Annotated in this window: 47 protein-coding genes; 29 read left to right on the top strand and 18 right to left on the bottom strand. The window is 67.0% G+C overall.

What is annotated here, in order from left to right; translation table 11 throughout:
• The first annotated feature begins 140 nt into the window (after positions 1 to 140).
• Positions 141 to 362, top strand: a complete 222-nt coding sequence (locus WAZ62_RS08225; RefSeq protein ID WP_422643037.1) for a hypothetical protein — start codon at positions 141 to 143, stop codon at positions 360 to 362.
• Here WAZ62_RS08225 and WAZ62_RS08230 read toward each other — a convergent pair.
• Together WAZ62_RS08230 and WAZ62_RS08235 are read right to left on the bottom strand one after the other, a co-directional pair.
• Positions 281 to 1,075 (bottom strand): SDR family NAD(P)-dependent oxidoreductase, encoded by a 795-nt coding sequence (locus tag WAZ62_RS08230; RefSeq protein WP_422643038.1) that lies wholly within the window; start codon positions 1,073 to 1,075, stop codon positions 281 to 283. The genes WAZ62_RS08225 and WAZ62_RS08230 overlap by 82 nt on opposite strands.
• A gap of 14 nt (positions 1,076 to 1,089) precedes the next feature.
• Positions 1,090 to 1,797: an SDR family oxidoreductase gene (locus WAZ62_RS08235; RefSeq protein ID WP_422643039.1), complete on the bottom strand. Its 708-nt coding sequence runs from the start codon at positions 1,795 to 1,797 to the stop codon at positions 1,090 to 1,092.
• Between the two features lie 98 nt (positions 1,798 to 1,895).
• On the opposite strand from WAZ62_RS08235, the gene WAZ62_RS08240 reads away from it, so the two are divergent.
• Positions 1,896 to 2,807, top strand: coding sequence for a LysR family transcriptional regulator (locus WAZ62_RS08240; protein WP_422643040.1), 912 nt, complete (start codon positions 1,896 to 1,898; stop codon positions 2,805 to 2,807).
• Between the two features lie 55 nt (positions 2,808 to 2,862).
• Positions 2,863 to 3,948: a P1 family peptidase gene (locus WAZ62_RS08245; RefSeq protein ID WP_422643041.1), complete on the top strand. Its 1,086-nt coding sequence runs from the start codon at positions 2,863 to 2,865 to the stop codon at positions 3,946 to 3,948.
• Positions 3,949 to 3,951: 3 nt separating this feature from the next.
• Here WAZ62_RS08245 and WAZ62_RS08250 read toward each other — a convergent pair whose 3' ends face one another.
• Both WAZ62_RS08250 and WAZ62_RS08255 read right to left on the bottom strand, forming a co-directional pair.
• Positions 3,952 to 5,685, bottom strand: a complete 1,734-nt coding sequence (locus tag WAZ62_RS08250; RefSeq protein WP_422643042.1) for a matrixin family metalloprotease — start codon at positions 5,683 to 5,685, stop codon at positions 3,952 to 3,954.
• Positions 5,686 to 5,717: 32 nt separating this feature from the next.
• A complete protein-coding gene (locus WAZ62_RS08255) occupies positions 5,718 to 6,674 on the bottom strand; it encodes a LysR family transcriptional regulator (RefSeq protein ID WP_422643043.1) in 957 nt (318 codons plus the stop codon).
• A 94-nt stretch (positions 6,675 to 6,768) separates the two neighbouring features.
• Here WAZ62_RS08255 and WAZ62_RS08260 point away from each other — a divergent pair, with 94 nt between their 5' ends.
• The 3 genes from WAZ62_RS08260 (at position 6,769) to WAZ62_RS08270 (ending at position 9,059) form a co-directional block, all read left to right on the top strand.
• Positions 6,769 to 8,115, top strand: coding sequence for an aspartate aminotransferase family protein (locus WAZ62_RS08260; protein ID WP_422643044.1), 1,347 nt, complete (start codon positions 6,769 to 6,771; stop codon positions 8,113 to 8,115).
• Positions 8,116 to 8,119: 4 nt separating this feature from the next.
• The gene (locus tag WAZ62_RS08265; RefSeq protein WP_422643045.1) at positions 8,120 to 8,446 is read left to right on the top strand and encodes a cupin domain-containing protein; all 327 of its coding nucleotides are present in this window, start codon (positions 8,120 to 8,122) and stop codon (positions 8,444 to 8,446) included.
• A gap of 91 nt (positions 8,447 to 8,537) precedes the next feature.
• Positions 8,538 to 9,059, top strand: a complete 522-nt coding sequence (locus WAZ62_RS08270) for a hypothetical protein (RefSeq protein WP_422643046.1) — start codon at positions 8,538 to 8,540, stop codon at positions 9,057 to 9,059.
• Positions 9,060 to 9,075: 16 nt separating this feature from the next.
• Here WAZ62_RS08270 and WAZ62_RS08275 read toward each other — a convergent pair whose 3' ends face one another.
• Positions 9,076 to 10,572 (bottom strand): acetyl-CoA hydrolase/transferase family protein, encoded by a 1,497-nt coding sequence (locus WAZ62_RS08275; RefSeq protein WP_422643047.1) that lies wholly within the window; start codon positions 10,570 to 10,572, stop codon positions 9,076 to 9,078.
• A 150-nt stretch (positions 10,573 to 10,722) separates the two neighbouring features.
• On the opposite strand from WAZ62_RS08275, the gene WAZ62_RS08280 reads away from it, so the two are divergent.
• The 9 genes from WAZ62_RS08280 (at position 10,723) to hydA (ending at position 21,517) form a co-directional block, all read left to right on the top strand.
• A complete protein-coding gene (locus WAZ62_RS08280) occupies positions 10,723 to 12,078 on the top strand; it encodes an 8-oxoguanine deaminase (protein WP_422643048.1) in 1,356 nt (451 codons plus the stop codon).
• A gap of 106 nt (positions 12,079 to 12,184) precedes the next feature.
• Complete coding sequence (locus tag WAZ62_RS08285; RefSeq protein WP_422643049.1) at positions 12,185 to 13,489, top strand: NAD(P)-dependent oxidoreductase; 1,305 nt, start codon at positions 12,185 to 12,187, stop codon at positions 13,487 to 13,489.
• A 14-nt stretch (positions 13,490 to 13,503) separates the two neighbouring features.
• On the top strand, positions 13,504 to 14,808 hold the full coding sequence (preA, locus tag WAZ62_RS08290; RefSeq protein WP_422643050.1) for an NAD-dependent dihydropyrimidine dehydrogenase subunit PreA: 1,305 nt from the start codon (positions 13,504 to 13,506) through the stop codon (positions 14,806 to 14,808).
• 147 nt (positions 14,809 to 14,955) lie between these two features.
• Positions 14,956 to 16,200, top strand: coding sequence for a Zn-dependent hydrolase (locus WAZ62_RS08295; RefSeq protein ID WP_422643051.1), 1,245 nt, complete (start codon positions 14,956 to 14,958; stop codon positions 16,198 to 16,200).
• A gap of 26 nt (positions 16,201 to 16,226) precedes the next feature.
• Positions 16,227 to 17,009 (top strand): ABC transporter ATP-binding protein, encoded by a 783-nt coding sequence (locus tag WAZ62_RS08300; protein ID WP_422643052.1) that lies wholly within the window; start codon positions 16,227 to 16,229, stop codon positions 17,007 to 17,009.
• Positions 17,010 to 17,014: 5 nt separating this feature from the next.
• A complete protein-coding gene (locus WAZ62_RS08305; RefSeq protein WP_422643053.1) occupies positions 17,015 to 17,917 on the top strand; it encodes an ABC transporter permease in 903 nt (300 codons plus the stop codon).
• The gene (locus WAZ62_RS08310; RefSeq protein WP_422643054.1) at positions 17,914 to 18,864 is read left to right on the top strand and encodes an ABC transporter permease; all 951 of its coding nucleotides are present in this window, start codon (positions 17,914 to 17,916) and stop codon (positions 18,862 to 18,864) included. Before WAZ62_RS08305 ends, WAZ62_RS08310 begins: the two co-directional genes overlap by 4 nt.
• Positions 18,865 to 18,881: 17 nt before the next feature.
• A complete protein-coding gene (locus tag WAZ62_RS08315) occupies positions 18,882 to 19,865 on the top strand; it encodes an ABC transporter substrate-binding protein (protein ID WP_422643055.1) in 984 nt (327 codons plus the stop codon).
• Positions 19,866 to 20,071: 206 nt separating this feature from the next.
• A complete protein-coding gene (gene hydA, locus WAZ62_RS08320; protein ID WP_422643056.1) occupies positions 20,072 to 21,517 on the top strand; it encodes a dihydropyrimidinase in 1,446 nt (481 codons plus the stop codon).
• 3 nt (positions 21,518 to 21,520) lie between these two features.
• On the opposite strand, the gene WAZ62_RS08325 is transcribed toward hydA, so the two are convergent.
• On the bottom strand, positions 21,521 to 22,222 hold the full coding sequence (locus WAZ62_RS08325) for a GntR family transcriptional regulator (protein WP_422643057.1): 702 nt from the start codon (positions 22,220 to 22,222) through the stop codon (positions 21,521 to 21,523).
• A 30-nt stretch (positions 22,223 to 22,252) separates the two neighbouring features.
• Positions 22,253 to 22,906 (bottom strand): TetR/AcrR family transcriptional regulator, encoded by a 654-nt coding sequence (locus WAZ62_RS08330; RefSeq protein ID WP_422643058.1) that lies wholly within the window; start codon positions 22,904 to 22,906, stop codon positions 22,253 to 22,255.
• A 69-nt stretch (positions 22,907 to 22,975) separates the two neighbouring features.
• Between WAZ62_RS08330 and WAZ62_RS08335 the strand changes: the two genes are divergently transcribed.
• Positions 22,976 to 24,331 carry an oxygenase MpaB family protein gene (locus WAZ62_RS08335; protein WP_422643059.1) on the top strand — a complete coding sequence of 452 codons (1,356 nt, stop codon included), beginning with the start codon at positions 22,976 to 22,978 and terminating at the stop codon, positions 24,329 to 24,331.
• A gap of 29 nt (positions 24,332 to 24,360) precedes the next feature.
• On the opposite strand, the gene WAZ62_RS08340 is transcribed toward WAZ62_RS08335, so the two are convergent.
• The 5 genes from WAZ62_RS08340 to WAZ62_RS08360 form a co-directional block, all read right to left on the bottom strand.
• Complete coding sequence (locus WAZ62_RS08340) at positions 24,361 to 25,638, bottom strand: amidohydrolase family protein (protein WP_422643060.1); 1,278 nt, start codon at positions 25,636 to 25,638, stop codon at positions 24,361 to 24,363.
• On the bottom strand, positions 25,635 to 26,579 hold the full coding sequence (locus WAZ62_RS08345; RefSeq protein ID WP_422643061.1) for an ABC transporter permease: 945 nt from the start codon (positions 26,577 to 26,579) through the stop codon (positions 25,635 to 25,637). The genes WAZ62_RS08340 and WAZ62_RS08345 overlap by 4 nt, the downstream gene beginning before the upstream one ends.
• Positions 26,572 to 27,639: an ABC transporter permease gene (locus WAZ62_RS08350; RefSeq protein ID WP_422643062.1), complete on the bottom strand. Its 1,068-nt coding sequence runs from the start codon at positions 27,637 to 27,639 to the stop codon at positions 26,572 to 26,574. The genes WAZ62_RS08345 and WAZ62_RS08350 overlap by 8 nt, the downstream gene beginning before the upstream one ends.
• A gap of 148 nt (positions 27,640 to 27,787) precedes the next feature.
• A complete protein-coding gene (locus WAZ62_RS08355) occupies positions 27,788 to 29,296 on the bottom strand; it encodes an ABC transporter ATP-binding protein (protein ID WP_422643063.1) in 1,509 nt (502 codons plus the stop codon).
• A 6-nt stretch (positions 29,297 to 29,302) separates the two neighbouring features.
• Entirely contained in the window at positions 29,303 to 30,334 is a 1,032-nt protein-coding gene (locus tag WAZ62_RS08360) for a BMP family protein (RefSeq protein WP_422643064.1), read from the bottom strand.
• Positions 30,335 to 30,521: 187 nt separating this feature from the next.
• Between WAZ62_RS08360 and WAZ62_RS08365 the strand changes: the two genes are divergently transcribed.
• Complete coding sequence (locus WAZ62_RS08365; RefSeq protein ID WP_422643065.1) at positions 30,522 to 31,184, top strand: TetR/AcrR family transcriptional regulator; 663 nt, start codon at positions 30,522 to 30,524, stop codon at positions 31,182 to 31,184.
• Positions 31,185 to 31,279: 95 nt separating this feature from the next.
• Entirely contained in the window at positions 31,280 to 31,903 is a 624-nt protein-coding gene (gene msrA, locus WAZ62_RS08370) for a peptide-methionine (S)-S-oxide reductase MsrA (RefSeq protein ID WP_422643066.1), read from the top strand.
• A 16-nt stretch (positions 31,904 to 31,919) separates the two neighbouring features.
• On the opposite strand, the gene WAZ62_RS08375 is transcribed toward msrA, so the two are convergent.
• Positions 31,920 to 33,551, bottom strand: a complete 1,632-nt coding sequence (locus WAZ62_RS08375; RefSeq protein WP_422643067.1) for a trypsin-like peptidase domain-containing protein — start codon at positions 33,549 to 33,551, stop codon at positions 31,920 to 31,922.
• Between the two features lie 240 nt (positions 33,552 to 33,791).
• Between WAZ62_RS08375 and WAZ62_RS08380 the strand changes: the two genes are divergently transcribed.
• Together WAZ62_RS08380 and WAZ62_RS08385 are read left to right on the top strand one after the other, a co-directional pair.
• Positions 33,792 to 35,654, top strand: coding sequence for a hypothetical protein (locus WAZ62_RS08380; RefSeq protein ID WP_422643068.1), 1,863 nt, complete (start codon positions 33,792 to 33,794; stop codon positions 35,652 to 35,654).
• A gap of 86 nt (positions 35,655 to 35,740) precedes the next feature.
• Entirely contained in the window at positions 35,741 to 36,898 is a 1,158-nt protein-coding gene (locus WAZ62_RS08385) for a DUF3089 domain-containing protein (protein WP_422643069.1), read from the top strand.
• Positions 36,899 to 36,904: 6 nt separating this feature from the next.
• Here WAZ62_RS08385 and WAZ62_RS08390 read toward each other — a convergent pair whose 3' ends face one another.
• Positions 36,905 to 37,657: an esterase/lipase family protein gene (locus tag WAZ62_RS08390; protein ID WP_422643070.1), complete on the bottom strand. Its 753-nt coding sequence runs from the start codon at positions 37,655 to 37,657 to the stop codon at positions 36,905 to 36,907.
• A 124-nt stretch (positions 37,658 to 37,781) separates the two neighbouring features.
• Here WAZ62_RS08390 and WAZ62_RS08395 point away from each other — a divergent pair, with 124 nt between their 5' ends.
• The 4 genes from WAZ62_RS08395 to WAZ62_RS08410 all read left to right on the top strand — a co-directional run bounded on the left by WAZ62_RS08395 (position 37,782) and on the right by WAZ62_RS08410 (position 42,417).
• A complete protein-coding gene (locus tag WAZ62_RS08395; RefSeq protein WP_422643071.1) occupies positions 37,782 to 38,354 on the top strand; it encodes a glutathione peroxidase in 573 nt (190 codons plus the stop codon).
• A gap of 85 nt (positions 38,355 to 38,439) precedes the next feature.
• Entirely contained in the window at positions 38,440 to 39,237 is a 798-nt protein-coding gene (locus tag WAZ62_RS08400) for an esterase/lipase family protein (RefSeq protein ID WP_422643072.1), read from the top strand.
• Positions 39,238 to 39,295: 58 nt separating this feature from the next.
• Positions 39,296 to 40,552, top strand: a complete 1,257-nt coding sequence (locus WAZ62_RS08405; protein ID WP_422643073.1) for a DUF445 domain-containing protein — start codon at positions 39,296 to 39,298, stop codon at positions 40,550 to 40,552.
• 152 nt (positions 40,553 to 40,704) lie between these two features.
• Entirely contained in the window at positions 40,705 to 42,417 is a 1,713-nt protein-coding gene (locus WAZ62_RS08410; RefSeq protein ID WP_422643074.1) for a putative bifunctional diguanylate cyclase/phosphodiesterase, read from the top strand.
• Positions 42,418 to 42,482: 65 nt separating this feature from the next.
• Here WAZ62_RS08410 and WAZ62_RS08415 read toward each other — a convergent pair whose 3' ends face one another.
• Positions 42,483 to 43,430 carry an alpha/beta fold hydrolase gene (locus WAZ62_RS08415; protein ID WP_422643075.1) on the bottom strand — a complete coding sequence of 316 codons (948 nt, stop codon included), beginning with the start codon at positions 43,428 to 43,430 and terminating at the stop codon, positions 42,483 to 42,485.
• A gap of 132 nt (positions 43,431 to 43,562) precedes the next feature.
• Between WAZ62_RS08415 and WAZ62_RS08420 the strand changes: the two genes are divergently transcribed.
• From WAZ62_RS08420 to WAZ62_RS08435, 4 genes are all read left to right on the top strand, one after another.
• Positions 43,563 to 44,213: a CGNR zinc finger domain-containing protein gene (locus tag WAZ62_RS08420; protein ID WP_422643076.1), complete on the top strand. Its 651-nt coding sequence runs from the start codon at positions 43,563 to 43,565 to the stop codon at positions 44,211 to 44,213.
• A gap of 90 nt (positions 44,214 to 44,303) precedes the next feature.
• Entirely contained in the window at positions 44,304 to 44,846 is a 543-nt protein-coding gene (locus tag WAZ62_RS08425; protein WP_422643077.1) for a GlcG/HbpS family heme-binding protein, read from the top strand.
• A 144-nt stretch (positions 44,847 to 44,990) separates the two neighbouring features.
• The gene (locus WAZ62_RS08430) at positions 44,991 to 45,242 is read left to right on the top strand and encodes a hypothetical protein (RefSeq protein ID WP_422643078.1); all 252 of its coding nucleotides are present in this window, start codon (positions 44,991 to 44,993) and stop codon (positions 45,240 to 45,242) included.
• 159 nt (positions 45,243 to 45,401) lie between these two features.
• Positions 45,402 to 46,088 (top strand): DUF1223 domain-containing protein, encoded by a 687-nt coding sequence (locus WAZ62_RS08435; RefSeq protein WP_422643079.1) that lies wholly within the window; start codon positions 45,402 to 45,404, stop codon positions 46,086 to 46,088.
• Here the strand turns inward: WAZ62_RS08435 and WAZ62_RS08440 are convergent.
• Positions 46,085 to 46,972 carry an AraC family transcriptional regulator gene (locus WAZ62_RS08440; RefSeq protein WP_422643080.1) on the bottom strand — a complete coding sequence of 296 codons (888 nt, stop codon included), beginning with the start codon at positions 46,970 to 46,972 and terminating at the stop codon, positions 46,085 to 46,087. The two genes, WAZ62_RS08435 and WAZ62_RS08440, sit on opposite strands and share 4 nt — an antisense overlap.
• A gap of 179 nt (positions 46,973 to 47,151) precedes the next feature.
• On the opposite strand from WAZ62_RS08440, the gene WAZ62_RS08445 reads away from it, so the two are divergent.
• Entirely contained in the window at positions 47,152 to 47,883 is a 732-nt protein-coding gene (locus tag WAZ62_RS08445; RefSeq protein WP_422643081.1) for an SDR family oxidoreductase, read from the top strand.
• Here WAZ62_RS08445 and WAZ62_RS08450 read toward each other — a convergent pair.
• Positions 47,814 to 48,659: a haloacid dehalogenase type II gene (locus WAZ62_RS08450; protein WP_422643082.1), complete on the bottom strand. Its 846-nt coding sequence runs from the start codon at positions 48,657 to 48,659 to the stop codon at positions 47,814 to 47,816. The two genes, WAZ62_RS08445 and WAZ62_RS08450, sit on opposite strands and share 70 nt — an antisense overlap.
• Positions 48,660 to 48,668: 9 nt before the next feature.
• Positions 48,669 to 49,018 (bottom strand): cytochrome c biogenesis CcdA family protein (locus WAZ62_RS08455; RefSeq protein WP_422643083.1); only part of this gene is annotated, 350 nt, incomplete at its 5' end.

The following is a 49,018-nucleotide window of genomic DNA, read 5'->3' on the forward strand; positions in this document are numbered from 1 at the left end:
TCCGTCAGCACGTCCTCGGCGCCATCTCCCTGCACCGCCTCGCCGGCAGCATCCGGAAAATTGAAAGGCAGCTCTTCGAAGCACACCGAAAACGTAAACTTCAGACCTTAACTTAGCGCATATGGGCGGCAGCCGGGCTCGTGCCCGTGCTGCCCGACCTGTTCCGGCCGATGCTGCCGGTCTGGCTCGTCTGTCACGAGGACCTGCGGGCCAGCCGGCGCATCGCCGCCGTCTTCGAGGTCCTGGGCCGGGCGCTGACGGACTATGTCGCGCGCGATGCTCAGGCGATGGTGCGCACGATGCCGCCCTCGACCCGCAGCGCCGCGCCATTGGTGGCGGAGGCCTGGGGCGAGCAGGCATAGACCACCATGTTGGCGACTTCCTCGACCGTGGCGAAGCGCTGGAGGAGCGAGGTCGGCCGCAGCTGGCGAACGAAGCCGGCGGCGAACTCGTCGACCGACTGGCCGGCCCCCGCCGCCATCGACTGCAGGAAATCCTCGACCCCGTCCGAGCGGGTAGGCCCGGGCAGGACCGAATTCACCGTGACGCCGGTGCCCGCGGTCAATTCCGCGAGGCCGCGCGCGACCGCTAGCTGCGCCGTCTTGCTGACGCCGTAGTGGATCATCTCGGGCGGGATATGCAGCGCCGATTCCGAGGAAATGAAGACGATCCGTCCCCAGTTCGCCGAGAGCATCCCGGGCATATAGGCCCGCGCCAGCCGAACGCCCGACAGGACATTCACGTCGAAGAAACGGCGCCAGTCGTCGTCCGAGATGTCGAAGAAGCCCGAAGGCTCGAAAATGCCGGTGTTGTTGACGAGGATATCCACCTTGGGCACGGCGGCCAGCACCTCGGCGACACCCTCGGCGGTCGAGACGTCGCCGGGGGCCGCGATCAGCTGCGCGCCCGGGACCGCCTTCGCGATGTCGGCGATGGCGGCGTCGACGCGGGACGCGCCACGGCCGTTGATGGCGACACGGGCGCCGCTGGCGGCGAGGCCGGTGGCGATGGCCTTGCCGATGCCGGCGGTCGAGCCGGAAACGAGCGCGGTCTTGCCGGTCAGGTCAATATGCATGGGTTTTTCCTCCGTCAGGCGATCAGGCCGCCGCCGTCGATGAAACTGGTGGTGCCGGTCATATAGGGATTGAGCAGGGCCGCGATCACCTGCAGGGCGATATGTTCGGGCTTGCCGGTGATCCGGGCGGGCAGGCGGGCCGCCGCCTGGGCGAACATCGCCGCCTTCGCCTCGGGCGCGAGGCCGGACCAGACCGGCGTATCGACCAGCCCGGGCGAGACGGCGTTGACCCGGACGGGCGCGAGTTCGAGGGCGAGGCCCCGGGCCAGCGCTTCCAGCGCCGCGTTGATCGCGCCCTGGGTGGTCGCCGCCGCGCTCGGCCGCTGGCTCAGATAGCCGGTGATGAAGGTGAGGGAGCCATGGGGCGCGATCCTGGCCGACCGGGCGACATGATAGGCGCCCCAGAATTTGGATTCCATCGCCGCCCGCGCCGCCTCCAGCGGCAGCACGCGGACAGGGCCGGACTTCGTCGCCGCCGCGCTGACGACGACATGATCGAAGACGGGCGCCGAAGCGAAGAAGGCTTCGACCGCGGCATTGTCGGTCGTGTCGAGCGGGGCGCCGGCGACGCCGAGCTCCGCCGCCACGGCCGCCAGCTTTTCCGGGTTGCGGGCGGCGATGGTGACAGCGGCGCCCAGCGACTTGGCGGCCTCGGCGGTTGCCCGGCCGATGCCGGAACTGCCGCCGATGACGAGCACGGATTGTCCAGAGAGATCAAACATGTGGGGTTTCCATTGGTTGACGTGGCGTGACGATGGACCTTTCTGGAAATGTTGAGAATAATCGCCAACGGCAATTCACTCTTGCCTATGGGTTGAGAATGGGACCGCTGGAAAGCCTGACGGACATCAGCATTTTCGCCGCCTGCGTCGAGCAAGGCAGCCTGTCCGCCGCCGGGCGCGGCCTTGGCCTGTCGCTGGCGGTCGTGTCCAAGCGGCTGGCCCGGCTGGAAGCGCGGCTGGGCACGCGCCTGTTGAACCGCACCACGAGGCGCCTCAGCCTGACCGACGAGGGCGCGGTGTTTCTCGAACGCTGCCGCCGCATCCTCGCCGATGTCGCCGAGGCGGAGGAGTCGGTGCAGGCGCGCAAGGGCGCCGTCGAAGGGTTGCTGCGCGTCACCTGTACCGCCGCCTTCGGCCGGCGCCAGATCGCCCCCCGCCTGGCCGCCCTCGCCGAACTTTATCCGCGCCTTCGGGTGCAGGTGATCGTCACCGATGCGGTACTCGACCTGGTGAAGGAAGGGATCGATGTCGCGATCCGCCAGGCCAGCCTGCCGGATTCCAGCCTGGTCATGCGCCAGCTCGCCCCCAACCGCCGCGTGCTCTGCGCCGCGCCCGCCTATCTCGCCCGTTTCGGCGCGCCGCTGGCGCCCGCCGATCTGCTGCGTCACCGGGTGATCCTGATGGGTGATCCGGCGCCCACCGCGATCCGCCTCGATCCGGTCGGCGGCGGGGAGCAGGTCACCATTCCGCTCGACGCCGCCGTGATCGCCAATGACGGCGAGGTCGCCCATGCCGCGGCCCTCGCCGGGGCCGGCATCGTGCTGAAATCGATCTGGGACGTGGCCGAGGATATCGACGCCGGCCGCCTCGTGCCTTTGCTGAACGACTGGCGCGCCCCCGCCGCCGCGATCCAGGCCGTCTATCCGTCCGCCCGGCTGCTGGCGCCCCGCGTCCGCGTCTTCATCGATTTCATGGCGGCGGCCCTGGGCGCGGCGCGGCACTGGGACTAGCAAAGCGGGGCCGCTTCGGGCTTCAATGCGGGGCCTTCTGCCTCGGAGAGTCGACATGTCGCCGCTGGACCCGATCACCCATTCACCGAACGGCCGCCGGCGCGGCCGGGGGCTGGGCCTGCCCTTCCGGGGCGTGACCGGGCCGCTGAATGCGATCACCGACGTGCCGGGCGTCGCCGTCGGTTTCACCACGCTGAACGATCCCGATTTGCATATCCATACGGGTGTCACGGCGATCCTGCCCCGGCCCGTGGGTGACCTGCTGCATCCCGTCTGGGCCGGGGTGTTTTCCATGAACGGCAATGGCGAATTGACCGGCAGTCATTGGGTGCGGGATGGCGGCTGGGCCTCGGGGCCGATCGCCATCACCAACACGGCGTCCATCGGCATCGTCCACCACGGTCTCATCCGCTGGATGATGCAGCGTTTCCCCGAGCAGGCGGATGGCCTCTGGTTGCTGCCCGTGGTGGGGGAGACTTACGACGGCTGGCTGAATGATCTCTGCGGGCTGCATGTGACGGAAGCCCATGCCATGGCCGCGATCGACGCGGCCTCCACCGGGCCGGTCGCGGAAGGCAATGTCGGCGGCGGCACCGGCATGATCACCTATGAATACAAGGGCGGTACCGGCACCGCCTCGCGCCTCGTGACGGTGCGGGCCGGCAGCTACACGGTCGGCGTCCTCGTCCAGGCCAATCACGGCCGGGGGCCCTGGCTGGAAATCTGCGGCGTCCGGGTGGGCGAGGTGTTGCCGCCCGAGCCGATCTGGTCGAAGGAGACCGGCTCGATCATCGCCATCATCGGCACGGACGCGCCGCTGCTGCCCGGCCAGCTGGAGCGCATGGCCCGCCGCGCCGCCATCGGCATCGGCCGGAACGGCACGCCGTCGGGCAATTCATCGGGCGATATCTTCCTCGCCTTCTCGACCGCCAACGATCCGGGGCCTTTGCCGGAGCCGCCCTTGCTGTCGCTCCAGGCCGTGACCAACGACGATCTCGATCCGCTCTACATGGCGGTGGTCGAGAGCGTCGAGGAGGCGGTGGTCAATGCCATGCTGGCGGCGGAGACCATGGAAGGGCGCAAGGGCCGGGTGGTGCCGGCGATCGACGCGGACGCGGTTGCCGCGCTCTTAGCCCGCTGAACTTCAGGCCAGGATGAAGTCGCCCCGGTCGAGGGTGACGATCCCGGTCAGAACGATGGTGAAGCGCTCGCTGGAGGAATGCAGCGTGCCTTCGACCAGGGTGTTGCCGCTGCTGTAGCGGTAGTGCAATTCGCCAGCGGCGCCGGTCAGGGCCTGATCGCCGATCCAGGTGAAATTGTCGGCCGCGCCGCCATAACCTTCGTTGATGTTGATGCCGCGCAGGTCGATGCGGTCGATGTCATGCCCGAAATCGGTGATCGTGTCCTTGTCGCCGATGTAGAGGCGGGCTGACGTATCGGCGCCCCAGACGAAGATATCGCGCCCCTCGCCGCCGGTCAGACGGTCGTTGCCGTCGCCACCGTCGAGCCTGTCGACGCCGCCACCACCCGAAAGCTTGTCGACCCCATTGCCGCCGAAGAAACTGTTCTTGGCGTCCGTGCCGGTCAGCGTGTCGTTATAGGCGGTCCCGACGAGATTCTCGATATTGAGGAAACTGTCGCGGCTGCTGCCCACGCGCTGCGCCGCTGTCGAGGCAAGGTTGACCACCGCGGCGCTGGAGGCACTGTCGAGGAACGCGGTATCGGTGCCGCTACCGCCATCCAGCCGGTCGTTGCCCAGGCTGACCACCAGCTTGTCGTTGCCACCATTGCCGAAAAGCGAGAAACCGCCATCGTAGCCCGCGTGGCTGTAGGCGCCGAGCGTATCCGTGCTCGAGCCGCCCCTGATGTCCTCGACCGAGAAAATCCGGATCAGCTCCGAACCAAAGGTGATCGCGTAACGATAGTCGGCGTCGAACAGGGGCGTCATGGTAATGGCGGTCGTCACGCCGGAAAGATCGAGGGCGTCGAGGCCGTCACCGCCGTCGATCACGTCGCCGCCGGCCGGGCGTGGGAACAGGTCGTCGCCATCACCGCCGAACAGCCTGTCGTTGCCGCTGCCGCCCTGCAACGTGTCACTACCGCCAAAGCCCTGGAGTTCGTCGTCGCCGGCGCCGCCGTTGATCATGTCGAGGGTGGCCGTGCCATAGATCGTATTGGCGGCGGCGGTGCCGGTCTGGGTCAGAACCCTCGTGGTGGCATTCCAGGACCAGGACGCAAGATTGGCCGCATCCGTGACGCCATACATCGCCTGGGCCGCCTGCGGATCGAAGCTGCCGAGCCGGGGGAAATAGTCGTTATAGGTCATCACCGTGTGGGCGCCGTCGTCGGTCGCCGCGGTGAGCGTGTCGGGATTGCCGTCCTCGGTGTCGAAGGGGTGCTTCAGGCCGATGGCATGGCCGATCTCATGCAGCAGGACGTGCTTCAATTCGCTCGCGCTGAAGACGAGATCGGTGTTGAGGAAGACATCGCTGCCGATCGCCTCCGACGTCAGCGTGCCATCGCCGGTGTCATAGATCAGCGGATAATAGGCATAGGCGGCGGCATCGCTCGCATCGGTCAGGTCGAAATCCATCTTGTTGAACAGGATGTCGGCGTCGCCGCCCTTGACCTCGACGAAGGTCAGGCCGCTGACATCGGCCCAGACCTGAAGCGCGGCCCGGGCGGCGGAGGCTTCGGTCGCGGTGAAGGCGCGCCAGGAGGCAATGGCGGCGGCGCTGGACTCGGCGGCGACATGGGCCGGAATCACCGTCGGAAAAGCGAAGGTGACGATGGCGGAGCGGCCCGGCGTCAGCTCGCCGTAAGGCGCGCTCAGGGTATAGCCGGACAGGATGCCGCGATAATTGCTGATCTGCGCCACGTCTTCCCCCACGGCAACCGAAGGTCGTCAGTTTAGGGGGGCGGCTTTCGCCATGCAACCACGGGCTCGGCCGCCGGGCGCCAGAGAAGGTCCAGATAGGTCTTCAGGATCAGGTTGGGCCGGCCGCCCTTCCGGGTCACGATGCGGAATTCGGTGACATAGCGGTAGTCGTCCGGCCGCAGGGCCCGCATCCGCCCCTGGTCGACCCAGAGTTGGGCGTAATGGGTCGGCAGATAGCCGATATAGAGCCCGGTCAGGATCAGGAAGGCGACGCCTTCGCGGTCGGTCGCCGTGCCCGTCGTGCGCAAGGGTCGGTGCAGGGCGCGGGCTTCCAGGGTCTGGGCATAGGTCGGCGCCACCGCCTCGGCCTTTTCGATCATCTCGTCGCTGATGGCGCCATCGGCCAGGGCGAAAAGCGGATGGCCGGCGCCGCAGTAGAGCAGCGAATCCTCGCCATAGAGCGGGCGGTAATCGAGGCCGGGCAGGATGCGCAGCGCCGGGGTCACCCCGACATGCAGGCTACCGTCGAGGACGCCGCGCTCGATATCGCCGGGCGGGATCATGCGGATGTTCACCCGGACGTCCGGCCCCTGGGTCTTGAGGGCGGCCAGGGCATCGGTCACCTGCATCCGGGGCATGGTCACCAGATTGTCGATGATGCCGATGTCGAGCGGGCCGCGCAGCCGGGCGTGCAGCGTATCGACCTCGCCCCGGAAATTCTCCAGCGCCGAGAACAGGCGCAGGCACGCCTCATGGACCTGCCGCCCTTCCTCGGTCAGGGCAAAGCCGGCCCGACCCCGGCTGCACAGGCGCAGGCCCAGGCGTTTCTCGAGGTCGGCCATATGCATGGAAATGGCGGCGCGGCCGATGTTCAGCTCGACCTCCGCCGCAGTGAAGCCGCCGCATTCGACCACCGCGTGGAAAATGCGCAGCAGGCGGATCTCGATATCGCCGACCGGGGGCAGGGCCGCTGCCCGCTTTCGCGCCATGGGTCAACGATCCTTGAACTGAATGAAAATACTTGAGGATTTGACGAGCGTAAGCCAGGGCGCATCCTGAAGGCAACCGCCATGGAGTTCCGTGATGACGCTGTTCGATCCGGTCAAGGCCGCGGGGATGTCCCGCGACGACCTCGAAGCCTATTGGATGCCCTATACCGCCAACCGCGAGTTCAAGGACAATCCGCGCATGATCACGGCGGCCGATGGCTGCCATTACACCGATGCGCAAGGCCGCCGGATCTACGACAGCCTGTCGGGCCTGTGGTGCACGGGTTCGGGGCACCGCCGCAAGGAAATCGTCGACGCGGTGTCGCGCCAGATCTCGGAACTCGATTTCGGCCCCGGCTTCCAGTTCAGCCATCCGGGCGCCTTCCAGCTCGCCAACAAGGTCGCCAGCCTGACGCCGGACGGGCTCGATTATGTCTTCTTCACCGGCTCGGGGTCGGAATCCGCCGACACCTCGCTGAAGATGGCGCGGGCCTATTGGCGGCTGAAGGGGCAGCCGACCAAGACCAAGCTGATCGGCCGGGCCAAGGGCTATCACGGCGTCAACTTCGGCGGCATGAGCCTCGGCGGCATCGGCGGCAACCGCAAGCTCTATGGCACGCTGCTCGATACCGATCACCTTCCCCACACGCTGCTGCCGGAAAACGCCTTCTCGAAGGGCCTGCCGGAGACGGGCGGCGTGCAACTGGCCGACGCGCTCGAGGAAATCGTCGCCCTGCATGATGCCTCCAACATCGCGGCCGTGATCGTCGAGCCCTTCTCGGGTTCCGCCGGTGTCGTGGTGCCGCCCAAGGGCTATCTCCAGCGCCTGCGCCAGCTCTGCGACAAGCACGGCATCCTGCTGATCTTCGACGAGGTGATCACGGGTTTCGGCCGCACCGGCTATAATTTCGGCGCCGATGCCTTTGGTGTGACGCCCGACATCATGAATGTCGCCAAGGGCCTGACCAATGGCACCGTGCCCATGGGCGCGGTCATCGCCACCAAGGAGATTTACGACACTTTCATGGCGGCGGGCGGGCCGGACTATCTGGTCGAATTCCCCCATGGTTACACCTATTCGGGGCATCCCGTGGCCTGCGCCGCCGGCCTCGCCGCCATGGAGATTTTCGAGAAGGACCGCATCCCGGAGCGCGCGCGCCAGCTCGCCGCCTATTTCGAGGAAGCGATCCACGGGTTGAAGGGCCTGAAATACATCACCGACATCCGCAACTTCGGCCTCGCCGGTGCGTTGCAGATCGAGGCGGCGCCGGGCGCGCCGGCGCTTCGGCCCTATCAGATCTCGATGAAATGCTGGGACGCGGGTTATTATGTGCGTTACGGCGGCGACACGATCCAGCTCGCGCCGCCCTTCATCTCGACCCAGCAGGATATCGACGGGCTGATGAACGCGATCAACGACGCCATCACGGCGCTGGCCTGATCCCATGGCCTTCAAATGCGATATCCCGGCCGTGCCGACCTTGCAGACCGAGGATGAGAATGTGCGGATCACGCGCTGGGACTTCGCGCCCGGCGCCGTGACCGGCTGGCACGAGCATGGCTGGCCCTATTTCGTCGTCATGATCACCGATGGCACCATGCGGGTTCATGACGGCGAGCGGGTGAACGACCTGCCGCGCAAGGCGGGCGACACCTATCAGCGCCCGGCGGGCGTGCGCCACGATGTGATGAACGGCGGCGCCGCGCCCATGGCCTTCGTCGAGATCGAGATCAAGCGCCCCGAAGCCTTCGCCTTCGCCGCGCATATTTGAGCTCGATGCCTGATTTCGGGGGTGGACGAGCGCCGCCGCCACCCGCACCATGATCCCGCGATTGAAGGGGAGGGGGATCATGAGTTCGCCCATGAAAACGGTCTTCACGGTCGTCGCGGGGCTTGCGCTGGCGGGGTTGCCACGGGTGGGGGAGCCCCGGGCCGAGACGGCGCCATTGAGCGTTTCGCTGGCCGATCCGGCCTGGACCGGGGACAAGATCCCCGCCGGCCAGCAATGCACCAAATTCGGCGGCCAGTCGCCGATGACCCCGGCCCTCAAGGTCGAGGGCCTGCCCGCCGGCACCGTCGAGGTGCTGGTCGAATTCAACGACGACGACTATTACGACCTGTCCTATGACGGCGGCCACGGCATCATCGCCTTTACCGCCGGCCCGGGCGCGGCCGTGCTGCCCGCCGTCCCGGGGGAGAGCCGGGACATGCCCCCGGGCGTTCGGATCGCGCAGAAGAACCGGGCCACCGGCAGCTATGCAAGGCCCGGCTATCTGCCGCCCTGTTCCGGCGGCAATGACCATGGTTACTTCGCCGTGGTGAAGGCGGTCGACGGCAACGAGGACATTCTCGCCGAAGGCCGCGTCACCATCGGCCGCTACTGATCGTCGAAGGCGGCGTTCAGAACGCCGCCTTCATCGTGCCCTTGTCCTTGTAGGCGAGGTGCCAGGCGAAGACCTTTTCCAGGCAATGGGGGGTCTGGCCGCCGCGCTTCACCGCCTCGTCGTAATAGGCCTGCAGGGCCGGGCGGTAATCGGGATGGGTACAATTCTCGATGATCAGCTTCGCCCGCTCGCGCGGGGCGAGGCCGCGCAGATCGGCGAGGCCCTGCTCGGTCACGATCAGGTCGACGTCGTGTTCGCAGTGATCGACATGGGAGACGAAGGGCACGATCGACGAGATCGCGCCGCCCTTGGCGATCGACTTGGTGACGAAGACCGACAGATAGGCGTTGCGGGCGAAATCGCCCGAGCCGCCGATGCCGTTCATGATATGCGTGCCGTTCACATGGGTGGAATTCACATTGCCATAGATATCGGCTTCCAGCGCCGTGTTGATGGCGATGATGCCGAGGCGGCGGATGACTTCCGGATGGTTGGAGATTTCCTGCGGCCGCAGCACCAGCTTGTCGCGGTAGCGGGCGAAATTCGGCATCACCGCCTCGTCCCGCGCCTTGGACAGGGTGATCGAGGAGCCCGAGGCGAAGAGCATCTTGCCGGCGTCGATGAGGTCGAAGGTGCTATCCTGCAACACCTCGGAATACATCGTCAGGTCCTTGAACGGACTGTCGATGAAACCGTGCAGCACGGCGTTGGCGATGGTGCCGATGCCGGCCTGCAGCGGCTGGAGCGACAGGCCGAGACGGCCGGCGGCGACCTCGCCCTCGAAGAAACGGGTCAGGTGGCGGGCGATGGCCTCGGTCTCGTCGTCCGGGTCGAGGATGTTGGAGGTCGAGTCCTTCTTGCCGGTCTCGACGATGGCGACGATCTTGGCCGGATCGACCGGGATATAGCCGAGCCCCGGCCGGTCGTCCGGGTTGGTGATGGGGATCGGCTGGCGGTGCGGCCGGCGCGACGGGATATAGATGTCGTGCACGCCTTCAAGCGCCATGGTCTGGTTCACGTTGATCTCGACGATGACCTTTTCCGCCAGGATGGCGAAGGTCGCCGAATTGCCGACCGAGGTCGTCGGCACGATGCCGCCGCTCTCGGTGATGGCGATCGCCTCGATCACCGCGACATCGATCGGCCGGATCTGGCGCGAGCGCAGCAACTCCACCGTCTCGGACAGATGCTGATCGATGAACATCACCTCGCCGTCGTTGATTTCGCGGCGAAGGGCAGGGTCGGACTGGAACGGCATCCGGCGCGACAGGAGATGGGCCTCGGCCATGGTCTTGTCGAGATCATTGCCGAGCGAGGCGCCGGTCATCAGGGTGATCTTCATCGGCTCCCGCCGGGCGCGATCCGCCAGGGCCATGGGCACCGCCTTGGCTTCGCCCGCGCGGGTGAAGCCGCTCATGCCGACGACCATGCCGTCCTTGATGTAGCTCGCCGCTTCCTCGGCCGAGACGATCTTGTCCCGGAGGCTCGCCATTCTGATACGATCGCTGACCATGCCATGCTCCATGCGTACTGGACGGGCCGCGCTGGGTACGGCCCTTGCCGTAGTTAGCGCGGACACGGCGCCAGCGCACATTGCGCTATCGCATGGCTCTGGTGCATCCCTGCATGATTTTGACCAAAGTCGTATGGAGTTTGTAATTTCATGGCGAAAACCCTGCTGATCCGGAACGCAAATGTCCTCGTGACCATGGATCCGGCACGAAGGGAGATCGCGGGGGGCGGGTTGTTCGCCGAAGACGGCCGCATCACCGCCGTCGGCCCGACCGATGAATTGCCGGCCACGGCGGACGAAGTGATCGACCTCGCTGGACACATCCTTATCCCCGGCCTGGTGAACACCCATCACCATATGTATCAGAGCCTGACGCGGGTGGTGCCGGGGGCGCAGGACGCCGAGCTTTTCGGCTGGCTCACCAGCCTCTATCCGCTGTGGGCCAGGCTGACGCCGGAGATGATCCGGGTCTCGACCCGGCTGGCCATGGCGGAGTTGCTGCTCTCCGGCTGCACGACCTCGAGCGATCACCTCTATATCTATCCGAATGGTTGCCGGCTGGAGGATTCGATCGAGGCGGCGATGGATATCGGGATGCGCTTCCACGCCTGTCGCGGCGCCATGAGCGTCGGTGTCTCCAAGGGCGGATTGCCGCCGGACAGCGTCGTCGAGGAGGAGGGGGCGATCCTGAAGGATGCCGCCCGCCTGATCGAGACCTGGCACGATCCCGCCCGCTTCTCGATGCTGCGGATCGCGGTCGCGCCCTGCTCGCCCTTCTCGGTCAGCCGCGACCTGATGCGGGAAGCGGCGAAACTGGCGCGGGCCTACGGCGTCTCGCTGCACACCCATCTGGCCGAGAATGTGAACGACATCGCCTATAGCCGCGAGAATTTCGGCATGACCCCTGCGGAATATGCCGAGGATCTGGGCTGGGTCGGGCCCGATGTCTGGCACGCCCATTGTGTCCAGCTCGACGATGCCGGCATCGACCTCTTCGCCCGCACCGGCACGGGCGTCGCCCATTGCCCCTGTTCCAACATGCGCCTCGCTTCGGGCATCGCGCCCATCCGCAAGATGCGGGACCGGGGCGTCTGCGTCGGCCTCGGCGTCGACGGCTCCGCCTCCAACGATGGTGGCAACATGCTGGGCGAGGTGCGTCAGGCCCTGCTGCTGGCCAGGGTCGGCTTCGGCCCCGCCGCCATGACCGCGCGGGAAGCGTTGGAAATCGCCACCCTGGGCGGGGCCCGGGTACTGAACCGGGACGATATCGGCGCCCTCGCCCCCGGCATGGCGGCGGATTTCGTCGCCTTCGATCTGTCGGGGGTCGGCTTCGCCGGCGCCCTGCACGATCCCGTCGCCGCCCTCGTCTTCTGCGCGCCCGAACGGGCGGCCCTCTCCGTCGTCAATGGCAAGGTGGTGGTGCGGGACGGGCAACTGGCCAGCCTCGACCTGCCGCTGGTGATCGAGCGGCACAACCGGCTGGCGCGCATTCTGGCCACCGGCTGAGTTTTCCCCTCGCGAAAAATGATGACCTTTGCCGATCATAAAACTTGACCATTTGATCAGGTTTTGGTGAGCTGAAAACACAAGGCTTACAAGGGAAGGGCGTTCCATGGCGATGGCGGAACAGGTCGGGGGCGCTTGTCCCAAGGGGGCGAATGCCTCGCCCATCGAATTCGATCTTCACACGCCGCTGACCGGCCATCAGGCGAGGGTGGAGGCGGAGCGCTGTTATTACTGCTATGACGCGCCCTGTACCACCGCCTGCCCGACCTCGATCGACATTCCCCTGTTCATCCGCCAGATCTCGACCGGCAACGCGCTGGGCGCGGCACAGACCATCCTCGACCAGAACATCATGGGCGCCATGTGCGCCCGCGTCTGCCCGACCGAACAATTGTGCGAACAGGCTTGCGTGCGCAACACGGCGGAGGACAAGCCGGTCACCATCGGCCTGCTGCAACGCCACGCGACCGATGCCCTGCTCGACGACGGCCGCCAGCTCTATGCCGCCGGTGCGCCCACGGGCAAAAGGGTGGCCATCGTCGGCGCCGGGCCGGCGGGCCTCGCCTGCGCTCATGCCCTCGCCCGGCTCGGCCATGCGGTCACGATCTTCGAGGGGCGGGCGAAATCCGGCGGCCTCAACGAATATGGCATCGCCGCCTACAAGGCGGCGGGCGGCATCGCCGCGCGCGAGGTCGATTACATTCTCGGCGTCGGCGGGATCGAGGTGAAACACGACACGCGCCTCGGCCGGGACATCAGCCTCGACCTGTTGCGCAGCCAGTTCGACGCGGTCTTCCTCGGCATGGGGCTGGGCGGGGTGAACGCGATCGGCATCCCGGGTGAGGATTTGCCTGGGGTGGAGGACGCGGTGGGTTTCATCGCCGCGCTGCGCCAGGGCGTGCCTGCGCCGGTCGGCCGCCGGGTGGTGGTGATCGGCGGCGGCATGACCGCGATCGACGTCGCGGTGCAGGCGAGATTGCTGGGCGCCGAAGACGTCACCATCGTTTACCGCGGGGCGGAAAGCGCCATGAAGGCCAGTCCCTACGAGCGGGAGGTGGCGCGCGGCCGCGATGTCCGCATCAAGACCGGGCTGCGGCCCAAGGCGATCCTGGGCGAAGCGGACAAGGTGACGGCGGTCGAATTCACCTATGCCGACGGACGGGATGAAACCTGTACGATCCCGGCCGATCAGGTGTTCAAGGCGGTGGGGCAGAGGTTCCTCGCGGGCGACGGCGCCTCGACCCTTGCCCTCGAAGGCGGGCGGATCGCGGTCGACGAGGGGCGGGCGACCTCGCTGCCCGGGGTCTTCGCCGGGGGCGACTGCGTGGCCGGCGGCCAGGACCTGACCGTGACGGCCGTCGAGGACGGCAAGATCGCCGCCCTGTCCATCGACAGCTATCTGCGCGCCTGACGGGAGACGAGGCCATGGCCGATCTGACCACCACTTTCGCCGGCATCAAGTCGCCCAACCCGTTCTGGCTGGCCTCGGCGCCGCCGACCGACAAGGCCTATAACGTCATCCGTGCCTATGAGGCCGGCTGGGGCGGTGTCGTCTGGAAGACCCTGGGCGAGGCGGGGCCGCCCGTCGTCAATGTGAACGGCCCGCGTTACGGCGCCCTGCATGGCGCCGACCGCCGGGTGATCGGCTTCAACAATATCGAGCTGATCACCGATAGGCCGCTGGAGCTGAACCTGCGGGAAATCAAGCAGGTGAAGCGCGACTGGAAGGACCGCGCCCTCGTCGTCTCCCTCATGGTCCCCTGCGAGGAGGAGGCGTGGAAAGCCATCCTCAAACAGGTGGAGGACACCGAGGCCGATGGCGTCGAGCTGAATTTCGGCTGCCCGCATGGCATGTCGGAACGCGGCATGGGCTCCGCCGTCGGCCAGGTGCCGGATTATGTCGAGATGGTCACCCGCTGGTGCAAGCAGCACAGCCGGATGCCGGTCATCGTGAAGCTGACCCCCAACATCAGCGACATCCGCGCCCCGGCGCGGGCGGCGAAGCGGGGCGGCGCCGACGCGGTCTCGCTGATCAACACGATCAATTCGATCATCGGCGTCGATCTCGACGCCATGACCATTTCGCCCTCCACGGATGGCAAGGGCACCCATGGCGGCTATTGCGGCCCGGCGGTGAAGCCCATCGCCATGAACATGGTGGCGGAAATCGCCCGCGACGCCGAGACACGGGGCCTGCCGATCTCGGGGATCGGCGGCGTCACCACCTGGCGTGACGCGGCGGAATTCATGACCCTGGGCGCCGGCAATGTGCAGGTCTGCACCGCCGCCATGGTCTATGGCTTTCGCATCGTCGAGGAGATGATCACCGGCCTGTCCGAATGGATGGACGGCAGGGGCTATACGTCGACCGCGGATTTCGTCGGCGGGGCCATCCCCAATGTCACCGACTGGCAATATCTGAACCTCGACTACGCGGTGAAGGCGCGTATCGACCAGGACAAATGCATTTCCTGCGGCCGTTGCCACATCGCCTGCGAGGACACGTCGCATCAGGCGATCACCGCGATGGTCGACGGCAAGCGCAGGTTCGAGGTGATCGACGAGGAATGCGTCGGCTGCAACCTCTGCGCCAGCGTCTGCCCGATCGAGGATTGCATCACCATGGAGCCGATCGCCGGCATCGATCCCCGCACCGGGCGGGAGGTCGGCCACGGCTACAGCAACTGGACGACCCACCCGAACAACCCAAACCGCAAGGCGGCGGAATGAGGGGATGGCGCGGCGCTGCCCAATCCTTGGGCGGCGCTGGCCGTGCGACCAAAAGGGTGCTTAAAATTTGTTGATTGCCGCCATGGGCGGGTTCGATACTGATCTGACCAAACGGTCAGGTTCGGTTTGATGGTCGGGGTCAGGGGCATGAGCGAGCAGCGCAATCTTTCGATCAATGGCGACCGCCTGTGGCAGAGCCTGATGGACATGGCGAAGATCGGCGCGACCCCGAAGGGCGGCGTCTGTCGCCTCGCCCTGACCGATGTCGACAAGGCCGGCCGGGACCTCTTCGTCGACTGGTGCCGGGCCGCAGGCTGCAGCATCACGGTCGACCGCATGGGCAATATCTTCGCCCGGCGGCCCGGCCGGAACAACGACCTCGCCCCCGTCGTCACCGGCTCCCACCTCGACAGCCAGCCCACGGGCGGGCGTTTCGACGGTGTCTATGGCGTGCTCGCCGGGCTCGAGGTGGTGCGCAGCCTGAACGACCTCGGCCTCGAGACCGAACACCCGGTCGAGGTCGCGGTCTGGACCAACGAGGAAGGTTCGCGCTTCGCCCCGGCCATGGTGGCCTCCGGCGTCTTCGCCGGGGTGTTCGACCTCGACTACGGTCTGAGCCGCGCCGATCCCGACGGCAAGACCATGGGCGAGGAACTGGCCCGCATCGGCTATGCCGGCGATGCTCCGGTGGGCCGCCCGGTCCATGCCTATTTCGAGGCCCATATCGAACAGGGCCCGATCCTGGAAGCGGAAGGCAAGACCATCGGCGTCGTCACCGACGCGCAAGGCCAGCGCTGGTACGAATTGAATATCACCGGGGTCGAGAGCCATGCCGGCCCGACGCCGATGACACGGCGCAAGGACGCCCTGCTGGGCGCCGCCCGCATCGTCGATCTCGTGAACCGCATCGGTCACCAGTTCGCGCCCCGCGCCTGCGCGACCGTCGGCATGATGCAGGTCTATCCCAATTCCCGGAACGTCATCCCCGGCAAGGTCTTCATGACCATCGACTTCCGCCACCCGGAGGACGCGACCCTGGCCGAGATGGACAAGGCGATGCGCGACGGCGTGACGAAGATCTGCGACGAAATCGGCCTCGGGGTCGAGATCGACCAGATCTTCTATTACGCCCCGGTCCATTTCGACGACGCGTGTATCGAGGCGGTGCGCAAGGGCGTGGCCGAACATGGTTTCACCGCCCGCGACATGGTCTCGGGCGCCGGGCACGATGCCTGCTATCTGGCCCGGGTGGCGCCTACGGCCATGGTGTTCATCCCCTGCATCGACGGCATATCCCACAACGAGATCGAGGATGCGACGCCCGAATGGGTCTCGGCCGGTGGCCAGGTGCTGCTGCGCGCCATTCTGGAAAAAGCGGGCCAGGTGAATTGACCGCGCCTCGGGCGGAGGACGTGGCGATGGCGGCCAAGGTTGTCGATATCCGGGGCCTGTCCCTGACCTTCGCGACGAAGGATGGGCCGGTCTATGCCCTGTCCAATGTCGATCTGACGATAAGGCGCGGCGAATTCGTCTCCTTCATCGGGCCGTCGGGCTGCGGCAAGACCACCTTGCTGCGCGTGATCGCCGATCTCGAAAAGTCGACCGGCGGCAGCATCGCGATCAATGGCCTGTCGCCGGAGGAAGCCCGGCTGCAGCGCGCCTATGGTTACGTCTTCCAGGCCCCCGCGCTCTATCCCTGGCGGAATATCGAGCGGAACGTGACGCTTCCCCTCGAGATCATGGGCATGCCCAGGGCGGAGCGACAGGCGCGGGCGCGGAAATATCTCGACCTCGTCAACCTCGGCGGGTTCGAGCGGAAATTTCCCTGGCAGTTGTCGGGCGGGATGCAGCAGCGGGCCTCCATCGCGCGGGCGCTGTCGTTCGAGCCGGACCTTCTTTTGATGGACGAGCCGTTCGGGGCGCTGGACGAGATCGTGCGCGATCATCTGAACGAGCAATTGCTGCGCCTGTGGGACAAGACGGAAAAAACCGTGGTCTTCGTCACCCATTCGATCCCCGAGGCGGTATTCCTGTCGTCGAAGATCGTCGTCATGTCGCCCCGGCCGGGCCGCATCATCGACGTGATCGAGACCGATTTTCCTCGGGACCGCAGCCTCGACATCCGCGAGACGCCGGAATTCCTGAAGATCGCCCACCGGGTGCGCGAGGGTCTGCGCGCCGGCCACGCCTACGAGGATTGAGGGCGATGGCGGCGGCGAAAACCACACCGATCACGCGCCTCTTGGCCGGCCATGCCGGGCCGGTCGCCGTGATCGGGCTCGCGCTTCTCGTGCTGTGGTACGTGGGCGCGGTGTGGCTGAACGCCGATCTGCAGATCGACGCCTTCGCCCGGGCCGGCACCGACTGGGGCTTTTCCGATCTCGTCGCCGGCACCTGGGCGCAGGAACGGCCGCTGTTGCCCGCGCCCCATCAGGTGCTGGCGGAAATGTGGAAGACCATTGTCGAAACCGGCGTGACCTCCAAGCGCAGCCTGGTGTTCCATGGCTGGGTCACCCTGTCGTCGACCCTGCTCGGCTTTGCCGCCGGCACGCTGCTCGGCATCCTGCTCGCGGTCGGTATCGTCCATGTCCGGGTGCTGGAAAAGAGCCTGATGCCCTGGATCATCGCCTCGCAGACCATTCCCATTCTCGCGGTCGCGCCCATGGTCATCGTGGTGCTGGGCGCCATCGGCCTGAAGGGCCTGATCCCCAAGGCGGTGATCTCGACCTATCTCTGCTTCTTTCCGGTCGCCATCGGCATGGTCAAGGGCTTGCGGGCGCCCGATCTCCTGCAACTCGACCTGATGCGGACCTATAGCGCCAGCGCGCGCCAGACCTTCTTCTACCTGCGCTGGCCGACGGCGCTGCCCTTCCTCTTCGCCGGGCTGAAGGTCGCGATCTCGATCAGTCTCGTCGGCGCCATCATCGCCGAATTGCCGACGGGGGCGCAGGCCGGCCTCGGCGCGCGGCTGCTTGCCGGTTCCTACTATGGGCAGACCATCCAGATCTGGTCGGCCCTCGTCACCGCCGCCCTGATGGCGGCGCTGCTCGTCGCGCTGATGGGCGGGATCGAGCGGCAGGTCGCCCGCCTGATGGGGGCGCGGCCATGAGCGGGCTTCGCCCCGCCCTGCTGTTCCTCGGCATCGCCTTCCTCGGCGCCCTCGCCATGCTCGATGCCCATACGGGGGGCGAGGCCGGGGCGGGTTATGCGCTGTCGCTTCTGGCCCTTTCCCTGATCGGCTGGCGGGGGCTGGCGCTGCTCGCCAATGCGCGGCTCGCCGACGGGCGCCGGCAGCGGCTGGCCGATCTTTCGGTGCCGGTGCTGTTCGGCCTGTGGATCGTGTTCCTGTGGCAGGCGGTGACGATCGGCTTCGGCGTGCCGCAGGTCCTGCTGCCGCCGCCCTCCATGATCGTCGCCCGCATCTTCGGCTCGGCCGATATCCTGCTGGCCGATTTCCGCCAGACCTTCCTGCAGGCGGTGCTGATCGGCTATCTGCTCGGCTGCGGCTCGGGCTTTCTCGTCGCCCTGATCGCCGACCGGGTGCCCTTCCTGCAACGGGGACTGCTGCCGCTGGGCAATCTTGCCTCGGCCCTGCCCATCGTCGGCGTCGCGCCGATCATGGTCATGTGGTTCGGCTTCGACTGGCCGTCCAAGGCGGCGGTCGTCGTCATCATGACCTTCTTCCCCATGCTGGTGAACACGGTCGCCGGCCTTGCCGCCGCCGGCCATCAGGAGCGGGAATTGCTCGGCACCTATGCCGCGACCTGGGGCCAGAGTCTGCTGGCGCTGCGCCTGCCGGCGGCCATGCCCTTCATCTTCAACGCGCTGAAGATCAATTCGACCCTCGCCCTGATCGGTGCGATCGTGGCGGAGTTCTTCGGCACGCCCATCGTCGGCATGGGCTTTCGCATCTCGACCGAGGTCGGGCGCATGAATCTCGACATGGTCTGGGCGGAAATCGTGCTGGCGGCGGTGGCGGGCTCGCTCTTCTACGGGGCCGTCGCCCTCGCCGAGCGGCGCGTGACCTTCTGGCATCCTTCTTTGCGGCAGCGTTAACAGGGGAGTTTAGGGGCATGAAGAGACTGATCGCAGGTGCGGCCCTGATGGCCGTCAGCCTTGGCGCCTTCGCCGCGCAGGCGGCCGACAAGGTCACGCTTCAGCTGAAGTGGGTGACCCAGGCCCAGTTCGCCGGCTATTACGTCGCCAAGGACAAGGGCTTCTACGAGGAAGCCGGGCTCGACGTCACCATCAACCCGGGCGGCCCCGACATCGCCCCGCCGCAGGTGATCGCGGGCGGCGGCGCCGATGTCGTCGTTGACTGGATGCCCTCCGCCCTCGCCTCGCGCGAGAAGGGCGTGCCCCTCGTCAACATCGCCCAGCCCTACAAGCGCTCGGGCATGATGCTGACCTGTCGCAAGGAAACGGGCATCAAGTCGCCGGCCGATTTCCCGGGCAAGACCCTGGGGGTCTGGTTCTTCGGCAACGAATATCCCTTCCTGTCGTGGATGTCGAAACTGGGCATTGCGACCGAGGGCGGGGCCAAGGGCGTCACCGTCCTGAAGCAGGGCTTCAACGTCGATCCCCTGCTGCAGAAGCAGGCCGACTGCATCTCGACCATGACCTACAATGAATATTGGCAGGTGATCGAGGCCGGGGTGAAGCCGGATGACCTCGTCGTCTTCAAATACGAGGATCAGGGCGTCGCCACCCTCGAAGACGGTCTCTATGTCCTCGAAGCCAAGCTGGCCGATCCGAAGTTCGTCGAGACCATGGCGAAATTCGTCAAGGCCTCGATGAAGGGTTGGGACTATGCCCGGGCGCATCCGGACGAGGCGGTGAAGATCGTGCTCGACAATGACGCGACCGGCGCCCAGACCGAAGGCCACCAGAAGACCATGATGGACGAGGTGAACAAGCTCACCGAAGGCTCGACCGGCGTCCTCGACCCGGCCGACTACGAGCGGACGGTGAAGACCATCATGACCGGCGGCTCCGACCCCGTGATCACCAAGGCGCCTGTCGGCGCCTGGACCCACGCGGTCACCGACAAGATGTAAGCGGGGCATTCTCCCTCTCCTCCTTGGAGGAGAGGGGAGCACGGCGCCCCCTCCGTCGTCATCCCGGCGAAGGCCGGGATCTCGGGCCGGCAAGGGCGCCTCTCTCGTTCCAAGGCCCCGGCCTGCGCCGGGGCGACGAGGGCCATGGTTCGATCATTCGGAAAGGCGGCTCTCGCCGCCAAGGCAGACGAAGTGGAGGCAGGATCATGACGCTGCTGGTCAGGGGCGGGACGGTCGTCAACGCCGACTATACGCGGCAGGCCGATGTGCTGATCGAGGGCGGCACCGTCGCCGTCGTCGGCACCGGCCTCGACGTGCCGGCGGGGACCGAGGTGATCGACGCAGGGGGCGCCTATGTCATGCCCGGCGGCATCGATCCCCACACCCATATGGAACTACCCTTCATGGGCACGGTCGCGTCGGAGGATTTCTTCTCGGGCACCACGGCGGGCGCCGTCGGCGGCACCACGACGATCATCGATTTCGTCATCCCGAGCCCCCAGCAGGATATTCTCGAAGCCTATCACACCTGGCGCGGCTGGGCCGAGAAGGCCTCCACCGATTACAGTTTCCACGTCGCCATCACCTGGTGGGACGAGAGCGTGCGCGAGGCCATGGGCACGCTGACCCGCGATTTCGGCGTCAACAGCTTCAAGCATTTCATGGCCTACAAGGGCGCCATCATGTGCGACGACGAGGTGCTGGTGAATTCCTTCACCCGCGCCGGCGAACTGGGCGCGTTGTGCACAGTCCATGCCGAGAATGGCGAGCTGGTCGCCCATCTCCAGAACAAGCTGATCGCCATGGGCATCACCGGGCCCGAGGGTCATCCCCAGTCCCGCCCCAGCGCGGTCGAGGGCGAGGCGGCGGACCGGGCGATAAGGATCGCCCAGGTGCTGAACGTGCCCCTCTATATCGTTCATAATTCCTGCATCGAAAGCCTGCAGGCGATCACGAGGGCGCGGAACGACGGCCAGCGCGTCTTCGGCGAGGTGCTGGCGGGCCATCTCCTGGTCGATGACGCGGTCTATCGCAGCACCGACTGGGACTATGCCGCGCATCATGTGATGAGCCCGCCGTTCCGCCCCAAGGAACATCAGGCGGCGCTGTGGCGGGGCCTGCAATCGGGCATGTTGCAGACGACGGCGACCGATCACTGCTGCTTCTGCACGCCGCAGAAGCGCATGGGCCACAATAATTTCACCCGCATTCCCAATGGCACCGGCGGGGTCGAGGACCGGATGCATGTGCTGTGGCATCACGGCGTCAACACCGGCCGCCTGACGCCCTCGGAATTCGTCGCCATCACCTCGGCCAACGCGGCCAAGATCTTCAACATCTATCCGCGGAAAGGCGTGATCGCGCCCGGCTCAGACGCCGACATCGTGATCTGGGACCCGGCGCGGGAGCGGACGATCTCGAAGAACACCCACCACCAGAAGATCGACTTCAACATCTTCGAGGGCATGACGGTGCGGGGCATCAACACGCATACCATCGCCAATGGCAAGGTGGTGTGGCAGGACGGCGAGGTCCGGACGGTGCGGGGCGCCGGCCGCTATGTCGACCGGCCGGTCTTCCCGTCCTATTACGACGCGGTGCGAAGGGTGGCGGAAGCGACGGCGCCCAGCGCGGTCGAGCGCATGGGCTGAGCCTCAGCGGACGCCGCTGTAACGCTCATAAGTCTCTTCGACCACGGTGATATGGCCGCGCATGGCGGCTTCCGCCCCGGCCTTGTCGCCGCGCAGGATGGCGGTCACCACCTGGTCGTGCTCGGCATGGGACAGGGGCAGGCGGCCGAGGGTGCGGAACTGGGCGCGGCGGAAGGGCGACAGGCGCGCCCGCGTCGCCAGTGTGATCTCGGTTAGATAGTCGTTGTGGCTGCCGTGATAGATCGCGCTGTGAAAATGCTCGTTCAGCTCGTGGTAACGCTGGGGATCACCCTTGCGCACCAGTTCGGCCAGATTCTCGTGGATCGTCTCGAGGGCCTGGCGCTCGGCGCTGGTCATATGGACGGCGGCGAGGCCGGCGCAGATCGCTTCCAGTTCGCCCATCACCTCGAACATGCCGCGCAGCCGCTCAAGTGACGGCAAGGCGACGAGGGCGCTGCGATGCGGCCGCGCCTCGACGAGGCCCGAGGCGGCGAGTTCGCGAATGGCCTCGCGCACCGGCGTCCTTGAGACGCCGAAGCGGGTGGCGATCTCGACTTCCTCGAGGGGGGTGCCCGGGGTCAGGCGCCCTTGCACGATTTCGTCGGCGAGGACGAGGCGCAACTCCTCGCTGCGGGTCGCGGAACGGCGCGGACCCGGCCGGCTGGAAGAAGATTTGGCGCGTTGCGCTGGTGCAGGCGTCGACACGATCAGACTCGTCTTGCTCGGGACCCGAGCCTAGGGGCGGGCGGGTCCTGCGGCAAGGGGCTTGCGGAACATCGCCCGCGCCAGGAATTCCGCCTGGGCCAGCAACCGCTCGACCGTATAGGTGGTGGGGTCCTGCAGCCGCAGACGGACCAATTCCTCGGACATGACGTGCAGCAGGGCGATGGCCAGTTCCCGGTCCGGGTTGGCGAGGCTGGCCAGCGCAGGATCCGCCGTTTGCAAGGCCTCGTTCATATGGGCGCGGGTCAGGGCGCGGGCTTCCGCCAGCCGGGCGTGAAGTTCGGGCGGGCCACCTTCGCCCGGCATCAGCAACATGCGCCAGGTCGCCGGGGCGGCATCGACCGCGTCGAGGACACCGGCGACACCGGCGGCGAAGCGCGATTGCCCGGGGGCCGGCGCCCGCTGGCCGGCGGCGAGGAAGCCCGCCGCCGCAAGGGCGAATTCCCGGTCGACCATGGCCAGCAGCAGATCGGCCAGATTGCCGAACAATTGATAGATCAGGGTGCGGGTGATGCCGCAGGTCGCGGCGATCCGCTCGAGGGTGACGGCATGAAAACCTTCGGCGTCCACCACCGCGCGGACGGCATCCAGGATCTGCTCGCGCCGCCGGTCGACGCTCATGCGCCGCCGGGGTGCCCTGTCCGCTGTCCTGGCCGTCCGATTCATGCTTGTCCTCACCTCCCGCGCAGGGTAACTTACAAAATATAACTTAATAAATGCAAGTTGGTGGAGGGGATGATGGAAAGCCTGGAGGCCTTGACGGCGCGGGTGGCGGCGCAGCGCGAGCGTCTGCCGGCCCTCTATGGCAAGGTCGATTTCTCGATCACGCCCGAGCGCTTCGCCGGCAGCCCCGACATCCCCAGCACGATCCATGGTGAAAAGGGCGAGGCCGCCCGCCGCCGCTTCCTCGCCGATCCCGAAACCGTCGCCCGGGCCAGGGCCTATACGATGCTGGGCGACAATGTCGCCGATGCCTATGCCGCCCTGATGCCGCAATATGGCTTCAAGCGGCTGGTCGCCCTGCTGACCACGGCCTGCGACGAGGGGCTGGAGGCGGTGCCCGACGCCCCGCCCGAACTGGTCGCCTTCATCCGCGCGATGGAGGATACGCCGGACTGGATCGACATGAGCCTGATCGAGGACGGCGCGCGCTACAGCCGCAATGCTTCGGCCAATCTCGCGCCCTTCGTCGTGCGCGGGGCTTTCGTCGCCACCTTCCTCAACAAATATTCGGCCCTGCCCATGGCCCTGACCGGCACCCTGTCCCACGAGACGGCGGTCCGGCGCATCAAGGAAACCGCCGCCTTCTTCACGACGACGGCGCTGCCCGGCGCGCTCGGCCGTTTCGGTTCGGGCTTCAAGGCGGCGGCCATGGTCCGGCTGATGCATTCCATGGTGCGCTTCAACGTGCTGCGCGGCTCGGCGAAATGGGATGTCTCGGTCTATGGCATTCCGGTGCCGCAGGTCGACCAGATGCCGGCCGGCACCATCGCCGTCTTCCTGCTGGCCTTCAAGCTGATGCGCCAGGGCCGCAAGCAGTTCACGCAGCGGGAACGCGCCTTCGTCGAATTCAACCGCTATCGCTGCTGGCTGCTGGGCCTGCCGGAAGATCTCCTGCCGGTGACGCCGGAAGGCATTCAGGACGCCATGAGCCTCTACAGCGGCACCCTGCGCGACGGCTATGACGATGAAACCTGCGGCGCCCTGGTGCGGGCGACCATGGCCGCCTATTTCCCCTCCAGCCGGAAACTCTCCGCCCGCATCTTCGACGGGCTGGAGCGCAGCTTCGCCCGGGTGTTCTTCAACCGCTCCTTCCTCGCGGGCGACACCACGGGCAAGGCGGCCCTGATGGGCGTCGCGCTTCGGCCCTATGACACGTTCGTCTTCATCGCCCTCGGCCTGTTCATCTATGGGCGGGAGCGGCTGTACAAGCTGGCGCTGCGGATGCCGGTCCTTCGCGATATCGCCGACCGCCGGCTGATCGCCAAGCTCGACCGGCTGCTGATCGAATATGGCCATGCCGAATATACGACCGACGCGACCAAATACCGGGACGAGTCCTTCCGGGCCAGCCGGCAGGCGGCGGAATAGGGCGCCCGGTCAGAAGCCGCGCGCCATGATCAGGGCCTCGTGAAGTCGAGACGGCTGGTGGCGCCGGCCAGATCGAGATGGGCTTCCACCTTCGGGGTGCGCGCGATCACCGCGCCGCCCCGGATGACGAACAGGCGGGCCGGCTTCAGGCGCAGGGCCTCGAAGGGGCTGCGCGCCTGCAGGATGACGAGATCGCCCCGGCAGCCCTTGTCGATGCCGTAACCGTCGAGGTGCATCACCCTGGCGCCGTTGGTGGTGACCGACTGGAACATGGCGTCCATTTCGGCGACGCCGGTCATCTGACCGACGTGCAGGCCCATGCTGGCGACTTCCAGCATGTCGTGGCTGCCGAGGGGATACCACGGGTCCATCACGCAATCGTGCCCGCAGGCGAGGTTGAGCCCGGCCGCCATCAATTCCTTCACCCGGGTCATGCCCCGGCGCTTGGGGTAGGTGTCGTGGCGGCCCTGCAGGGTGATGTTGATCAGCGGATTGGCGATGACATGCAGCTCCGCCTCGCGCATCAGGCCGATCAGCTTCGAGACATAGTAATTGTCCATCGAATGCATCGAGGTCAGATGCGATCCGGTCACCCGCCCGCGCAGGCCGAGGCGCGTGGTCTCATAAGCGAGACTCTCGACGTGGCGCGACCAGGGATCGTCGGATTCGTCGCAATGCATGTCGACGAGCAGGCCGCGTTCGGCCGCGATCTCGCACAGGGCCTTCACCGAGGCGGCGCCGTCCTGCATCGTCCGCTCGAAATGGGGAATGCCGCCGACGACGTCGACGCCCTTGTCGAGGGCGCGGATGAGGTTGTCGGCCGAGCGGGCATAGCGGAAATAGCCGTCCTGCGGGAAGGCGACGAGCTGGAGGTCGAGCCAGGGCTTCACCTCGGCCCGGACCTCGAGCAGGGCGTCGACCGCCAGCAGCCGGTCGTCGCAGATATCGACATGGCTGCGGATGGCGAGGGTGCCCCGGGCGATCGCCAGCCTGCAGAACTCGAGGGCGCGGCGCTTGATCGCCTCCACCGTCAGATGCGGTTTCAACTCGCCCCAGAGCGCGATGCCTTCGAGCAGCGTGCCCGACTGGTTCATGCGCGGCATTCCCAGCGACAGGGTCGAATCCATGTGGAAATGACTGTCGACGAAGGGCGGCGTCGCCAGGAAACCCTCGCCCTCGATCACCTTGCCGGCCTCGGCCTGGATGCCGGGGGCGACCTCGACGATCACGCCCTGATGGATGGCGATGTCGATGCCCTTGCGGCCATCGGGCAGGGCGATATCGCGGATCAGGAGGTCGATACTCATCTCTCTTCCTTGCGGAACGGGGTCAGGAGCGCGGCCGGGGCGCGGGCATTGCGCGAAACCGCGGCCATGGCGACGATGGTCAGGACGAAGGGCAGCATCAGGAAGACCTGATAGGGTACATCGATGACATTGGACGCCTGCAGGCGCAATTGCAGCGTATCGATGGCGGCGAAGATCAGGGCGCCGGCGGCGCATTTCCACGGGCTCCACTGCCCGAAGACGACAAGGGCGATGCAGACCCAGCCGCGCCCCGAAATCACGCCGAAGGTAAAGGCGTTGAACTGCGCCATGCTGAGGAAGGCACCCGCCGCGCCCATGAAGGCACCACCGAGGATCAGCGCCTGGTAGCGGGTGAGGGCGACATTCACCCCGGCCGAATCCGCCGCGCGCGGGCTTTCGCCCACGGCGCGCAAGGACAGGCCCCAGGGCGTGCGGAACAGGATGAAGGCGGCGACGGGCACGGCGAGGAGGGCGATATAGACGAGGGCGAACTGGTCGAACAGCACGGCGCCGATCACCGGAATATCGGACAGCAGCGGAACCTTCACGGTGGCGAAGGCCTGGATCGAGGGCAGCACGCCCGGCTGGCCGAAGATCAGCCGATAGAAAAAGAAGGCGAAGCCCGTGCACAGCAGGGTGACGCCGATGCCCGAGACATGTTGTGACAGGCCGAGGCTGACCGTCAGCAGGCCCATCAGTGCGCCCATGATCATGCCGGTCGCCATGGCGGCGAGAAGGCCGAGCCACAGCGAGCCGGTGAAATAGGCGGTGGAGAAACCGGTCATGGCCGAGAGCAGCATGATGCCCTCGATCCCGAGATTGAGGACGCCCGCCCGCTCGGCGAACATCTCACCGAGCGAGGCGAGGATCAGCGGCGTTGCGATGCGCAAGAGAGCGGCGAAAAAGCCGATCTGGAAAATCTGGCCCCAGATGTCATCCATGGGCCACCCCCTTGAGACGCAGGCGATAGCGCGTGAACAGCAGCGCGATCAGCATGGTGATCAGGGCCGTGCCCTGGATGACGTCGGACAGATAGACGGGGATGCCGGTCGCCCGGCTCATCGCCTCGGCCCCGGTGATGACGATGGCGAAGAAGAAGGCGGCGGGCACGACGCCGAGCGGGTTCAGCCCCGCCAGCATGGCGATGACGATGCCGGTATAGCCGTAACCGGGCGAGATCCCGGCCATCACCTGATAATGCAGCCCGCCCACTTCGCCGACCCCGGCAAGCCCCGCCATGGCGCCCGACAGAAGCGCCGTCGCCATGGTGACGCGGGCGGTGGAAAAACCGGCATAGGCGGCGGCCTGGGCATTTTCGCCGACGGCGCGAATGGCGAAGCCGAGCACGGTCTTGCGCATCAGGATGAAGACGAGGGGGGCGGCGAGCAGCGCGAGGCCGACCCCGAGGTGCAGCCGCGTCCGGGGCAGCAGGATGGGAAAGCCCGCTTCCTCCCGGATGTCCGGCGAATCCGGATAGCCGGACAGCGGGTCTTTCCACACCCCGTCGAGGAGGGCCATCATGCCGTAGAAGACGATGAAATTGAGGAGGAGGCTGACCACCACCTCGTCCACCTTGTAACGGGTGCGAAGGAGGGCGGGCACCATGGCCCAGATCCCGCCGGCCAGCGCGCCCGCGAGGATCATCAGCGGGATCAGCGAAAATTCCGGCAGGCTTTCCCGACCGCCGATGAAGGCGGCGGCCATGGCGCCCATCAGCAATTGCCCCTCGCCACCGATGTTCCAGAACCTCGCCCGAAAAGCGATGGCGACGGCGAGCCCGGTGAAGATCAGCGGCGCCGCCTTCACCGCCGTCTCGACCAGCGCGAAACGCGACGCGACGGGGGAGAGGAACAGCGTGCCATAAGCCTCCAGCACATGCCCGCCCGCGAGCGTGACGAGCCCGGCGCAGAGGACAAGCGTCGCCAGGATCGCGGCGACCGGCAGCGCGACATAGAACCAGGCGGGTGTCGTGGCCCTTTGTTCGAGGCGAAGGCGGATCATGGCGCGAATTCCGCGCCACCCACCTCACCCCCCGCCCTCTCCCCCCGCCAGCGGGCGGAGAGGGGGCCTCTTCTCCCTCTCCGCCCTTCAGGGGGGAGAGGGCCGGGGTGAGGTGGGGAGGGCTCGATCTCCCATGCAACACCCGACATCACGCCGCCTCCTGCCCGCTCATCAGGAGGCCGATGCGGGCGACGGAGGCTTCGGCGATGGGCAGGACGCCCATGATGCCCCCCTCGTAGAGGACGGCGATGCGGTCGGATATCTGGAACAATTCCTCGAGGTCCTCGGAAATGACGATGACGGCGCGGCCGGCGGCGCGCAAGGACAGGAATTGCTCGTGCACGAAACGGGCGGCGCCGACGTCGAGGCCACGGATCGGCTGGGCGGCGAGCAGCACGAGCGGGTCCTGAGACAGCTCGCGGGCCAGCAGCGCCTTCTGCAGATTGCCGCCCGACAGGGTGCCGGTGCGGGCGTCGGGGCCGGCGGTGCGGATGCCGAAGGCGGCGATCTGCTCGATCACGAAACGGCGGATCGCGCCATGGTCGATGAAGCCGAAGCGACTGTAGGGCTTTCGGCCGACGAGGGGCAGGACCATGGAATCCGACAGCGGCAGGCTGGTGATCAGGCCGGTGGTCATGCGGTCTTCCGGCACACGGCCGATGCGCAGCGCCTGCATGACGCGGGGCGAGGTCTCGCGCACCGGCAGGCCGCCGACACTCAGCGTGCCCGAGGCGACGGGCAACATGCCGGCGATGACATCGGCCAGTTCCCGCTGGCCATTGCCCGAGACACCGGCGATGCCGAGGATCTCGCCGCCGCGAAGCTCGATACTGACATCCCGCAGCCGCACCCGGCGCCCGCTGGCGGTGGAGACGCCTTGAAGCGACAGAAGAACCTCGCCGGTCTCGCTCGCCGGCTTTTCCGGCGGGGTCAGTCCATGGCCGCACATCAATTCCGCCAGCTGGCGGTCGGTGATCGCGTCCGACATGTCGAGGCTGGCGGCGATGCGGCCCTGGCGCAGCACCGTGACCTTATGGGTCAGGCTGCGCACCTCGTGCAGCTTGTGCGAGATGAAGACGACACCGAAGCCTTCCGCCGCCATGGCGCGCAGGGCGGCGAACAGGCCCTCAGCCTCCTGCGGGGTGAGGACGGCGGTCGGCTCGTCGAGGATGACGATGCGGGCGCCCCGGAACAGGACCTTGATGATCTCGAGCCGCTGCTGCTCGCCGATGGCAAGGCCGGAGACCAGGGCATCCGGATCGAGTCCGAGGCCGAAACGCGCCTTCACGTCGGCGAGACGCGCCCGGGCGCCCGCCTCGTCGAGGCGGAGGCCCTTGCCGGGCCGGCCGATCATCAGGTTTTCGAGCACCGTCATCGACGGCACCAGATGGAAATGCTGGTGCACCATGCCGATGCCAAGCGCCAGGGCATCCGCCGCCGAATGGATGGCGACGGGCTTGCCGTCGATGGCGATCGTGCCCTCGTCCGGGGCATAGGTGCCGAAGAGGACATTCATCAGCGTGGTCTTGCCCGCGCCATTCTCGCCGAGGAGGCCGAGAATGTCGCCGGGCAGCAGGGAGAGATCGACGCGGTCGTTGGCGACGACCGCGCCGAAGCGCTTGGTGATGCCCCGCATCTCCAGCAGGGCTTGCGCCATTAAGGATTACTCCGACTTCGGAATGGATTCGTCGACGTCGACGCGATAGGTGCCGTCCATGATGTCCGTGGTCTTCCTGGCGACGAGATCCTTCACCTCGGCGGGCAGCAGCGCGTCGAACTTGTGATAGGGCGCGAGATAGGAGCCGCCCTTGCTCATGGTGGAAAAGCCGCCGAAATCCTGCGCGGTGAAGACACCGGCCTTCACCAGCTTGATCATCTGGTTGACGGTCGGGCTCATGTCCCAGACGGGGCCGGTGATCACCGTGTCGGGACCGAGCGACGACTGGTCGGACATGTTGGAAATGGCCAGGACCTTCTTCTCGACCGCGGCCTCGACGACGCCGAAGCGTTCGGCGAAGATGACGTCGACGCCGGATTCGATCTGGGCGAGGGCAGCTTCCTTGGCCTTGGGCGGATCGAAGAACGAACCGATGAAGGAGAATTTGCACTTCACCTCGGGGTTGGCTTCCTTCGCCCCGGCGCAGAAGGCATTGACGAGGCGGTTCACCTCGGGGATCGGCATGGCGGCGACGGCACCGACCACCTTGGTCTTGGTCATCTTGCCGGCGATCAGGCCCGACAGATAGGCGGGCTCGTGGATCCAGTTGTCGAAGACGCCGAAATTGGGCTCCGCCGGGCCGATGCCGGAGCCGAAGACGAAGGCGACATCCGGGTAATCCTTGGCGACCTTGCGGGCGATACGCTCGGCGCCAAAGGCGTCGCCGGTGATCAGCTTGTAACCCTTTTCGGCATATTCGCGCATCACCCGCTCGAAATCGGCGGATTTGACGCTTTCCGAATAGGCATAGTCGATGCCGTGCTCGGTCTTGGCCTTTTCGAGGGCGACGTGGATCTGGTTCACCCAGGGTTCCTCGATCGGGGTCTCGAACACGGCGGCGACTTTCAGCTTCTCCTCGGCGGCGGCGGGCGCCGGCTGGCCGAAGGTGCCGATGAGAAGCGCGGCGGCGGCGAGAAGGCCGAGCAGGCCGCGCCTGGTGGCGCCCCGGCCGACGGAAAGACGACAGGCTGACAGCATCTGATCCCCCATGTTGCCCTGATGTTCGGCATCGCCCGCGGCCCAGCCCGCGAGCGCCCAAAACTTTCACACCCGCACCGGGGACGATCAAGAAAAATTGTCCAACTGGTTAGGTTTTGGTCACGGCGCCGCTTCCCTTCGCCGCCCGCATCCGTTAACGGTTAGAGGAGAGGGAGGCGAGGCGCGCATGGTGCACAGCTTCGATATCGAGGATGACGGCGGCGCCGAGGAGGCGCCCCAGGGCGGACGCATCCGCCAGCGCAACAAGGCGCGCATCATCGCGGCGGCGGAAAAGGTCTTCGCCGAACGCGGCTATGACGGCGCGACCACGGCGGAAATCGCCGAGATCGCCGGACTCGCCAAGTCCAACGTCCATTATTACTTCGGCACCAAGGAAGCGATCTACCGCGAGGTGGTGGCCGGCATCGTCGACCTGTGGCTGAAGGCCTTCGGCGAGATCACCGCCGAGGATGATCCGGCCACGGCGATCAGCGCCTATATCCGGCAGAAGCTGCTCTATTCCCGCAAGCGGCCGCTGGCCTCGCGCATCTTCGCGACCGAGATCATCAGGGGCGCGCCCATCCTGCGGCCCTTCCTCGAAGCGGACCTCCGCGACTGGGTGGAGGACAAGGCCAAGGTGCTGGCCCATTGGGCGGCGCAGGGGCGGATGGACGTGGTCTCGCCCCATCACTTCTTCTTCATGATCTGGGCGGCGACCCAGACTTATGCCGATTTCGCCAGACAGATCGCCGCCGTCCTCGGCCACAAGCGCCTGCGCGAGGCGGATTTCGAGGAAGCGATCGCGACGGTGACCGCCATCGTCCTGAAGGGCTGCGGCATCAAGGCCTAGCTTTACGCAAGCCTGCCATGACCGTAACTTGGCGTGCGGTCCGGCGAACCTGTCCTTGCGGCAACCGATGCCGCATCCGAGACGGAGACGAAACCATGACCTCCTGCCCGATTCCGACGGGGCGCGGCCTCACCCCCGCCCAGTTTCCCGATCCCGCCCGCGATCTGGCGTCCGCAGCCGGCGAACAGGTGGCGGTCATCGCCGGGGGCTGCTTCTGGTGCACGGAGGCGGTTTACCGCGCGGTCGACGGTGTGATCGACGTCGTGCCCGGCTATGCCGGCGGCACGGCGGAAACCGCCGATTACAAGACGGTGTGCACCGGCCGGACCGACCATGCCGAGGCGATCCTGATCCGCTTCGATCCGGCGCGCGCCAGCTATGGCCAGCTGCTGAAACTGTTCTTCTCGGTCGCCCACGATCCGACCCAGCTGAACCGCCAGGGCAATGACATCGGCCGGCAGTATCGCTCCGCCGTCTTCTTCGCCAATGCCGAGGAAAAGGCCGTGACGGAAGCCTATATCGCCCAGCTCGCGGCGGCAGGCGCCTTCACCGCGCCGATCGTCACCACGCTGGAGCCCCTGACCGCCTTCTACGAGGCGGAGGAATATCACCACGATTACGCGGCGCGGAACCCGTACCAGCCCTATATCGCCCATGTCTCGCGGCCGAAGGTCGACAAGCTGAAGGCCTATTTCCCCGAGCGGCTAAAGAAGGCGTGAGGGACGCTCCCCGCCCTCAGTGACTGCCTGCGCTCGGTCCCGGGCGCAGGAATTCCTCGGCGGCGATGGCGAAATTCAGGTTCTGGGTATCCTTCAGCATGAAGGTGGTGATGCCCAGCAGGTTGCCGCGCGCATCGAACAGCCCGCCGCCGGACGAGCCGGGCGAGATCGGCGCGCTGGTCTGGACATATTGCTGGCCCTCGTTGCGGCGCTTCGACGAAACGAGCCCCTCGCCCAGCGTGAGGTCGAGGCCGGAGGGCGCGCCGATCGTATAGGCGCGCTCGCCGATCACCACGTCGGCATGGCTGCGGATGGTGACGAAGCTGGGCAGGTCCGGCTTGTCGACCCGGATGATGCAGCGGTCGCCTTCCTCGTCGCGCAGCTTGATCGAGACCGGGCGCAGGTCCGACATGTCCTCGTTCCTGAAGATGCCGAAGAACTGCTGGCCCTCGAGGACATGGCAATTGGTGAACAGGTGCTGCGCCGTCACCGCGACGGCCGAGCCCTGGCTGAAGCCATCCTCGAGAAAGGGCTGGCCATTGCGCAGGGGCGCGGCGACGACGACCCAGACCGCGTCCTTCACCTTCTGGAAGACGCCGGATGGATCGAGCGACTGGGTCGCCACCGGCATCGGCAGGGTGGGCAGGGGCACCTGATCGCTGGCTTCGGCGGCGGACGGCGGCCGGCCGGGCTTGCCCGGCTGGTCGGGCCGGCTCGGACGGGCGGGCTGGGCCGGCTCGTCCCCGGCGACATCGGGGACGGAAGCGGCCGAACCCTCGCGCGCCTCGTCCTTGGCATAGAAGCCGACCACCGTGTCCGGCGGCGTCGCTTCCGGCGGGGCCAGCCTGTCGGGCACGACGAATTCGGAAACGATGGCGGCGACCAGACCCTCGTTCGCCGGCGCGTCCGCCGGCGGATAGTAATAGGTGAAGCCGACCGCGCCATTTTCGCGCCGGTCGACCCGGCCGGTGAAGCGCTGGTCGCCCTCCATCCCCTCGAAGACGAAATAGGCCCCCATGTTCACCGCCCTGGTCACCCGCTTCCCGCCATCCTTCAGGTTGCGGATGGTGTTGAAGAAGGTGAGATATTCGGACGCCGACATGGATGCGATCACTTCGACGTCGAGCAGGCGCGATCCGTCGGCGCTGGTGAAGGTGCGGGCGCCCCCCTCGCCTGGCCGGGTCTTGGTCAATTGCACGGCGGGATAACCGATGCGAAAGCCGAGATCCTGGCTGATGTAGGAGGTCCAGCCGACCTTGGCCCGGGCTTCGGCGCCGATGCGCAGCAATTCCAGGGTCTGGTCGGCGGTCAGCGTTCCGGTGGCGCGGACGCCGGTGTCGCGCTGGAAGGCCTTGATCGCGTCTCGCGAGGCATCGTCCAGCGTGCCGGTGGCGATATCGGTCGAATAGCCGGCCCAGATCAGCGCCAGTTGAAGGATGCGGGGGTCATTGGCCGCGGCGATTTCCGAAAGACCATTGCTCGAATCGCCTTCGACCGAACCGGCCGGGCCGGACGGTGTCGTGGCTTCGGGGGCAGGGCGCGCGCCGCCCGGCCGGATGGAGCCCTTTTCCCCGGCCATGGCCCCCTGAACCGCGAGCGCCAGCACCATGATCGCCGCCGAAACAGCCGAACCTAACCGCTTTGCCATAAAAACGCCGCCTGTATGAGTTCCCCCTGAAGCTGGCCAGCCTAAGCGATCCCGTGGCGGCGGCCAATCCCGGCGAAAGGCCGCGGCGCGGATAATGCGTCGTCAACGTGTGACGTTCAGCATTGTCTCGCCTCGGCGAAACTGTTGGGCTAGTTTGCGCCCTGGAAATGGCCCGGTTTCCGGGTCGGGCCTGGGGGATGTCCGCGCAAGGACAAAGCTGATCCACCGAGAGGGGAGACCATGAACAAGATTGTCGTTGGCGCCGTGACCGCCGTCGTGGTGGGCGTCGGGGCCGCCGCCGGCTGGTATTTCATCGGCAAGGAAAGTGGCCCGGGCGTCGCCGATGTGTCGGGCGCGCCGCCGCTCGACTGCGCCAATATCAAGACCGATGTCGACGCCACCCTGGCGGCCCTGCCGCCGGAGCTGAAGGCGACCTATTCGGGCCTTGAATGCTCGGGCACCAAGCTCAGCTTCGCCGAACTCCGCTTTGGCGTTCTTGGCGCCGGCGCGATCGAGGAAGGCGCGGTCAAGATGACCGGCGTTCTCGTCGACGGCGGCTTTGCCGCCAACGCGAAGAAAGTCTTCAACGCCGCTTCCTATCCCGCCGGCCAGGCCCCCTCGACCGAGCGGCTGCCGATCGCGTCCCGCATCACGGCGGCCAAGGTGAACATCGGCCCCGAAGCGGGTGGCGGTGTCAGCTTCGAGAATTTCGAGATCGCCGACCTCTCGGCCCGTCCGTTCGCCAAGGCGCCACCCGCCACCCTCGCCGACCTCGGCGCGGCCGGCCCCGCGGAAATCGCCGATCTGCTGCAGGCTTTCGGCTTCTCCTCGATCAGCTTCAAGTCGGTCGCCGGCGGGCCGCCGCCGGCCGCGGGCCAGGCGCCGACCCCGGTGGTGACGATCGCCTCGGTCGTCTTCTCCGCCTTCGACGGCCAGCGCCTCGGCGCCTTCGACCTGACCGGTCTCGCGGGCAAGCCCGAGTCGGGCAGCGGCACCTTCGGCCTCGCCAGCCTGTCCCTGAAGGGGGTCGGCGTCGGCGATCTGGCCGCGATCTTCTCGTCGGCCTCGGCTGGCGGCATGGTCAATAGCGATGCCATGGAAATGAAGACCCTGCTGGCGATCAGCGCCGATTCGGCGAGCCTGAAGGATTTCCACGTCGCGGGCTTCAGCGCCCCCGACGACGAGATCCGGCTGGCCAGCATCACCCTCGACCAGTTCAAGGCGCTCAGCTTCTCGAAGCTGGCGATCGATGGCGTCGAGGGCCATGTCTCCGACATCGGTTACAGCTTCAAGCTCGCCCATCTCGCCCTCAAGGGCGTCGATTTCGGCGCGGCCCTGCGGGGCATCGCCGACGGCAGCGCGAGCGAACCCGATTTCGCCAAGCTGCGGATCGATGGCTACGACCTGTCGGATCTCGCCTTCGGGCCGAAGGACGGCGAGAAGGTCACCCTCGCCTCGGTCGTCGCCAGTTCGAGCGATTACGTCGACGGTATCGCCACCAAGGGCACGGGCAAGCTGACCGGCTTCGCCATGCCGATCTCCATCATCCCCGAGGAATACCGGGGGCCGTTCACGGATCTTGGCTATCCGGTCATCAAGCTCGAGATGACGACCGACTACAGCTTCGATCCCAAGGCGATGGCGCTCGACATCAAGGACGTGACGCTGAAGCTGGCGGATGGCGGCGCGCTGACGCTGAAGGTCAATCTCGGCAATTTCGATCTGAAGGCCATTCAGGCGGCGTCGCAGTCGATGGAGCCGCCAGCGGCGCTCTTCGAGGCGAAGCTGATCGCGGCCTCCCTCGGCTACACGGATGATTCCCTGTTCTCCCGCGTGCTGAAGCTGATCGCCAAGGAACAGGGGGCGACACCCGACGCCCTGCTGGAACAGGCCAAGGCGATGCTGAAGATGCAGATGGATGCCGCGCCGGGGCCGGTGACCAAGGCTTTCCTCAAGGGTCTCGAGGATTTCCTCACCGGGCAGAAGAGCCTGACGATCAGCGTCGCGCCCTCGACCCCGCTGTCGTTCGACGAGATCGGCAGCAAGTTCGACAACCCGGAGGCGGCCGCCGCCGCCCTGAAGCTGACCGCCAGCGGCAAGTGACATGATGCGGGGAGGGCGCCGCGAGGCGCCCTCCTTTTTCTGCCGAGCCGGGGCTTTCCGGCACCCGGATACACGGGCGAGGGGCCATGCGCCGCGTCATCCTGATTGTTTTCGCCGTTCTGATCCTGCTTGGCTTCGCCGCCTATCGATACCGCTTCGACCTGCTCGCCTTCATGGTGACGCCGTCCGGCGGCTTTGACGCGGCCCGGGTGCCGCCAGCACCCGACTACCGGCGGGCGGAGACCTGGCTGGCCCTGCCCGACCATCAGGATGCCGCCGATGAAGTCCCCGCCGGGGCCATTCCCGGCGACAATCAGGGCCGGGCCCCGGCCGATATCTTCTATATTCATCCGACGACCTATGTCGATCCGGCGGGCTGGAATGCCGCCTGGAGCGATCCGGCCGCGGCCGAACTCGCCGGCCAGCTCACCCAGGCTTCCGTCTTCAACGGTTGCTGTCGGGTCTTCGCCCCCCATTACCGCCAGGCGACCCTGGCCGCCTTCGCCGACGAGAGCCGGGTGGAGGGGCGGGCCGCGCTCAAGGTCGCCTATGGCGATGTCGAGGCGGCCTTCCGGCAATATCTGGCCGCTTACGGCGGTGACCGGCCCTTCATCCTCGCCGGGCACAGCCAGGGCTCCCTGCTGCTCCAGCGCCTGCTGGCGACGGTGATCGCGCCCGATCCCGCGCTTCGCGCGCGGCTCGTCGCGGCCTATGCCGTTGGCTATCCGCTGCCCCTCGACCAGTTCGATGGCCCCCTTGCGCCCTTGCGCCCCTGCGCCTCGTCGGGCATGACGGGCTGCGTGCTGACCTGGATCAGTTTCGTGCGCGCGGGCGATCCCGATTTCTACCGCCGCCGGGCCGAGATCTGGAATCCGGCGTCGATCAGCGGATTTTCGCCTGTCGCGGGGCGGCCCATCCTCTGCGTCAATCCGATCAGCTTTCGCATGGACGACGTGCTGATCCCGCGTGAGGCGAATCGCGGTGGCACGGTCCATTCGATGATTTCCGGCGGGCCCGAACCGCTCACCCGTGGCCTCGTCGATGCCCAGTGCGTGGACGGCATCCTGCGCATTTCCGAGCCGGAGCCCTTCGTTTTCCGCGCCATCCTGCTGCCGGGTCAGGATTATCATGTCTATGACTACGCCCTGTTCTGGCAGGACATGCGGCTCGACGCCATCGCCCGGGTGAACGCCTATATCGCCGCCCGCGGTCCGCCCGGCGCACCGGCGGTCCAGACCCCATGAGAGCGTTCAGCGGGCGCTGATCCGGGCCTGGTGGTAGGGCCGCCACAGACCCTCGGGCTGGGCCAGCCGGTCGGCGATGATGCGCAAGCTCAGCGGGTTGTGGGCGAGGCCGAGGTGGCTGGAGAAGACTTCCACGCTTTCATGCATCGGGCCTTCCGCCTCGAGACAGGCCTGCCAGGCCACGAGGCCATCGCTTGGGCTGTAGATCGCCGTCGTCGGCACCGGGGGCGCCTTGGAGATCCGCTCGCGCATGGAGCCGACGGCGAGGCGCAGGGCCTCGATCAGGCTCATCGGGGCATCGTCGCTCAGCACGTCTTCCGAAGCCTGGCGCGTGGGCGTGCCCAGGGTGATGACGGCGCGGACCGCGCCCGGCCGGCTCTTGGCCGCCTCGCGGGCATAGATGCCGCCGACCGAAACGCCGACGAGGCTCACCCTGGTGCCGTGAAGATCGGCCAGATGGGCGACCCTGGCCTGCAGGATGGACATCACGTCGGGTCGGGGGCCCAGGTTGAAGCCCTGATCCCAGCCATAGACGGCGTAGCCCCGGTCGGCCAGGAACTGGCGCAGCGGCCAGGTGGCGATGTCGCCGGTCAGGAATTCGGGAATGACGAGGACGGGATGGCCATCGCCCCGTGCCGTCGCCGACAGGAATCCCCAACTGGCGGCGAGGCCCGCCAGTTCGAGGCCGGCCCTGGCTTCGGCCGCCAGCAGGAACGAGCGGCGGAAAAAGCTGAATGCGCTGGTGATACGGTCTGCCATGTCCTGCCTGTCGCGGCGTCGATCATGTTTATAATACGCCCAATGCCAACAAGGCGACTATCGCATCTGTCCGTCCTGGTGCATTGATGGACGAAAGGCGAAGACAAGGCCAAAGGAGAGCGTGATGCTGGGGAAACTCGGGAAAATCCTGTCCGACAATCCGCTGACCGGGATCGCGGCCGCCGTCGTCGACAAGGCGACCGGCAAGGCGCCCGCGGGTTCGGCCCATCAGTTCAGTTTCGAAGGATTGCGCGGCGGCGCCCTGCCTTTGTCGCAATTCGCCGGCAAGCCGCTGCTGGTGGTCAATACCGCCTCGAAATGCGGCTTCACCCCGCAGTACAAGGGGCTGGAAGCGCTCTACGAGAAATATCACGATCAGGGCCTCAACATCATCGGCGTTCCGTCCAACGATTTCGCCAATCAGGAACCCGGCGCCGCCGACGATATCGCCGAATTCTGCGAGATCAATTACGGCGTGACCTTCCCCCTCGCCGCCAAGGTGCCGGTGACCGGCGACGAGGCGCATCCCTTCTTCAAGTGGATCGCCGACGAGCGGCCGATGGCCCGGCCGCGCTGGAATTTTCACAAATATCTGTTCGACGGCCAGGGCCGTCTGGTCGAGGCGGCCGCGTCGGTCACCAGTCCGTCCGCGCTGGCGCCGGCCATCGAAAAACTGCTTGCCGCCCCGGCCAAATAGACCATGCCTTTACCGGTGAGTGGTCAAATGCTGGCGGAAAGCCGTGACGGCCCGTCGGCCGTCGGCATCGAGGCCCTGTGAAGTGATGCGCGCGATCGATAAAGACCCTGCCCCGCCGTCCACGCTGCTCGCCATCGCCGAGGTGCGGGCCGTCGCGGAATTGCTGCAGTCCATCCAGGCGAGCCCCCTGCTGCGCCTCGCGCCGCGGGGCGACGGTCATCCGGTGCTGGTGCTGCCGGGTTTTCTCGCCAGCGACCTGTCGACCGTGTTGCTGCGCCGTTTCCTCAAGCATCGGGGCTATGCCGTCCATGCCTGGGACCTCGGCCGCAACCTCGGCCCCAACGCGGCGGTCGAGGAAGGCCTGCGCGAGCGCCTCGTCGATATCGTGCGCGAGCATGGCCGCAAGGTCTCGATCATCGGCTGGAGCCTGGGCGGCGTCTATGCCCGGGAGATCGCCCGCGAGGCGCCGCAACTGGTGCGCCAGGTGATCACCCTGGGCAGTCCCATTTCCGTTGGCCCCAAATCGACCAACGCCTGGCAGATCTTCGAGCGCCTCAGCGGCCAGTCGGTCGACGATGTCGCGCAGGCCTATGTCGAGCGCCTGCGCCAGCCGGTCGAAGGCGTGCCCTCGACCGCCATCTTCTCGAAGTCCGATGGCATCGTCGCCTGGCGCGGCTGCCTCGAGGCGGATGGTCCCTTGCGCCAGAACATCAGGGTGCGGGGCAGCCATTGCGGCCTTGGCCACAACATGGCGGCGCTGTTCATCATCGCCGACCGGCTGGCGCAAGCGGAAGGCGAATGGAAGCCCTTCGTGGCCAGGGCGCCCCTGTCGCTGCTGCTGCCGGGGAGCGGCCGGCACCACGACCGGCTGGCATCCGCTTGACCGGACGGCCGGAATTGGCCACGACTGACAGATTATCGGCAACAACCGACCCGAGGCCATGTCCCAGACCCAGCCCATTCCCTTGAGCGACGACGAGAAGGCGGCGGCGCTGCGCCGCATGAAGATCATGGCGGGATCGATGATCCTGATCATGGCCGCCATCTTCCTGGCCAGCCGCTTCCTGGCGCCGATCCTGCCCTGGATCGAGATTCCGGGCGCCTTCGCCGAGGCGGCGCTGGTGGGCGGTCTCGCTGACTGGTTCGCTGTAACCGCGCTGTTCCGACACCCCATGGGCATTCCCATTCCCCATACGGCGATCGTGCCGCGCAATCAGGCGCGTATCGGCAGCACGCTGGGCCGCTTCGTCGCCAACAATTTCCTGAAGCCCGAGGAGGTGACGGCGAAGCTGCGCCAGATCGACCTGCCGCGCATCATCGCCGACTGGCTGGACAAGCCGGAGAACCGCCAGCGGGCCGCCGAGCGCATGGCGAAATCCGTGCCCGGGATCCTGAACGCCCTCGACGACGAGGATGTCGGCCGTTTCCTGCAGACCAATCTGTCGGCCCGGGTGAAGGATATCGGCGTCGCCCCGATCCTCGGCCAGATCGTGCAATTGCTGACCAACGAGGGGCACCATCAGCGCCTGCTCGACGAATTGCTGGAGCGGGCCGCCCGTCTGGTTCATGACAACAAGGAGTTGATCGAGAAGCGGGTGGACGAACAATTGCCGCGCTGGCTGCCCAAGGCGGTCGATCGCGCGGTCTATCAGAAGGTTCTGGCCGCCCTCGACAGCACGCTCGAGGAAATCCGCAATCCGGAAGGTCCCTGGCGCCAGCAGTTCGACGAAGCGACCAAGGCCTTTGTTCACGAACTGCGCACCAGCCCCGAGATGCGGGCGAAGGGCGAGGAAATCCTGCACCGCCTGCTCGGCAACGACACGCTGAAGCAATATTTCCGCGATATCGCCCGCAGCCTGAAGGAGCGTATCCAGAGGGATGCCATGGCCGAGGATTCGGGCCTGCGCCGCCAGATCGACAGCGCGATGCGCGTCTATGGCGAGACCCTGACCCGCGACCCGGCGATCCGCGAGACCTTGCAGCACTGGATCGAACAGGCGGTGAATTCCACCGTCGTCGGCCGGCGCGAACAGATCGGCGAATGGATCGGCTCGATCGTCCAGAAATGGGACCCGGACACGATCGTGACCAAGCTGGAAACCCAGGTCGGCCGCGACCTGCAGTTCATCCGCATCAATGGCACAGTCGTTGGCGGCCTGATCGGACTCGGTCTCTATCTGGTCGAGCGCGTGATCTGAGCGCGGCCGATATCTCGGCAGGTCACACGCAAACCTACTTGCATTTTGCGAGCGGCGGACCAAAGGTTGTCAGGTCGGGCAGACGCGGCCAGATCGACGGTGCCTCAGGCTCGTGGATTCACTGGCTGCGTTGGCGTGGCTGAGGGTGCTCCATGACGGATATCAATCGTGCCTTGCCGTGGTCTATCAGCGCCGAGACGCTGTCCCTCGTGCTCGACGCCGTTCCAGCCCCGGTGTTCATCATCGACCGCCAGCACAATATTCCTTTTGCCAATGCGGCCTTCTGCCAGTTTTTCGGAACTTCCCGGGAACAGATGCGGGAGGATGGCGACGGCGCCGTTCTGAGTCCCGAACAGCGCGAGGCGGTTCACCGGGTTGACGATCTGGTCTTCGCGAACGGAATGCCGATCGACAACGAGGAAGTGGTCACCGACGGCCGTGGCGGGTTGCGGGTCGTGCACACGTCGAAACATCTCATCCATCTCGAAACGCCCGAGGGGCGCACGCCCTATATCGTCGCCCACATCCTCGATGTGACCGAGGTTCGCGAGACCGAGGCCAAGGCACGTTTCCGGGCCGAGCACGACGACCTGACCGGCCTGTTCAATCGCGCGCAGTTTCTCGCTCACCTTTCGGTGCTGATCGATGGGGATGCGGGGAAAGGCAAGCTGGCGGCCGTCGTCATGCTCGATGTCGATGGCTTCAAGGCGGTCAACGACCGGCATGGCAGCGTCATCGGCGATGAATTCCTGCGCACCGTCGCCCGCAGGTTGCTGGGGCAGGTCAGAAACACCGACCTGCTGGCCCGCATCAATGGGGACAGTTTCGGCATCATCGTTGGCGACTTGCGCCAGCCGAGCGACGTCGACCGCCTGGCCGAGAGGATACTGGCCGCGGTCGGCGCGCCGATGTCGCTGGGCGGGCATCCGTTCTCGCCATCGATTTCGGTCGGTGCCGCGGTCTATCCGATGGATGCCGTCAATGCCGAAAACCTGATCCGGCTGGCGGAACAGGCCCTGAACCAATCCCGTCAGCGTCGGCGCCATGCCTATCTGCGCAGCGACGGCGCCAATGCCGATGTCGTGGTGGCACCCGATCACCAACTGGCCGACGACATGCCCGGCGGTCTCGCGCGCGGCGAATTCTTCATGGTGTTCCAGCCCCAGGTCGACGCCAAGACCGGGCTGACCACGGGGTTCGAGGCTTTGGCCCGGTGGCGCCATCCGGAACGGGGCCTGATCTCGCCCGAGATATTCATCGGCCTCGCGGAGAAATCGGGGTTTATCCACGAATTCGGACGCTGGGTTCTCGAAGAGTCCTGCCGACAGGCGGCGGGCTGGCCCTGGCCGCTCCGGGTGGCGGTCAACGCATCGCCCATCCAGCTCGAGTCCGAGGATTTCGTCACCGCCGTGGCCGAGGCGCTGAAAAGCACCGGCCTCGACGCCCGGCGCCTGGAAATCGAGGTAACCGAGACGGCGCTGCTGGGCAATACCGATCAGGTGATCGAGGTGTTCGAGCGTTTGAAATCCCTGGGCGTCGCCATCGCCCTCGACGATTTCGGCACGGGGTGGTCGTCGCTGGCCACTCTCCAGAGGTTTCGCTTCGACCGGCTGAAGATCGATCGCAGCTTCGTCGAGCGTATGGAATTCGACACGCGGTCGCTGGCCATCGTGCGCGCCGTCCTGAACCTCGGCCAGGCGCTGGACGTGCCGGTCACCGCCGAGGGCGTCGAGCATCCGGGACAGTTCGCGGCGCTGAAACAGCTGGGCTGCGCCGAGCTTCAGGGCTTCATCCTGGGCCTGCCGGAGGTCGAGGCGAGCCTGGTGCCGGTGGTTCCCTGGACCTCCAGGGCCAGGGAGGCCTGAACGGAAGGGATGCGCGCCCGCGCCCCGACTCCGTCGTCGCGGAACCGGGTGCGGGCGCGCGCCTCTCAGCGTTTCAGCTTGCGGTCGAGAAAGTCGTGGACCAGCGCCGCGATTTCCGGGCCGCGGCTTTCGAGGGCGAAATGCCCGGCGTCGAGCAGATGGATTTCCGCCGTCGGCTGGTCGCGCCGATAGGCTTCGGCCCCCGCCGGCAGGAAGAAGGGATCGTTCCGGCCCCAGGCCGCCAGCAGGGGCGGATGCTGCGTGCGCAGGTAGCGCTGGAATTCGGGATAGAGCGCGACATTGCTCTGATAATCGCCGAACAGGTCGAGCTGAATCTCGGCATTGCCAGGCCGGGCCAGATAGGCCGCATCGAGCGCCCACGCATCCGGCGTCAGGATCTCAGGATTGGCAACGCCATGAGTATATTGCCACTGCACCGTCTCGGGTTTCAGGAAGCCGCGCAGCGCCTCGCGGTTGGCGTCGGTCGGGTCTTTCCAATAGGCCTGGATCGGGTTCCAGCCATCGCTCAGCCCCTCGAGATAGGCGTTGCCGTTCTGCGAGACGATGGCGGTGATCCGCTCCGGATGGCGCAGGGCGAGGCGGAAGCCGACCGGCGCGCCATAGTCGAAGACATAGATCGCGTAACGCGACAGCGCGAGGCGTTCGGTGAAGGCCTCGGTGACCTTGGTCAGGTTCTCGAACGTATAGGCGAATTCGCCGCGCGGCGGCGCGACGGTCTGGCCGAAGCCCGGCAGGTCGGGGGCGACCACGTGATAGCGGTCGGCCAGCGCCGGGATCAGGTCGCGGTACATATGCGACGAGGTCGGGAAGCCGTGCAGCAGCAGGACGGTCGGCGCCGCCGGGTCGCCCGCCTCGCGGTAGAACATGGTGACGCCGGCGACGTCGACGGTGTGATAGCTGGTGGCATGGGCCGGCGCCGGCGTCGAAGCCGCCGAGGCGTCGAGCGGCGACAGGCAAGCCGCGGCCAGCAGGGAAAGTGCGATGAGGCGCATGGGGAACCTTTCGGGGTAGTAACCATTGAACATGGCAAACAACAGTTACGGCGAATGAGGTAACTTGTAAATCGGAATTTACCGGTTATGTTTGTGTCGGCCGGATATCGCCGGCCCTCCCCGGAGACCGCGTTGCCGGACCTGCGCCCCGCCCCCTTTTTCATCGCCGACGATCCGGCGCTGGATTTTCTCAATTCCATCGCGTCGCCCGCGAGTACGCCGGTCGAATGGATCGCCGACGGGCGCGACCTGCTGGACTGGATGGTGGCGGCTGGCCTGTTGCCGGCGGAAGTTGCTGCGCGCTACCGCGCCGAAGCCGTGCTCGACGAACTCGATTCCGTTGCCGCCCGGGCCCGGGCGCTGCGGGAATGGTTCCGCAGCCTGATGGCGGCGCATGCGGGGAAGCCGGCGGAGCCGGCGCTGGCCGCCGAAATCGAGCCACTGAACCGGTTGCTGCGCCGGGATATTCGCCATCGGGAAATCGGCCTTGCCGAAACGGTCGCCGGGGCGGAGGCAGGACAGGGGGTGCTGCATTGGCGCGACATCCGCCAGTTCGCCGCGCCAGATTCTCTGCTGGCGCCGCTGGCGGAGGTGATGGGCGATCTGCTCTGCCGCCGCGACCTGACCCTGGTGCGCCCCTGCGAGGGGGTGGGGTGCACCCTGTGGTTTTTCGATGCCAGCAAGCGCCATGGCCGGCGCTGGTGCAGCATGGCCGCCTGCGGTAACCGGGCGAAGGCCGCCGCGCATCGGAATCGGCATCGTCCGAATCTTCGCTGCGACTAGATGGCGCGATTGATAACCTTTAAAATATAATATAGAAGGTTATTTGCGGTCGGCCGCCGGGGCCGATCCCGATCTGTCCGAGGTAACGACATGAAGACGATATTGTTGCGCGCGGCCGCCCTTGCTGTCGCGGGTGTGGGGGCGCTTGCGCCCGCGATGCAGGCGGAAGCCCAGGTGGCGAAAAGCGGGGCGTTCCTGCCGCTGTCCCTCGCGATCGAGGCGGCGAGCGCGGCCATCGCGGCCTGCGAGGCCGGCGGCTACAATGTCTCCGTCGCCGTCGTCGACGCCTCGGGGGTGGTGAAACTGCAAGCCAAGGGCGATCACAGCACGATCCACACCAGGGATTCGAGCTTCCGCAAGGCCTATTCCGTGGTCACCCTCGGCCCCGTGTTCAAATTCGAGACCAGCGGCGATCTGGCGGCGCTGGTGGCGAAGAGCCCGGCGGGGCCGGCGCTGGCCTCGCTTCCCGACATTTTGCCGCTGGCCGGTGGCGTCGCCATCAAATCGGGCGACGAGATCATCGCCGCCATCGGGGTCGGCGGCGCGCCGGGCGGCGACAAGGACGAAGCCTGCGCGCAGGCCGGCGTCGCCCGCATCCGCGACCGAATCCCGACCGGTCCCCATGCGTCCTGAGGCGCGAAAAATTCTCCAGCCCGCGGCGTAACCTCCCGCTGCGCTTCGGCGAACCTGTCAATACGGCCCCGGAGACGCTCGGGGCCGTCGGCGGATGAAAAGGAAACCGCCGCCCCCCACCCCCGATGTTATCTGGAGCATACCATGAGCAGGACCGGTCTTACTCTCGCCGCGGCGGCTGCCGCCCTCTTTTCCGCCGGCAGCATGATGCTGGCGCCGGTCGCGGCCCATGCGGCGGGCGGCGTGCATTGCGTCGGCGCCAATGCCTGCAAGGGCCAAAGCGCCTGCAAGACCGCCACCAATGCCTGCAAGGGCCTCAACGAGTGCAAGGGCCAGGGCTTCGTCGAACTCGACAGCAAGGCGGCCTGCGAGTCCGCCGGCGGCCACGTCGGCTGATAGCGGAGGGATCGCGGCCCCGCATCCCACGGCCGTCCGGCGCGCACCCCCCGACGCCGGACCGGCCAGCGCGGTCCACGATCTTTCCCAGCACGGATCCGGCGCGCCCCCCGGATCCGTGCGCCCCTTGACCCAAGGGCGCGGACAGGAGAATTCGCCATGCGTCTCGCCGCCCTCGCCCTGCTGCTCGCGGCCGCCGCGCCCGTCGCGGCCAACGCCGGCAAGCCCGTCGTCGTGGAACTTTTTACATCGCAGGGATGTTCGTCCTGCCCGCCCGCGGACGATTATCTGCGCAGTCTCGCCACCTCCGGCGACGATGTCCTGCCCCTGGCCTTCCATGTCACCTACTGGAACCAGCTCGGCTGGTCCGATCCCTATTCGCTGGAAGCGGGCACGCAACGTCAACGTCTCTATGCCACGCTGCTCGGCCAGCGTCAGATCTATACGCCGCAGATGGTGATCGACGGCCGCTGGCAGGCGGTCGGCTCGGATCGCGCCGCTGTCGGCCGCCTGATCCGCGACGCCGCGGCGAAGACCCAAGCCGTCGCCATCGAGGCGCGGCGCGATGGCGCGGAACTCAGCATCCGCATCGGCGCGTCCCCGGCAGCCGGGCGCGGCCTGGTCCTTCTCGTCGGTTACGATCCCGAGCATCGCACCGCTATCGGCCGGGGCGAGAATGGCGGCCGCACCCTGACCGAGGCCAATATCGTGCGCAGTCTCGATATCGCCGGCGAATGGCGGGGCGAGAGCCTGGGCCTTCGGGTCCCCCTCGGCGATGGCGCGCGCTTCGCCGTGCTGCTTCAGGGCGAGGACGGACGCATCATCGGTGCCGCCCGCGCGGATTAATCGACGGCCAGGACGGCCGGCGCCGCCTTCAGCCGGGCGATGTCCCGCACCGGCGGCGCCCCGAACAGGCGGCGATACTCCCGGCTGAACTGGGACGGGCTTTCGTAACCGACGGCGTGGCCGGCGCTGGCGGCGTCTGACGCCTCAGCCAGGATCAGGCGGCGGGCTTCCTGCAGGCGGATCTGCTTCTGGAACCGCAACGGGCTCATCGCCGTCACCTGCTTGAAATGATGATGTAGCGCCGACGGGCTCATGCAGGCGATGGTGGCGAGTTCGCCGATCGACAGGGGCGCGGCGTAATTCTCCTTGATCCAGGCGATCACCCGGTTGATCTGGCGCATCCGACCTTCGCCGGCGGCGATCTGGCGCAGCCGCGCGCCCTGCTCGCCCCGCAGCAGGCGATAGAGGATTTCCCGCTCCGCCAGCGGCGCCAGGGCGGCGATATCGCCCGGGCTGTCCAGCAGGCGAACCAGCCGCGTCGCCGCGTCGGTCACCGCCGCCGTCAGGGTGCTGATGGCGATGCCCGGCAGGGGCATGGCCGGCGTCGGCGTGGCGTCGGTTTCGAGGATCAGCGCCGCCAGCAGGCCGGGATCGAGATCGAGCCGCAACGAGGCATAGGGCGCCTCGGTCACCTGACCGGCGACGGGCGTGTCGATCGACACGATCAGGTAGCGGTCCGGGTCATAGACATGGACCGCATCCCCGCTGATCACCCGCTTGCTGCCTCGCGCGACGATGCACAGCGCCGGCCGGTACAGCACATGGGTCGGAGACGAGGGCCGACGGGCCGCGAACAGATGCAGGCGGGGAATGGTGGTCGTCAGACTGCCGTCGCCGCCGGTGAATCGTTCAATAAGGTCGGCCAGGGCCGCAGCCGTCGTCATGATGAAAGCCCTCCCTCGCCGGGACCATGTGTGCCGGCATGGTTCACCGCCGGGCCGTCCGGGTCAAGCGCGGCGGGAGGATCGTGCAAGGATCGTCGAGGATCGATCTACCGCCGACTTTCACCGGGGGAGCATGGTGTCCCGGCGCCGCGATGCGACGCAAGCGAAGGAATGCAGCCATGACCACCATCGACAAGATCATCCTGATCACTGGCGCCAGCAGCGGCATCGGCGAGGCCGCCGCCCGGCTGCTGGCGGCGCGGGGCGCCCGTGTCGTCCTCGGCGCGCGCCGCGTGGATCGTCTCGCCCGCATCGTCGACGAAATCGGGGGCGCCGGCGGCCAGGCCCGGGCGATGGCGCTCGATGTAACCGATGCCGATCAGATGAAGGCTTTCGTCGCCTTCGCCGAGGCCGAATTCGGCGCGCCCGGCGTCATCGTCAACAATGCCGGCCTCATGCCGCTGTCGCCCATGGCCGCCCTGAAGACAGCGGAATGGGACCGCATGGTCGATGTGAACATCAAGGGCGTGCTGAACGGTATCGCCGCCGTGCTGCCCGGCTTTCTCGGGCGCAAGGCCGGCCATGTCGTCAACATCGCCTCGATCGCCGCGCACCGGGTGATCCCGACCGCCGCGGTCTATTGCGCGACGAAATATGCGGTTCTGGCCCTGTCGGAAGGCCTGCGCATGGAAAGCCCGGATATCCGCGTGACCGTGGTCAGCCCCGGTGTCGTCGAATCCGAACTGTCCTCGACGATCACCCATGAAGCGACGCGCGAGATGATCGAGAATTATCGCGCCACCGCCGCATTGACGGCCGACGCCATCGCCCGCGCCATCGCCTATGCGGTCGAGCAGCCCGAGGATGTCGACGTGAACGAGATCATCGTCCGCCCGACCCGGGCCACCTGAGCCTGGGCCAGCAAGGCCGTCGCGAGGGCCGACATGCCGGGCACCGTTACCTCGGCCCCGGCATCCAGCCCCTCCGGCGGCAGGCCCGGGCGGTTGAGCCAATAGCTGCGATAGCCGAACCAGCGCGCCCCCGCCGCATCCCAGCCGGCGGAGGCGACGAAGCCGATATCCCCCGCGGGCAGGCCGAAGGCCTCGGTGCCGAGGGCATAGGCTTCCCGGGCCGGCCTGTAGGTTCTGGCCGTGTCGGTGCTGAGCACATGCTCGAACAGGCCATCGAGGCCGCTGTTGGCAAGGGCGCGGTCGAGGAAGGCGCGGGTGGGATTGGTGAGCACGGCGAGGCGATAACCCGCACGGCGCAGGGCGCCGAGGGTAGGTGCGACGTCCGGAAAGGCCCCGATGGCGGCGAAAGCGCCCAGCAGGCGCGCACGATCCGGGGCGTCGAGCGTCAGCCCGAGCGAGGCCACGGCGAAATCGAGGGCCCCGGCGATGCAGGCCTCGAACGGGGCATAGCGCCCGGCCGCAACGCGCAGCCAGGTATATTCGAAGATATGGCTGCGCCAGGCGGCGGACAGCGCAGCGCCCTTGCCCGGAAAAATCTCCTCCGCCTGGGCGAAGACCGGGCGGAGATCGAACAGGGCGAAGCCGTCGAACGCCAGCGCCTTCGGCCGGGGCGCCGCCAGGGCCGGGCACTGGCCGGCCACCAACAGGGCGGCCGCCCCGGCGCCGAGCAATCGGCGGCGGTCGAGCGCGAGCGGATGCAATGTCACGGATTTCATGGGCGGCCCTCAATATCGGGTGGTCAGTTCGGTCAGCCAGACCGGCGAGAGATCGACCAGGAGGGTTTCCACGCTGCGGTCGATCCCGCTGAGGATGAAGAGGCCGAGCAGACCGAGCATGACCCCCAGCAGCCGCTTGCCGCCCTTGCCGGCGCCGAGCAGCCGGCGGTGCCAACGCATCATCGCCTCCCGCGAGGCAAGGCCGATCAGGACGAGGGGCAAGCCCGCGCCGATGCCGAAGGCTGTCATGACCAGGGTGACCTGACCGAGGTCGCGGCCCTGCGCCGCCAGCACCGAGGCCGCCCCCAGCGTCGGCCCGACGCAGGGTGACCAGACCGCGCCCAGCAGCAGGCCGAGGC

It is taken from the genome of Zavarzinia sp. (assembly GCF_049306435.1).
GTDB lineage: Bacteria > Pseudomonadota > Alphaproteobacteria > Zavarziniales > Zavarziniaceae > Zavarzinia.

Bases quoted from the DNA above. Each gene is read 5' to 3' on its own strand.
- preA (WP_422643050.1), top strand. From the start codon at position 13,504: ATGGCCGATCTGACCACCACTTTCGCCGGCATCAAGTCGCCCAACCCG.
- WAZ62_RS08450 (WP_422643082.1), bottom strand. From the start codon at position 48,659: ATGAAATCCGTGACATTGCATCCGCTCGCGCTCGACCGCCGCCGATTG.
- msrA (WP_422643066.1), top strand. From the start codon at position 31,280: ATGACCTCCTGCCCGATTCCGACGGGGCGCGGCCTCACCCCCGCCCAG.
- WAZ62_RS08265 (WP_422643045.1), top strand. From the start codon at position 8,120: ATGGCCTTCAAATGCGATATCCCGGCCGTGCCGACCTTGCAGACCGAG.
- WAZ62_RS08355 (WP_422643063.1), bottom strand. From the start codon at position 29,296: ATGGCGCAAGCCCTGCTGGAGATGCGGGGCATCACCAAGCGCTTCGGC.
- WAZ62_RS08445 (WP_422643081.1), top strand. From the start codon at position 47,152: ATGACCACCATCGACAAGATCATCCTGATCACTGGCGCCAGCAGCGGC.
- WAZ62_RS08380 (WP_422643068.1), top strand. From the start codon at position 33,792: ATGAACAAGATTGTCGTTGGCGCCGTGACCGCCGTCGTGGTGGGCGTC.
- WAZ62_RS08270 (WP_422643046.1), top strand. From the start codon at position 8,538: ATGAAAACGGTCTTCACGGTCGTCGCGGGGCTTGCGCTGGCGGGGTTG.
- WAZ62_RS08440 (WP_422643080.1), bottom strand. From the start codon at position 46,972: ATGACGACGGCTGCGGCCCTGGCCGACCTTATTGAACGATTCACCGGC.
- WAZ62_RS08360 (WP_422643064.1), bottom strand. From the start codon at position 30,334: ATGCTGTCAGCCTGTCGTCTTTCCGTCGGCCGGGGCGCCACCAGGCGC.
- WAZ62_RS08295 (WP_422643051.1), top strand. From the start codon at position 14,956: ATGAGCGAGCAGCGCAATCTTTCGATCAATGGCGACCGCCTGTGGCAG.
- WAZ62_RS08245 (WP_422643041.1), top strand. From the start codon at position 2,863: ATGTCGCCGCTGGACCCGATCACCCATTCACCGAACGGCCGCCGGCGC.
- WAZ62_RS08345 (WP_422643061.1), bottom strand. From the start codon at position 26,579: ATGGATGACATCTGGGGCCAGATTTTCCAGATCGGCTTTTTCGCCGCT.
- WAZ62_RS08255 (WP_422643043.1), bottom strand. From the start codon at position 6,674: ATGGCGCGAAAGCGGGCAGCGGCCCTGCCCCCGGTCGGCGATATCGAG.
- WAZ62_RS08430 (WP_422643078.1), top strand. From the start codon at position 44,991: ATGAGCAGGACCGGTCTTACTCTCGCCGCGGCGGCTGCCGCCCTCTTT.
- WAZ62_RS08390 (WP_422643070.1), bottom strand. From the start codon at position 37,657: ATGGCAGACCGTATCACCAGCGCATTCAGCTTTTTCCGCCGCTCGTTC.
- WAZ62_RS08315 (WP_422643055.1), top strand. From the start codon at position 18,882: ATGAAGAGACTGATCGCAGGTGCGGCCCTGATGGCCGTCAGCCTTGGC.
- WAZ62_RS08230 (WP_422643038.1), bottom strand. From the start codon at position 1,075: ATGCATATTGACCTGACCGGCAAGACCGCGCTCGTTTCCGGCTCGACC.
- WAZ62_RS08415 (WP_422643075.1), bottom strand. From the start codon at position 43,430: ATGCGCCTCATCGCACTTTCCCTGCTGGCCGCGGCTTGCCTGTCGCCG.
- WAZ62_RS08395 (WP_422643071.1), top strand. From the start codon at position 37,782: ATGCTGGGGAAACTCGGGAAAATCCTGTCCGACAATCCGCTGACCGGG.
- WAZ62_RS08240 (WP_422643040.1), top strand. From the start codon at position 1,896: ATGGGACCGCTGGAAAGCCTGACGGACATCAGCATTTTCGCCGCCTGC.
- WAZ62_RS08340 (WP_422643060.1), bottom strand. From the start codon at position 25,638: ATGAGTATCGACCTCCTGATCCGCGATATCGCCCTGCCCGATGGCCGC.
- WAZ62_RS08300 (WP_422643052.1), top strand. From the start codon at position 16,227: ATGGCGGCCAAGGTTGTCGATATCCGGGGCCTGTCCCTGACCTTCGCG.
- WAZ62_RS08310 (WP_422643054.1), top strand. From the start codon at position 17,914: ATGAGCGGGCTTCGCCCCGCCCTGCTGTTCCTCGGCATCGCCTTCCTC.
- WAZ62_RS08350 (WP_422643062.1), bottom strand. From the start codon at position 27,639: ATGATCCGCCTTCGCCTCGAACAAAGGGCCACGACACCCGCCTGGTTC.
- WAZ62_RS08425 (WP_422643077.1), top strand. From the start codon at position 44,304: ATGAAGACGATATTGTTGCGCGCGGCCGCCCTTGCTGTCGCGGGTGTG.
- WAZ62_RS08385 (WP_422643069.1), top strand. From the start codon at position 35,741: ATGCGCCGCGTCATCCTGATTGTTTTCGCCGTTCTGATCCTGCTTGGC.
- WAZ62_RS08365 (WP_422643065.1), top strand. From the start codon at position 30,522: ATGGTGCACAGCTTCGATATCGAGGATGACGGCGGCGCCGAGGAGGCG.
- WAZ62_RS08275 (WP_422643047.1), bottom strand. From the start codon at position 10,572: ATGGTCAGCGATCGTATCAGAATGGCGAGCCTCCGGGACAAGATCGTC.
- WAZ62_RS08435 (WP_422643079.1), top strand. From the start codon at position 45,402: ATGCGTCTCGCCGCCCTCGCCCTGCTGCTCGCGGCCGCCGCGCCCGTC.
- WAZ62_RS08235 (WP_422643039.1), bottom strand. From the start codon at position 1,797: ATGTTTGATCTCTCTGGACAATCCGTGCTCGTCATCGGCGGCAGTTCC.
- WAZ62_RS08260 (WP_422643044.1), top strand. From the start codon at position 6,769: ATGACGCTGTTCGATCCGGTCAAGGCCGCGGGGATGTCCCGCGACGAC.
- WAZ62_RS08405 (WP_422643073.1), top strand. From the start codon at position 39,296: ATGTCCCAGACCCAGCCCATTCCCTTGAGCGACGACGAGAAGGCGGCG.
- WAZ62_RS08400 (WP_422643072.1), top strand. From the start codon at position 38,440: ATGCGCGCGATCGATAAAGACCCTGCCCCGCCGTCCACGCTGCTCGCC.
- WAZ62_RS08280 (WP_422643048.1), top strand. From the start codon at position 10,723: ATGGCGAAAACCCTGCTGATCCGGAACGCAAATGTCCTCGTGACCATG.
- WAZ62_RS08410 (WP_422643074.1), top strand. From the start codon at position 40,705: ATGACGGATATCAATCGTGCCTTGCCGTGGTCTATCAGCGCCGAGACG.
- hydA (WP_422643056.1), top strand. From the start codon at position 20,072: ATGACGCTGCTGGTCAGGGGCGGGACGGTCGTCAACGCCGACTATACG.
- WAZ62_RS08305 (WP_422643053.1), top strand. From the start codon at position 17,015: ATGGCGGCGGCGAAAACCACACCGATCACGCGCCTCTTGGCCGGCCAT.
- WAZ62_RS08375 (WP_422643067.1), bottom strand. From the start codon at position 33,551: ATGGCAAAGCGGTTAGGTTCGGCTGTTTCGGCGGCGATCATGGTGCTG.
- WAZ62_RS08285 (WP_422643049.1), top strand. From the start codon at position 12,185: ATGGCGATGGCGGAACAGGTCGGGGGCGCTTGTCCCAAGGGGGCGAAT.
- WAZ62_RS08330 (WP_422643058.1), bottom strand. From the start codon at position 22,906: ATGAATCGGACGGCCAGGACAGCGGACAGGGCACCCCGGCGGCGCATG.
- WAZ62_RS08335 (WP_422643059.1), top strand. From the start codon at position 22,976: ATGATGGAAAGCCTGGAGGCCTTGACGGCGCGGGTGGCGGCGCAGCGC.